Below are 57004 nucleotides of genomic sequence, written 5' to 3' on the forward strand. Positions count from 1 at the left end.
CCTCCCCGCAGTACCGCGCAGCCGTGGTGGACCTGCTCGGCGCGCTCGCGTACGGAGAACTCGCGGCGTTCGAGCGCCTGGCCGAGGACGCGAAACTCGCGCCCACGCTTTCCGACAAGGCCGAACTCGCGAAGATGGCCTCCGCCGAGTTCCACCACTTCGAGCGGCTCCGCGACCGGCTGTCGGCGATCGACGTCGAGCCCACGGCCGCGATGGAGCCCTTCGCGAAGGGCGTCGACGACTTCCACCGCCAGACCGCCCCCTCGGACTGGCTGGAAGGCCTGGTCAAGGCGTACGTCGGCGACTCCATCGCCAGCGACTTCTACCGCGAGGTCGCCAGCCACCTCGACACCGACACCCGCGCCCTCGTCGTCGGGGTGCTCGACGACACCGGCCACGGCGGCTTCGCCGTCGAGAAGGTGCGCGCCGCGATCGAGGCCGACCCGCGCGTCGGCGGCCGGCTCGCGCTGTGGGCCCGCAGGCTGATGGGCGAGGCCCTCTCGCAGGCCCAGCGGGTGGTCGCCGAACGTGACGCGCTGTCGACCATGCTGGTCGGCGGTGTCGACGGCATGGCGGCCGGCTTCGACCTCGCGGCGGTCGGCGAGATGTTCACCCGGATCACCAAGGCCCACACCAAGCGGATGGCGGCCCTCGGCCTCGCCGCCTGAGGCGCGGCGCCCCCCCAACGCGCCCGGCCCCGAGCGGGGAACCCCCGCCCGGGGCCGGGCACGTTTTCCGGGCGGTCAGCCCCGCGTCGGAACCGAAAACGGAGGGCGGCGACGGCTCCGCCCGGAATGTCCGGCGGGCCGCAGCAGCAGCGACAGCACCACGGCGGACACGCCCACGGAGCCCAGCAGCGTCGCGGCCAGCGAGTTGTGCCCCGGCCCCAGCGACATGTGCGTGAGGTACGCCCCGAACAGTGCTCCCGCCACGCCGCTGACCAGCACCATTCTGGAAGCGGGCAGCCGCTCCCCGAGCGTGCGCACGGCCGCCCCGGCGAGGGCCAGTCCCAGCAGACCGGAGCCAAGCGCTTCCATCAGCAGCATGAGATCCCTTCCGATACGTCAGCGGGCGTTTCCGGGGTGCACCAGTTGCGGTCCTACCCGAAGCGGAAGAAAGGGAAACGGCCCGGCGGAAGACCGCCGGGCCGTTTCTCTCGTTGTGTCGGGACTCGATGCCGGTGTCGACTCGCGCCCCGGTCCGCGCGCCTCAGAGCGCGCCGAAGCCCACCTTGCGCCCGCTCGGCTCGCCCAGGTCGACGTACGACAGGCGGTCGGACGGCACCAGGACCTTGCGGCCCTTGGCGTCGGTCAGGCTCAGCAGCGGCACCGTACCGGACAGCGCCGCCGTGACGACGCGCTCCAGCTCCTCGGCGCTCAGGTCGCTCTCCAGCACGATCTCCCGGGGTGCGTGCTGCACGCCGATCTTGACCTCCACGGCTTTGTCCCTCCGACGGTCCGGTTCGCGCGATCAGCCGCGCCGTACCCGGTCCACATTAGCCCGGAGAGGGGACGTGATCGGCTCGCGGCGGACACGCTCGCAGCGAACAGTGCCCCCCGTGCGACGGGGCCGTCCGGGTGTCAGCCCTCGGTGCCGTGCAGCGGGAATCCGGCGATGCCGCGCCAGGCGAGCGAGGTCAGCAGCCCCACCGCGGTGTCCCGGGCGACCGGGCTCTCGCTGGAGAGCCAGTACCGCGCCACGACCTGCGAGACGCCGCCCAGCCCCACCGCGAGCAGCATCGACTCGTCCTTCGACAGGCCGGTGTCCTCGGCGATGACGTCGGAGATCGCCTCCGCGCACTGGAGCGAGACGCGGTCGACGCGCTCGCGCACCGCCGGCTCGTTCGTCAGGTCCGACTCGAAGACCAGCCGGAACGCGCCGCCCTCGTCCTCCACGTACGCGAAGTAGGCGTCCATGGTCGCCTCGACGCGCAGCTTGTTGTCGGTCGTCGACTCCAGCGCCGTGCGCACCGCCAGCAGCAGGGCCTCGCAGTGCTGGTCCAGCAGCGCGAGGTAGAGGTCCAGCTTGCCGGGGAAGTGCTGGTAGAGCACCGGCTTGCTGACACCCGCGCGCTCGGCGATGTCGTCCATCGCCGCCGCGTGATACCCCTGCGCGACGAAAACCTCCTGGGCCGCGCCCAGGAGCTGGTTGCGTCGGGCTCGGCGCGGCAGTCGCGTGCCCCGGGGACGCGCTGCGTCCGTCTGCTCGATGGCTGTCACGCCGCCTCCCACTTTCTCTAAGAACACACTGCGCTCTGCGCCGCGCCGCCATCGTACTTTTCGGTAACCGGATCTGGTGGGTTCAGGCCGAGTTTTCTCGCTGTACGGACCACCGCCGACCGACCGGACACGCTGGTCAGCGGTAGTCGTCCTCGTCCAGCGGGACCACCCGGGCCTGCTCGAAGGCGTCCCCGTCGGTGGCCTCGTCCCGGTCCACACCAGTGGGCCGGTCATCGTCGTGCGGCTGTACATCGGTGTGCTGCTCCGCGGCGTCCGCCTCGGGCGTCTCCGGGTCGGGAAACTCCCGGAGCTCCTCCTGGAACGTGTCCGGTTCGGCAGGATCGACCGTCATCGCGCTCCCCTCGCCTTCACTCGTCTCCCTATGAGCCTAGGAGGATCGCCGTTAGGCCGCCAGGTGGTCCTGTGACTGCCGCCACAAGGGGCAGGGTGTGATCGTCTCGTAACATTGGGCCCATGTCTTCGACGGAGCTGCCGGGTGTAAAGGCCGCCACCGAGGTGACCTCCCAGGTGGGGGGCGCCCGGGTGGCCGAAGGCGAGCGGCTGCGCACGGCTCCGCTGTCCGGCCTGGAGCTGAACGTACGGTTCCGGCCACCGGTACGGGAAGGGCTGCCGCCCGCGCTGTTCGTGCACGGGCTCGGCGGTTCCTCGCAGAACTGGTCGGCCCTGATGGAGCAGTTGGCCGGCGACGTGGACTGCGAAGCCGTGGACCTGCCCGGATTCGGCTGGTCACCGCCGCCCGCCGACCGGGACTACTCCGTCACCGGTCTGGCCCGGGTGGTCATCCGCTACCTCGACGCCGCAGGACGCGGGCCGGTGCACCTGTTCGGGAACTCGCTGGGCGGCGCCGTGTCCACCCGGGTCGCCGCCGTCCGGCCCGACCTCGTACGGACCCTGACGCTGGTCTCGCCCGCGCTGCCGGAGCTGCGCGTGCAGCGGTCGGCGGTGCCCACCGCCCTGCTGGCGGTGCCCGGTGTCGCCGCCCTGTTCGGCCGCCTCACCCGGGGCGTGACCGCCGAACAGCGCACCAGGGGGGTGACGGACCTCTGTTACGGAGACCCCTCACGGGTGACCGTGGAGGGGTTCGAGGCCGCCGTCGAGGAGATGGAGCGGCGGCTGGCCCTGCCGTACTTCTGGGACGCGATGACCCGCTCCTCGCGCGGGATCGTCGACGCCTACACCCTCGGTGGCCAGCACGGACTGTGGCGGCAGGCGCAACGCGTGCTCGCGCCGACCCTGCTGATCTACGGCGGGCGCGACCAGCTGGTCTCGTTCCGCAAGGCGCGCAAGGCCGCCGCGGCCTTCCGTGGTTCACGGCTGCTGAGTCTGCCCGAGGCCGGCCACGTGGCGATGATGGAGTACCCGGAGGTGGTCGCCACCGCCTTCCGGGAACTGCTGCGGGACACCGAACGCGCGCGCCACACTGCTGCGGGAGAACGGTCGGAACGGCGCGAGCACTCGGAACGGCGCGAGCAGGGCGAAGAACAGAACGAACCGACGGCAGACACCGAAGACGACAGAGGCTGAACGCGTGGGACGACATAGTCGCAAGGACTCCGCCCCGTCCAGGCCCGCGCCGCCGGCGGAGTCCGCGCCGGACGAGCGGCACCGTGAGCCGCACGGCGGCCGGGCGGCCGCCGCCCCCGCCCCCTTCGACGCCTTCGGCACCCACCCGCCGCGCGCGGAGCGGCCGGCCGGGCACCCCGAGCAGCGGGAGCCCGGCGGCGCCTGGGGCGCCGGTCCGGCGACGGGTACCGGCGCCGTCTACGGGGACTGGCGCGGGGTGCCGCGGACGCGCGTGGCAGCGCCGCCGTCCGGGCGCGACGGCGACACCCCGGCGTTCGGCGTCCCCGTCGTCGGCTTCGCGGCGCGGGCCGCGGCGCCGCCCGCCGAGGCCGGCTCCGGCACCGGTACGCACCGCCGCTTCCCGGGGCCCCGTATGCCGCTCATCGCGCCGGAGCCCGCGTCCGATCCGGCGCCCGACTCCGAGCCCGAGCCCGAGCCCGCATCCGAGGCCGGGCGCGAGCCCGCATCCGAGGCCGGGCCGGAGCCCGGTTCCGGGCGCGGCACGAAGGTCCGTGCCTACACCGGCATGGCCGCCGCGGCCGTGACCACGGTGCTCGCCGTCATCGTCGCCGGGCAGGTGGCCGGCCACGGCGACAGGGACGCCGCCACCGCCCGGGCCGCCGCGGACACCGCGAAGGACCGGCCGGCCGGCGGGCAGTCGCCGGCGTCCCGCTCCGTGGGCCGGGCGACGCCGGACGCCGCCCCGGCGGAGCCGACGTACGAGCAGAAGATGGCCCAGCAGCTGCCGATCGACGCGAAGCTCACCGGGCCGGGCCTCTTCGACACCGTCCCCGGCGTCGCCAATGCGCCGGGCAAGGGGAGGCTGCTGCGCTACCGGGTCGACGTCGAGCAGGGGCTGGGGATGGACCCGCAGCTGTTCGCGGAGGCCGTGCAGCGCACCCTCAACGACCCGCGCAGCTGGGCGCACGGAGGGGAGATGACCTTCGAGCGGGTGCCGGGCGGCGAGGCCGACTTCGTGATCACCCTCGCGAGCCCCGGGACCACCGCCGCCTGGTGCGCCAAGTCCGGGCTGGACACCACCGTCGACAACGTCTCCTGCGATTCCGCGGCCACCGAACGCGTGATGATCAACGCGTTCCGCTGGGCGCAGGGTTCCCCGACCTACGGCGCGGACCAGATGTTCGCCTACCGCCAGATGCTCATCAACCACGAGGTCGGCCACCGGCTCGGACACGGGCACGTCAACTGCCGGACCCCCGGCGCGCTCGCCCCGATCATGCAGCAGCAGACGAAGTCCCTCGACATCGACAACATCCCCTGCAAGCCCAACCCGTGGGTGTATCCAGGGCCTTGATTCCGGCCCGGGACGGGTACGGGCCCCCTCCGGGCCCTTTTTAGCGCGCTCGAACGCGACCCGTACCGGAAAGTTACGACTCTTCACCCCTTCCGGTGGCGCGATGGACAACCGTCCGTCGCGCCTTCGGCATATCGGCTTGAGTTCTCCCGCGGCGGGTCGACGGACCGACGGAGACCGCCTGTAACGGGAGATCGGGGGTGCCACTCGTGCGGATCGGACTGCTCACGGAAGGTGGTTATCCGTATGCGACAGGAGAGGCCGGGCCGTGGTGCGACCGGCTCGTGCGCGGGCTGCCGCAGCACGCGTTCGAGCTCTACGCGCTGAGCCGCAGCGCCGAACAGGAACAGCGCGGCCGCGTGCCGCTGCCCGGCAACGTCACCCGGGTGCGGACCGCCTCGCTGTGGGCCCCCGACGACGACGGGCGCAGCCACTCCCGGCGTGAGCGCCGCCGGTTCGCCGGCTGCTTCGCGGACCTGGTCCGGGGCATCTGCGCGGGCGAGCCTGCCCCGTTCGCCGCGGGACTGTACGGACTCGCCGAACTCGCCCGTGAACACGGCGGGCTGTACGCGGCCCTGCGTTCGGAGACCGCCGTGCGGACGGTCGAGGCGGGCTGCCGGGCACCGGGCGCCGGGCGCGCCTTACAGGCTGCCCGGGTACCGGACGTACTGGAGTTCGTGGACGAACTGGAGCGCGCCCTGCGGCCCTTGTCCCTCGACTGGTACGGGGAACTCGGCGCGACCGACGTCTGCCACGCCACCGCCGGCGGGACCGCCGCCGTCCCCGGACTGCTGGCCAAACGCTTCTTCGGGGTGCCGCTGCTGGTCACCGAGTACGGAGTGCGGCTGCGGGCCCACTACCTGGAGCACTCCCCGGACGAGCGCCCCGCCGTCCGCGCCCTGCTGGCGGCCTTCCACATCCGCCTGGCCGCCGAGATCTACGCCCAGGCCGACCTGCTCACCCCCGGCAACGCCCACGCCCGCCGCTGGCAGGAGCGGTGCGGAGCCGCGCGCGAGCGGGTGCGCACCGTCTACCCGGGGATGGAGGCGGACCGATTCGCCACCGTCGGGGAGGACCCCGGCTGCGGCGACCCGGACACGCTCGTGTGGGTCGGCCGGATAGAGCCGGCCAAGGACCTCGTCGCCCTGCTGCACGCCTTCGCCGAGGTGCGCCGGGCCGCACCGCAGGCGCGGCTGCGGATCTTCGCCACCGCCGCGGCGCCCGGCTACCTCGCCGACTGCCGCTCCCTGGCGGCGCAGCTCTTTCCCGACGAGGCCGCCGACGCGATCACGATGGGCGAGAACCCGGTCACCTTCGAGGGGATCGGGGGTCCCGAGGCACCCTCCCCGGCCGACGCCTACGGGGCCGGCCGGGTGGTGCTGCTGTCCTCGGTGATCGAGGGCTTCCCCCTCACCCTGGCCGAAGCGATGTTCTGCGGCCGGGCCACCGTCTCCACGGACGTCGGCGCGGTGTGCGAGGTCATCGGCGGGACCGGCCTGGTCGTACCGCCGCGCAACCCGAAGGCGCTGGCCGAAGCCTGCCTGTCGCTGCTCCGCGACCCCGAGCGGGCGCAGCGGCTCGGGGCCGCCGCCCGGGCCCGGGCCCTGGAACTGTTCACCGTCGAGCAGAACGTGACCGCGTTCCGCGACATCTACCTGCTCCTGCTCGCCCAGGGACCGGCCCGGCCCGAAGGGGGCGTCCCGTTCGCGCAACCGCCCGAGGCGCGGGTACGGGGGCACTGGACCACGCCGACCTGGGCTAAGGCGCCGGAACCGGCCCCGGGGGAGGGACCGCCGGCCGCGGCACCCGCACCCCCGGATCCCGGGCCCCCGGTGGGTGCCGCCCCGGCCGCGGAGGCGGCGGCATGACCCTCGACGACACCGGGCTGCGCCCCGACCCCGCCGCCGCCCCGCGCCGGCGGGCCGCCGGGGACCCCGTCAAGGCCCTGCTGCACCGCCACCGCGAGCTGTGCGAGCGCGCCGTCGACCCGCTGGAGATCGCCGCCGGGCTCGAAGCGCACGGCATCACCGACCGCACCGCCGCGCGCTTCCGGCACCGGGACGTCTTCTCCCTCGCCGAGGAGCTGTACGCCCGCACCCCGCGCGGCGAGGCCCGGGCCGTCCGGACCCCGGCCGGCGCCGCCACCCCCGCCGCCCTGCGCGGCTTCGGCTGCGCCCTGCTGCCCGGGGCCGTGGCGCTCGGGGCGGCCGCCGCCCGGGTGCCGTGGGCCGGGGCCGTCGCGGTGGCCGTCACCGTCGCCGCGCTGGTGTGGCCCGGGCGGACCGCCGGGGGGCGGTTCCCCGGCCTGCTCCACCTGCTCGCGGCGGCCGCCGTCGGCTGGGCCGTCCACCGGCACGGCCCCGCCCTCGGTGCCGCCCTCGCCCTGGCCGTGGCCCCCGGGCAGGTCGCCGCCACCGGCTTCGCGGCCCGGGCGCGGCGCGGGCTCGCCGGGAGCCGGGCCCTGGAGGACTTCGCCGCCGGGGTGCGGCCGCTGCTGGCCGGCACCGTCGCCGCCTTCGCGGGGGCCGCCGCGGGGGCGGCCGCACTCGCCGGTGCACCCCTCGCGCCCGCCGTGCCGCTCGCCGTGCTGCTCTTCGTGACCCGGCTGCTGCTCACCCACGGCGCGCGCCGGGTGCCCGCCGCGGCCGCCGTGGCCGTGGCCCTCGTACCGGTCCCGGGGGCGCCGCTCGCCGCCGCCGCGGGACTCCTCGTACACGCCGTCGTCGCGCTGTCCCGTGCTTCCGCACACGCGCGGCCCTGAGTCTTCGGAAACCTTCGCCGGAGCGCCGTACCCCTACCACCCCACCCCAGACCCAAGGAGAAACAGGATGACCGGCCAGCCAATCGACCGAGGGGCCGCGCGATGAGGGTGCTGCTGATCGGAGCCAACGGATACCTCGGGCGCTACGTCGCCGACCGGCTGCTCGCCGACCCCGCCGTGCAGCTCACCGCGCTCGGCCGGGGCGACGACGCCGACGTCCGCTTCGACCTCGCCACCGGCAGCCCCGGGGCCCTCACCCGCTTCCTGGACGCCGTCCACCCGGGCGTCGTCATCAACTGCGCGGGCGCCACCCGCGGCGGCGCCCGCGAGCTGACCCGGCACAACACCGTCGCCGTCGCCACCATCTGCGAGTCGCTCCGCCGCAGCGGCTGCGGCGCCCGGCTGGTCCAGCTGGGCTGTGCCGCCGAGTACGGGCCCAGCCAGCCCGGTTCCTCCACGGCCGAGGACGCCGTCCCGAGACCGGGCGGACCGTACGGCGTCAGCAAGCTGGCCGCGACCGAGCTGGTGCTCGGCTCCGGGCTGGACGCGGTCGTGCTGCGGATCTTCTCGCCCGTCGGCCCCGGCACCCCCGCCGGCTCGCCGCTGGGCCGGCTCGCCGAGGCGATGCGGCGGGCCATGCAGTCCGGCGACAGCGAACTCAAGCTCAGCGGGCTCGGGGTGCAGCGCGACTTCGTGGACGTGCGCGACGTCGCCCGCGCCGTGCACGCCGCCTCCCTCTCCGCCGCCCAGGGCGTCGTCAACATCGGCACCGGCCGCGCGGTCCGGCTGCGCGACGCGGCGGCCGTACTGGCCCGGGTCGCGGGCTTCGGCGGCTCCCTGCACGAACTGGACGTACCGCACGGCGGCACGCAGCACCCGCTCGCGCACGGGCACCCGGGACGGCCCCAGGGCCTGCCCGCCATCGGCGCCCCGCGTTCCGAGGCCACGGCCGACCAGCTCGCCGCCGCCCCGCAGGCCCCGTACCCGGACGGCTGCGGCAGCTGGCAGCAGGCCGACGTCCGCACCGCCCGCGACCGGCTCGGCTGGCGGCCCCGGATCAACCTGGAGGAGTCCCTGGCCGACATCTGGATGGAGGCGGCGTGTCGCATCTGACGACGCCGGCGCCCCGGGTCCCGGCGACCGAGGCGGGCCGGCTGGGCCTGGGCACGCCCGGCTACGCGCATCCGCTGCTCGCGCCGGTGGAGTGGGCCGAGCTGACCCGGCCCGGGACCCCGCTGCACTGGGCCGTGCTCAACGTGACGGACGGCCCGGGAGGCCGGCCCGATCCGCACTGCGCGGAGGCGGCCGGCCGGCTGCGTCACGCCGGGGGCGGCACGGGCCGCCGGCTCCTCGGCCACCTCGCCGTGCGGGACGGTGCCAGGTCGTTCGGGGAGCTGCTCTCCGACGCCCACCGGTTCCGGGACTGGTACGGGGTCGACGGCTTCTACCTGGCCGACACCCCCGCGGACCGGGCGGACCTGCCCGCGGTGCGCCGCGTCGTGGCCGCGCTGCGCGGCCTCGGCGACGGCCTGCGCATCGTGCTGGGCCACGGCACCCACCCCTACGAGGGCTACGCGGAGACTGCCGACCAGCTGGTCACCTTCTGCGGCGCCTGGGCCGACTACCGCTGGTCGCTGGTGGCGGAGTGGACGGCCGGGTACCCGCCGGAACTCTTCTGCCACCTGGTGCACGGGGTGCCGCGGACCCACCTGGACGAGGCGCTGCGGATCGCCCGCTGGCAGGGCGCCGGGACGATCTGGTTCACCGACCGGCGCGGGGCGGCGGACCGTGATCCCTGGGCGTCGATGCCCGGGTACTGGGACGAAATCGTCTCGCGTATCGGAACGGGTGTCTCGGAATGAAGAAGGGCGTGGCAGTGTTACGGGAAGAACCACCGTTCAGACATACCCATCTACGGAGTCCCCGTGTCGCTGCCACCCCTGGTAGAGCCAGCTGCTGAGCTCACCGTTGACGAGGTCCGTCGGTACTCCCGCCACCTGATCATCCCCGATGTCGGGATGGACGGCCAGAAGCGCCTGAAGAACGCCAAGGTGCTGGCCGTGGGCGCGGGCGGCCTCGGCTCGCCCGCCCTCATGTACCTGGCGGCGGCCGGCGTCGGCACGCTGGGCATCGTCGAGTTCGACGAGGTCGACGAGTCGAACCTGCAGCGCCAGATCATCCACAGCCAGGCGGACATCGGCCGGTCGAAGGCCGAGTCGGCCCGGGACAGCGTGCTGGGCATCAACCCGTACGTCAACGTGGTCCTGCACGAAGAGCGGCTCGAAGCCGAGAACGTGATGGAGATCTTCAGCCAGTACGACCTCATCGTCGACGGCACGGACAACTTCGCCACGCGCTACCTGGTCAACGACGCCTGCGTGCTGCTGAACAAGCCGTACGTATGGGGCTCCATCTACCGCTTCGACGGCCAGGCCTCGGTGTTCTGGTCCGAGCACGGGCCCTGCTACCGCTGCCTGTACCCGGAGCCCCCGCCGCCGGGCATGGTCCCGAGCTGCGCCGAGGGCGGCGTACTGGGCGTGCTCTGCGCGTCCATCGGCTCGATCCAGGTCACCGAGGCGATCAAGGTGCTGACGGGTGTCGGCGAGCCGCTGGTCGGCCGTCTGATGATCTACGACGCCCTGGAGATGCAGTACCGCCAGGTCAAGGTCCGCAAGGACCCCGACTGCGCCGTCTGCGGCCCGAACCCGACCGTCACCGAGCTCATCGACTACGAGGCCTTCTGCGGCGTCGTGTCGGAGGAGGCCCAGGAGGCGGCGGCCGGTTCGACGATCACTCCCAAGCAGCTCAAGGAGTGGATCGACGGCGACGAGCAGATCGAGATCATCGACGTCCGGGAGAAGAACGAGTACGAGATCGTCTCGATCCCCGGCGCGAAGCTGATCCCCAAGGGCGAGTTCCTGATGGGCACCGCCCTCCAGGACCTCCCGCAGGACAAGCGGATCGTCTTGCACTGCAAGACGGGTGTCCGCAGTGCGGAAGTCCTGGCCGTCCTGAAGTCGGCGGGCTTCGCCGACGCGGTGCACGTCGGCGGCGGAGTCATCGGCTGGGTCCACCAGATCGAGCCCGAGAAGCCGGTCTACTGATCCTCCGCTGATCCCAGCGCCCGGAGGGGCCGTACCGCGCATGCGGTGCGGCCCCTCCGCGCGTGTGCCGCCGCGGCTCAGGTGCCCCCGTCGGGCTGCTCGGGCAGCGAGGGCTGGGGCGACGGGCTCTGGCTCGGCGTGCAGACCTTGCCCGCGGGCGGCACCTTCCCGTCCAGCAGGTAGGCGTTCGTCACCTGCTGGACGCAGGGGTCGCCGCTGTTGTACGCGCCGTGCCCCTGGCCCTTGTACGTCAGCTCCACGCCGACGCCGGGGCCGAGCCGCTCCACCATCTTGCGCGCGCCCTCGTACGGGGTCGCCGGGTCGCCGGTGTTGCCGATCACCAGGATCGGGGCGGACCCGCGGGCCGAGACGTCCGGGGTCTCCCAGGCGCCCGCGACCGGCCAGCCCGTGCAGCTCGTCAGCGCCCAGCCGAGGAAGTCACCGAAGACGGGCGACGCCGAACGGAACTGCGGCAGCTTCGACTTGGCCTGCTCCAGCGTGAAGCGCTCCTTGGAGTCGGCGCAGTTGATCGCCGTGTTCGCAGCCCCGATGTTGCTGTAGCGGCCTTGCTGGTCCCGGCCGTTGAGGGCGTCCGACAGGGCCATCAGCAACTGCCCCTGGCCGCCCTGGGCCTCGTCCAGCCCCTGCTCCAGCAGCGGCCACAGCTCCTTGGAGTAGAGCGCCTGGGCGATGCCGTTGGTGGCGGCGGAGTCGGTCAGCTGCCGCCCGCCGAGCCCGGGGATCGGCTTGACCGCCAGTTCCTTCTGCAGCCGGGTGACGTTCGCCTCGACCTCCTTGGCGGTGCTGCCCTGGAGCCGGCAGGCGTCGCCCCGGTCCACGCAGTCCTGGGCGAAGTTGTCGAGCGCCAGCTGGAACCCCTTCGCCTGGCCCAGCGCCCCCTCCTCGGAGGTCTGGGTCGGGTCCACGACGGCGTCGAGGACGGCCCGGCCGACGTTCTTCGGGAAGAGGTGGGCGTAGACCCCGCCGAGTTCGGTCCCGTAGGAGATGCCGAAGTAGTGCAGCTTCTCGTCGCCGAGCGCCTGGCGGATCCGGTCCAGGTCGCGGGCGGCGTTCTCGGTGCCGACGTAGGGCAGGACCTTGCCGGAGTTCTGCACGCAGGCCTGCTGGTACCGCTTGGTGTTGTCCGCGAACGCCTTCTCCTGTTCCGGGGTGGCCGGCGTGGAGTCCGAGGCGTAGTAGGCGTCCAGCTGCCGGTCGTTCTCGCACAGGACGGGCGCGCTGCGGCCCACGCCGCGCGGGTCGAAGCTGACCAGGTCGTACCGGGAGCGCAGGGCCTCGTACTCCTTGGCGGCGCCCGGGAGGGTGGTGATGCCGGAGCCGCCGGGGCCGCCGAAGTTGAAGACGAGGGAGCCGATGCGCTTGTCCTTGTCGCGCGCCTTGGCGCGGATCAGGGCAAGCGGAATCGTTTCTCCTTCGGGCTTCGCGTAATCGAGGGGCACGTCCAGGGTCGCGCACTGCCAGTCCTTGCCGGGGGCCTGCCCGCCGCCCTGGGCGTTGGTGGGGGCCTCGCACGCCTCCCATTTCAAGGCCTTGGGGGCGTTGCCGCCTGAGGTCTTCGTGTCCTTCTCCTGGCCGTCGCCGGAAGAACAGGCGCTGGCGGTGAGCAGCGCGGCGGCGACGGCTGCGGCGGCGGTGACCCGCAGTGCGTTTGTCGGCATGCCTCCATCCTGTGGGCGGGCGGGCCGCGGCGCGCGGGTGATGAGCCGTTCGGGGGTGTGCGGGCGGCGGCCGTACGTGGTCACCTGGATCCATGGACCACGCGCAGTGGATCGGGATCGGCGAAGCCGCCGCCCTGACCGGTACGACGCCGAACGCCATCCGGCACCTCCACCGGATCGGCCTGCTGCCGGAGCCCGAGCGGGGGCCGGGCGACCGGCGCCGGTACGGGTACGAGGACGTCGTCCGCATCCTGTGGGTGCGGGGGATGACGGAACTGGGGATGCCGCAGGCCGACGTCCGGTCGGCCATGGCGGGCAAGGCCGGGCGGGAGGACCTCCTGGCGGAGCTGGAGGCGTCGCTGGAGCGGCACCGGGAGCGGGCGCGGGCGCTGCTGTCGGCGGTACGGCGGCTGCGGGCGTGCGGCGGCGACCTGGGGCTGTCGGCCGCCGGAGTGGCCCGGACGGCGGACCAGACCGCGGTGGCGGGCGGGTCCCGGATCCCCGGCCTGCACCCGCGGCTGCGGGCGGAGCAGCGGCGGCTGGAGCTGGAGATCGAGGTGCTCTCCGACCCGCAGTTCCCGCCGGACGACCCCCGGGTGGTCGCGCTGGCCCACGACTTCTCGGTGCACCTGCTGGCCTTGGAAGCGGCGGAACGCGCGGCGGACTTCCCGGAGCCCGACTTCGTCGACACCACCCCGACCACGGCCCCGGTCGGCGACCCGTCCCGCTTCCTCAGCCTCCCGGGCACGATGTCCCCGGCCCTGTCCCGAGTAGCGGAACTCCTCTCGGAACGCCGCCCGGCGCAATGACCCCGGGCCGGCCGCCGCGGTCGCACCGCCCGCAGGCCACCGACGCGCACGGGGCCGGCCCGGGTACCGGCGGGGGCCCCGCTCCGGCTGCGGCCCGCCATGGGGCGCCTCGGCCGGCCCGGTGATGCCCGTCGGAGCGCCGAGGAGCTCCGGTGGTGCCGGCCCCCGCCCCTGGGGGCGGCCGGACCGCCGTGACGGTGCACGTTCCCTGCCCCGGGCCCCCGCGGGGCATGGCGGGTAGCCGGAGCGGCGGGGTGGGCCGTTCCGTGGGCTCGCCCGTCGGCCGGGGCTGCCCCACAGTCGCCCGGCCGGCCGCTACGGGATGACCCGCACGTCCGGCCGTCTCGGGGCAGTGCCCTCAAAGCGTCGCAGCGGCCGACCGGACCACGCCCGGCGCCGTCTGCCGGGGCCTGCGGGCCCGTGCGGGCCCGGTCGGGCGGACGGGCCACGCCCTAGCTAGTGCTGTGACCGGAAAGGCCCACCGGGTCGCGGCTCCCCCAGCGGCAGCGGGGGGAACCGCGACCCGGCAAGCCTTGCCGGGTCGCAGCACTAGATGGCTTCCTTGCGGGTCAGGAAGTTGAACGACAGCCAGCCCGGCAGGACCGGCAGCCAGAAGGTCATCAGGCGGAACAGGAGCACCGCCGAGATCGCGACCTCCTTCTCCAGGCCCGCCGCGATCAGGCCCAGGGTCAGCGTGGTCTCCACCGCGCCGATACCGCCCGGCGTCGGCGCCGCCGAACCCAGGGCGTTGCCCGCCAGGAAGACCACCGCGATGCTCGCGTAGCTGATGGCCTGGCCGCCGCCGAACGCGCGGATCGACGCGTCCAGGCACATCACGAAGCACGCCGTCAGCAGCAGCATCCCGCCGATCCCGGTCATCAGCTTCTGCGGCCGCTGCAGCACGTCCAGCATGCGCGGCACGACCCCGGCGAACAGCGCCCGTACCCGCGTCGCGACGAACTTCCGCAGCAGCGGGACCGCCGTCACCACCAGCACCAGTACCGCCACCGTCAGCAGACCCGCGATGACCGTCCTGGACGGGGTCATCTCCGGGGTCTTCTCCGTCCCCGTCAGGTAGCCGAAGGACAGCAGCAGCAGGATGTGGCTGGCCAGCCCGAACAGCTGCGACGCGCCCACGCTCGCCACCGCCAGCCCGGGCCGGACCCCCGCCCGCTGGAGGAACCGGGTGTTCAGCGCGACGCCGCCGACCGCCGCCGGGGCCACGAGCTTCACGAACGACCCGGCCACCTGCGCCACGACCGTCCGCAGGAACGACACGCGCTCGGGTACGAACCCCAGCAGGCTCATCGCCGCCGCGAAGTAGCTCAGCGCCGAGAAGGCCAGCGCCGCCCCCACCCAGCCCCACTGCGCCTGCGCGACGATGGTCGCGAAGTCCACGTGGGCCAGCTGCGTGAGCAGGAAGTACGCACCGAACGCACCCGCGATGAACGAGACCAGCGTGCGCGGCCGGATCCGCTCCAGCCGGGCCGGCTCCACCGGCGCCTGCGGGCGGATCAGCAGCACCTGCCGGCGGATCTGGCTCAGCAGGTCCTCCTCGCGGGCCTCGTCGAGCGCGTCGTCCAGCGCCCGCTTCTCCGCCTTGCGGTCGGCGGCCGGGCTCGAGGCGGAGTCCGCCTCGCGCGCGGCCTTCGCCGCCCGCGAGGACTCCAGTACCGCCTCCCGCTCCCGGTCGGCCCGCTCCCGCGCCAGCTTGCGCAGCGTCGCCCGGGTGGAGCGGCTCAGCGCGATCGGCTGGAGCAGCGGCAGGCAGTCCGCGACCGCGTCGGGGCCGAGCACCGACACCGCCGAGGCCACCGACCGCTCCGCGCCGACCCGCAGGCCGAGCGTGGTCAGCAGCTGCGCGATGTCCATCCGCAGGACCAGGTCCCCGGCCGCGATCTCGCCGCCCCGCAGGTCGGTGAGGATGACGTTGCCGGAACGATCCACCACCAGGGCGTCCCCGGTGAGCCGGCGGTGCGCGATCCGCCGCGACTGCAGCGCCCGTACCTGCTCCCACGCGTTCCGGGTCAGCTCGTCGGTGATCTCCTCGTCCGCCAGGGAGTCCAGCGTCCGGCCGCCCAGGTGCTCGTAGACGAGCATCACGGCGTCCGGCCCGAGTTCCGAGGTGGCGATCAGCTTCGGCGCGTTGGCTCCGGCCGCGATGGCGGCGTACGCGAGGAGGGCCTCCTGCTCCAGTGCCTGGCGCAGCGACTGCAGGCTGCGCCGGGTGGTGATGCCGCGCAGGGTGAGCCGGCGCCAGACCCGGTAGAAGAAGCCCTGCGCCTGCTGCTCCCGGTCGACGACGGTCACGTCGAGCGGGGGTCCGTCCTCCAGCGTCACGTGGTAGCGGCGGCCCCGGTCGCTCACCTCGGAGGCCTCGGGGCCGTCCGGCGCCTCCGCGCGCATCGCGCTGACCGGCTGGAAGCCGACCCGGCGGAGCCCGGCGAGCAGGTGCTGCCCGGTCGGGCGGACGTTCGGGGAGCCGACCGCGTACAGCGTTCCGTACGCCACGCTCCAGCCGATCAGCACGGTCAGGATGATCGAGAAGGGCGTCGTGTAGCCGCTGACCAGCATCGCGAAGGCGTCGAGCAGCAGGACCACCCAGAGCGCGACCCGCCAGCGCGGGCGACGGGTCATCCCGACCGCGGTCATGTACGCGATGACGGGCGCGAGGTAGCCGTGCACCGGGTCGGTGAGGGCGCCGCCGACTCCGGTGGCGCGGGTGAGCGCGTCCTGGATCGTCGCGGGGGCGGCCTGGGAGACCCAGAGGTCGGTGGCGAGGGTGACGCCGTGCGCGAGGACCGCGGCGAGGACGCCGTCGGCGATGCGCAGCCCGTCGCGCTTGATCAGCCGTTCGATGGCGAAGGCGACCGGCACGAGCAGCACGGCGATGCTCGACACCAGACCGGCGACCTTGATCAGGACGTCGGGCGCCTGGCCGGTGCCGTTGGAGATGTCCTGTTCGAGGCCGGCGGTGGTGCCGTGGGCGAAGGCGGAGATGCCGAGCACGACGGCGATGCCGAGGACGCCGACGAGGAGCCGGACGAGGTCGGAGGGCCGGTGGACGCGGGCGGCGAGGAGCGGCTCGTCGATCTCGACGCGATCGGCGTCCGTCGGGGTGTGGCCGTGCGGGCGCTCGGGGCTGTCGAGGCCGTCGTCGGCGCCGCCGTCCTCGTCGTGGCCGTCGCCGGGGCCGCGCTCGTGGCCGTCGTTCGGGCCGCGCTCGTGGCCGTCGTCCACGTCATCCACGTCGTCCCCGTCGGGCCGCGGGCCGTGCTGCCGGCCCGGGCCCCGGCGGTCGTCGCGGGGCGTGTCTGGGCGTGCGCCGTCGTCCGACGTCGCGCCGTCCGGAGGGCTCACACCCTGCTCCTTCGCCGTCACTTCCGTCTCTTCTTGATCTCGTATCACCAGTCACCGCCCGGAAGATGGTGGCACGGACCGGCGTCCGCGCGGGGCAGCAGGGTGCGTGCCGGTGCGGAGGGAAACCCTCCGCGGAGTTGTCGGTGCGGTGCGGCACCATGGTCCGGATGAGCGCAGAACTGCCCGAGTACGCGGAGCGGGTGCTGGAGGTGGCCGAGCGGATTCCGCCCGGCCGGGTGATGACGTACGGGGACGTCGCGGAGTGGCTCGGCGTGGGCGGCCCACGCCAAGTCGGGCGCGTCATGGCCCTGTACGGCGCCGCCGTGCCCTGGTGGCGCGTGGTCCGCGCGGACGGCCGGCCGCTGCCCGGCAGCGAGCACCGGGCCCTGGAGCACTACCGCGCCGAGGGCACGCCGCTGCGCGAGACGGCCGTGGGCGGGCCCCGGCTGGCGATGCGGCGGGCGCGCTGGGACGGCCGGGACGGACGTGGCGGAGGCGACGAGGGTCACATCTGACAGCTTCCGCCATTCGGGGCCCGGGCGGGAGGTCGAAGGCCCGTACGGGGGACGAGACGCGGGGTCCGCGGGGCGACGTCCGGACCGCCCCGGGGCGTCCGGGACGACTGCGGCGGCCGGTGCGGGTGGCGTAGCGTTGCCTCTTCGGCCGTCCCGCCCGGGACGCCGGCCGAGGCGCGTGGGGCACCGCCCCGCGCGCCCGCCGTACCCGTAGCACCCGCAGACCCACCAGGACCGGCACCCCACGTGATCACCTCCCCCTCCGACCGCTCAGAGCGGCGTACGCGTGCCTCCGACGCGTACCGCCTGGTGCGCACCGGGCCGGAACGGGTGGCTACCCCTGTCCTGGACGCAGCGCAACGCGCGGTGGTTGAGCACACCCGCGGGCCGCTGCTGGTGCTGGCCGGGCCGGGCACCGGCAAGACCACCACGCTGATCGAGGCGGCGGCCGCGCGGGTCGAGGCGGGGACCGACCCGGCCCGCATCCTGATCCTGACCTTCAGCCGCAAGGCGGCCGTCGAACTGCGCGACCGGGCCGCCCTGCGGCTGGGCGGCGCCCGCGCCCCGCAGGCCACCACCTTCCACTCCTTCTGCTACGGCCTGGTCCGCGCCCACCAGGACACCGACCTCTTCGCGGACCCGTTGCGGCTGCTGTCCGGCCCGGAGCAGGACGTGATGGTCCGCACCCTGCTGGAGGGGCAGCGCCGGATCCGCTCCATCCGCTGGCCGGACGACCTGCGGGCCGCGCTGACCACCCGGGGGTTCGCCGACGAGGTCCGCGCGGTGCTGGCCCGCGCGCGCGAACTGGGGCTCGGTCCGGACGCCCTGTCGGACTTCGCCCGGCGAACCGGCCGGCCGGACTGGCAGGCGGCCGCCGCCTTCCTCTCGGAGTACCTGGACGTCCTGGACATGCAGGGCACCCTGGACTACGCGGAGCTGCTGCACCGGGCGGTGCTCCTCGCGGAGCGCACGCCGGCCCTGGCGTCCGCGTACGACGTGATCTACGTGGACGAGTACCAGGACACGGACGCCTCGCAGCTGCGGCTGCTGCGCGCGCTGAACGGGCCGGGCGGGACGCTGGTGGCCTTCGGCGACCCGGACCAGTCGATCTACGCGTTCCGGGGCGCCGACATCAACAACGTCCTCGACTTCGAGGGCTCATTCCCGGGGGCGGCGGTACGGGCCCTGACGGCGGGCCGCCGCTCGGGGTCGGTCCTGCTGGCCGCGACCCGGCTGCTCACGGCCCGCATGCCGGTACCGAGGCTGCCGGCGGCGGCGGTCCGGGCGCACCGGGCGCTGGAGCCGGTGCGGGAGGGCGGCCGCGTGGAGGTGTACACGTACCCGACGGCCGGGGCGGAGCTCGACAACATCGCCGACATCCTGCGGCGGGCCCACCTGGAGGACGGCGTGCCGTGGCGGGACATGGCCGTCCTGGTCCGCGCGGGCGGCCGCACGCTCCCGGCGATGCGGCGCGCGCTGATCTCGGCGGGGGTCCCGGCGGAGACGGACGGCACGGACACCCCCCTCCGCCACGAACCGGCCGTCGCCCCCCTCCTGACGGCCCTCCGCATCACAGCCACGGCCGCCACCCCCGCCCTACCGAACGCGCTCCCGGGCCCGGCCGCCGCCGAAGCGGCCGGCCCGGCAGGAGGGGCCGGTACGGGCCCGGCCGGGAGCACCGGCGGCTACGCCGTCCCGGCGGCGGCCGCCGACGAACCCGGCGCGGCCGGGCCGGCCGGGTCCGGGGGCCCGGACGGGGGCTCGGCCTCGGGTTCCGCCGGGTCCGACGCCGGCGGCCCGGCGCCCGTATCCGGTTCGGCTGCTGCCGCTGCCGGGGGCGTGCCCGGCCAGGCCGACGCCGGGGCGGTCGAGGGGGCCGGCCCGGCGCGGGCGGACGAGGGGTGGGTCGGGGTCGAGGCGGCCGTGGCGTTGCTCGGGTCGCCGCTCGGCGGGATGGACGCCGCCGATCTGCGCCGGCTCGGGCGGGCACTCCGGGACGAGGAGCGGGCCGCCGGGGTCACCGTGCCCGCGCCCTCCGACGTGCTGCTCGCCCGTGCCCTGGCCGAGCCCGAGCGGCTCGTCGCGCATGACCCCGGCTACGCCCGCGGCGCCCAGCGCCTCGGCCTGCTCCTGCGCAAGGCCCGCGAACTCCTCGAAGGCGGCGGCACCGCCGAGGAGGCCCTCTGGCTGCTCTGGGACGGCACCCCCTGGCCCCAGCGCCTGGAGCGCGCCGCCCGCCGCGGCGGCGCCGCCGGCCGCAACGCCGACCGCGACCTCGACGCCGTCTGCGCCCTCTTCGACACCGCCGCCCGCGCGGAGGAACGTACCGGCGGCCGCGGCGCCCTCAACTTCCTCGAACAGCTCGAAGCCGAGGACATCGCCGCCGACACCCTCACCCGCAAGGCCCACCGCCGCGACGCCGTCCGGCTGATGACCGCCCACCGCTCCAAGGGCCTCGAATGGGGCCTCGTCGTCGTCGCCGGGGTCCAGGAGGGACTCTGGCCCGACCTGCGCCGCCGCGGCTCCCTGCTGGAGGCCGACCGCATCGGCCGCGACGGCCTCGCCGAACCCCTCACCCCGGGCGCGCTCCTCGCCGAGGAGCGCCGCCTGTTCTACGTCGCCGCCACCCGCGCCCGCCACCGCCTCGTCGTCACCGCCGTCAAGGCTCCCGCCGAAGACGGCGACCAGCCCTCCCGCTTCCTCACCGAACTCGGCGTACCCGTCAAGGACGTCACCGGCCGCCCCCGCCGCCCCCTCTCCGTCCCCGCGCTCGTCGCGGAACTCCGCGCCACCACCGTCGACCCCGAGGCCTCCGAGGCGGTGCGCGACGCCGCCGCCCGCCGGCTGGCCCGGCTCGCCGCGCTCACCGACGACGAGGACCGCCCCCTGGTCCCCGCCGCGCACCCGCAGCGCTGGTGGGGGCTGTACGAGCCCACCCGCAGCAGCGTCCCGCTGCGCGACCGCGACCGGCCCGTCGCCCTCTCCGGCAGCGCCCTGGACCAGCTCGCCAACACCTGCTCCCTCCAGTGGTTCCTCGGTCGCGAGGTCAAGGCCGACGCCCCCGCCACCGCCGCCCAGGGCTTCGGCAACGTCGTCCACGTCCTCGCCGACGAAGTCGCCTCCGGCCGGACCCCCGCCGACCTCGCCGTCCTGATGGAACGCCTCGACTCCGTCTGGGACGCCCTCGCCTTCGACGCCCCCTGGAAGTCCCGCCAGGAGAAGGACAACGCCCGCGCCGCCCTCGAACGCTTCCTGCGCTGGCACGCCACCGACCGCGGGGGCCGGGCGGCCGTGGCCACCGAGCACGAATTCGACGTCACGCTCGAAGCCGGCGAGTTCGCCGTACGCATCCGGGGCTCCATGGACCGGGTCGAAGCGGACCCCCAGGGGCGGGCGTACGTCGTCGACTTCAAGACCGGCAAGGCCGCGCCCACCAAGGACGAGGTCGCACGCCACCCCCAGCTCGCCGTGTACCAGCTCGCGGTCCGCGAAGGCGCCGTCGACGAGGTCTTCGACGGCCGCCGCCCCGAACCCGGCGGCGCCGAACTCGTCCAGCTGCGCCAGGGCGCCGCCAAGCGCGACGGCGGCGACGAGGTGCCGAAGGTCCAGGCGCAGCAGCCCTTGTACGGCGAGGCCGGCGAATGGGCCGGTGACCTGCTCGCCACCGCCGCCGGCCGGGTCCTGGACGAGCGCTTCACGCCCACCACCGGGCAGCACTGCGACCACTGCTCCTTCCGCAGCGCGTGCAGCGCCCGCCCCGAGGGCCGCCACACCGTGGAGTGAGCCGCCCGGACACCGGGGCGGCGGGGACTGTCGGTGCGGGCCGCTAGCCTTTTCGGGTGTCCGCGCGTCCGGCCGGCCCACCGGCCCTCACCGATCCCGAGCAGCTCAAGGAGCTCCTCGGGATCCCCTTCACGCCGGAACAGCTGGCCTGTGCGACCGCCCCGCCCACCCCCCAGGTCATCGTCGCGGGAGCGGGCTCCGGCAAGACCACCGTCATGGCCGCCCGCGTCGTCTGGCTGGTGGGTACGGGAGCGGTCGCGCCCGACCAGGTCCTCGGCCTGACCTTCACCAACAAGGCCGCCGGCGAGCTCGCCGAGCGCGTGCGCAAGGCCCTCGCCCGCGCCGGCATCAGCGACCCGGACCCGGCCCCCGGCGACCTCCCCGCCGGGGACGGGAGCGGCGCGGCCGCCGGCGAACCCCGCATCTCCACCTACCACGCCTTCGCCGGGCAGCTCCTGAAGGACCACGGCCTGCGCATCGGGCTGGAGCCCAGCTCCCGGCTGCTCGCCGACGCCACCCGCTTCCAGCTCGCCGCCCGCGTGCTGCGCGAGGCCCCCGGCCCGTACCCGTCGCTGACGAAGTCCCTGCCCGACCTGGTCGGCGACCTGCTCGCGCTCGACGCCGAGCTGTCCGAGCACCTGGTGGACCCCGAGGAGCTGCGCGCGTACGACACCCGGCTCCTGGACGAACTCGCCGGCACCAAGCTGACCAACGAGGACCTGCGCAAGGTCCCCGAGGCGGTCCGCGGCCGGCTCGAACTGCTGGAGCTGACCGAGCGCTACCGCGCCGCCAAACGCTCCCGCGACCTGCTCGACTTCAGCGACCAGATAGCCCTCTCCGCACGGCTCGCCACCACCCGGCCCGAGGTGGGCGCGTTGCTGCGGGAGGAGTTCCGGGTCGTCCTGCTCGACGAGTACCAGGACACCTCCGTCGCGCAGCGGCTGCTGCTGTCCGGCCTGTTCGGCGCGGGCACCGGCCACGCCGTGACCGCCGTCGGCGACCCCTGCCAGGCGATCTACGGCTGGCGCGGCGCCTCCGTCGCCAACCTCGACGACTTCCCCGAGCACTTCCCGAACGCCGACGGCAGCCCGGCCACCCGGCATTCGCTCAGCGAGAACCGGCGCAGCGGCGGCCGACTGCTGGACCTGGCCAACGGCCTGGCCGCGCCCCTGCGCGCGATGCACGAGGGCGTCGAGGCGCTGCGGGCCGCGCCGGGGGAGGAGCGGGCCGGCTCGGTCCGCTGCGCCCTGCTGCCCACGCACGCCGAGGAGCTGGAGTGGCTCGGCGACTCCGTCGCGCACCTGGTCCGTACGGGGACGGCGCCGGGGGAGATCGCGGTGCTGTGCCGCTCCGCCGGGGACTTCGCGCGGATCCAGGCGGTCCTGGTGGAGCGCGAGGTGCCGGTCGAGGTGGTCGGGCTTTCCGGGCTGCTGCACCTGCCCGAGGTCGCCGACCTGGTCGCGGTGTGCGAGGTGCTCCAGGACCCGGGGGCCAACGCCCCGCTGGTGCGCCTGCTGACCGGCCCGCGCTGGCGGATCGGCGCCCGCGACCTGGCCCTGCTGGGGCGGCGGGCGCGGCAGCTCGTGACCGGCCGGCCGGCGGATGGTGCGGAGGCCGACCCGGACGCGCGCCTCGCGGCGGCCGTCGAGGGCGTGGACCCGGTGGAGGTCATCTCGCTGGCCGACGCGCTGGAGACGTTCCTGGACTCCGCCGGGGCCGTCGCCGGGGCGGACCTGCCCTTCTCGGCCGAGGCCCGGGTCCGCTTCGCGCACCTCGCTCAGGAGCTGCGTGACCTGCGGCGTTCGCTCGCCGATCCGCTGATGGACGTACTGCACCGGGTACTGGCGGTGACCGGGCTGGAGGTGGAGCTGTCCGCCTCCCCGCACGCCCTGGCCGCCCGGCGCCGCGAGACGCTGTCCGGGTTCCTGGACGTCGCGGCCGGTTTCGCCTCGCTGGACGGGGAGGCCTCGCTGCTGGCGTTCCTCGCCTTCTTGCGGACCGCCGCCCAGTACGAGAAGGGCCTGGACCACGCCCTGCCGGGCGGGGAGAACACGGTCAAGGTGCTGACGGCCCACAAGTCCAAGGGGCTGGAGTGGGACGTGGTGGCGGTACCCGGCCTGTGCGCGGGGTCCTTCCCGAAGGAGAAGCCGCCGGAGGCCTGGACCTCGTACGCGAAGGTGCTGCCGTACGCCCTGCGCGGCGACGCGTCGACGCTGCCGGGCGACCCGGCCTGGACCTCGGCGGGCCTGAAGTCCTTCAAGGCCGGGCTGAAGGAACACAAGGCGGTGGAGGAACTCCGGCTGGGGTACGTGACGTTCACGCGGCCGCGCTCCCTGCTGCTGGCGTCCGGCCACTGGTGGGGGCCGACGCAGAAGAAGCCGCGGGGGCCGTCGGCGTTCCTGGAGGCGCTGTACGCGCACTGCGAGGCGGGGCACGGGGAGATCGAGGCGTGGGCGCCGGAGCCGGAAGCGGAGGACGAAAACCCGGTCCTGGCCGACGCCGCGACGGCGGACCACGCCTGGCCGCTGCCGCTGGACCCGGCCTCCCTGGCGCTGCGCCGCCGCGCGGCGGCGCTGGTGGAGTCCCACCTGTCGGCGGCCCACCTCTGGCCGCCCCACTGCGAGGAACCGTCCTACGACGACCCCCCGTGGCCGGACCCGCACCCCTCCGCCACCCCCACGATCCCGACCCCCCGCCTCCCGGCCCGACCGGCCGACGGCTCTGAGCCGTGGCCCCCCACCGCCGCGCCCGCGGACGACCTCTGGCCGGAGGCGGACGGCTGGACCTCCCGGCCGGGTTCGGTCGTGTCCTCCGACCCTGTCGGGCCGCAGGCCGAGCCGGGGGCGGAGCCTGCCGGTGCTCCGCATGGCGCTGCGCCCGGGTCCGGCTCGGCGGTGCCTGCCGACGGTTCTGGGTCGCGGGCCCATGCTGCCGCGCCGGCCGAAGACCTGTGGCCGGAGGCCGAGGGCTGGACTCCGGGCCCCCGGACCGGCTCGGGCGTGCCCGCCGGCCACCTCGGGGCGCAGGCCCGATCCGTCGTACCCGCGGAAGACCTGTGGCCGGAGGCCGACGCCTGGGCTTCGCAGGCCGATGCGCCCCTCCCCGGCTCGGCCGTGGCTGCCGACGGGCCCGGGTCGCAGGCACCTCCGGCCGCTCCGGCCGACGCGGGGGCCTCGGCCCGCCGTTCCGGCTCGGCCGTGGCCGTCGGCCACCTCGGGCCGCAGGACCGCCCGGCCGGTGCGCCCGGGGCCGGCTTCGCCGTGGCCGCCGGTCACCTCAGGCCGCAGGCCCGCTCGGCAGAGGCCGCGGAGGGCCTGTGGGACGAGGCCGACGGGTGGGGGGCCGGGCCGGGGGGCGGGGGCGGTGGGTTGAGTGCCGAGGAGGCGCGGGTCGTTGCCTCGTGGGACCGGGACCTCGACGCCCTCGAAGGCGAGCTCCGCCGGGCCCGTACGGCCGTCCGGGACGTGGAGCTGCCCGCCTCCCTCTCCGCCAGCCAACTGCTGCGCCTCGCCGCCGACGAGCAGGGCTTCGCCCGCGAGCTCGCCCGGCCCATGCCCAAGCCGCCCCAGCCCGCCGCCCGCCAAGGCACCCGCTTCCACGCCTGGGTCGAGTCCCGCTTCGACGAGCTCCCGCTGCCCCTCCTCGACGTCCTGGACCCCGCCACCGAGCTCCCCGGCTTCGCCTCCGACCAGGACATCGCCGACGAGGCCGACCTCGACTCCCTCAAGGCCGCCTTCGAGCGCAGCGAGTACGCCGACCGCACCCCGTACCGGATGGAGGCCCCGGTCCAGCTCACCCTCGCCGGCCGCGTCGTCCGCGGCCGGATCGACGCCGTCTACAAGAACCCCGACGGCTCGTACGAGATCGTCGACTGGAAGACCGGCCGGACCACCGAGGCCGACCCCCTCCAGCTCGCCGTCTACCGGCTGGCCTGGGCCGAAGCCACCGCGACCCCCCTCGACCGGGTCTCCGCCGCGTTCCTCCACGTCCGCAGCGGCCGCGTGATCCGCCCCCGCGACCTGCCCGACCGGGCCCGCCTTGAGCGGATCCTCCAAGGCAAAACGGACACGCACAGCGACCCTCAGGCGGACGGTTAGGCTCGTGGCATGAGCGACACCCCGCCGGACAGCGTCGTCCGCACGTACATCGACACCCACCGCGCCGCCTTCCTCGCCGACCTCGCGGACTGGCTGCGCATCCCTTCCGTCTCGGCCCAGCCCGAGCACGCGGGCGATGTACGGCGCAGCGCCGAATGGCTCGCCGCCAAGCTCAAGGAGACCGGCTTCCCGGTCGCCGAGGTGCTCGAAACCCCCGGCGCCCCCGCCGTCTTCGCCGAGTGGCCGAGCGCCGACCCGGCCGCCCCCACCGTCCTCGTCTACGGGCACCACGACGTACAGCCCGCCGCCCGCGCGGACGGCTGGCACACCGACCCGTTCGAGCCGGTCGTCAAGGACGGCCGGATGTACGCGCGCGGCGCGGCCGACGACAAGGGCCAGGTTTTCTTCCACACCCTCGGCGTGCGCGCGCACCTCGCCGCGACCGGCGCCGACGCCCCCGCCGTGCACCTCAAGCTCCTCATCGAGGGCGAGGAGGAGTCCGGCTCCATCAACTTCCGCCACCTCGTCGAGCGCGAGGCCGACCGCCTGGCCGCCGATGTCGTCGTCGTCTCGGACACCGGCATGTGGTCCGAGACCACGCCCACCGTCTGCACCGGCATGCGCGGCGTCGCCGACTGCGAGATCGACCTGTACGGCCCCGACCAGGACATCCACTCCGGCGCTTTCGGCGGCGCCGTCCCGAACCCGGCGACCGCCGCCGCCCGCCTGGTCGCGGCGCTGCACGACGCCGACGGCCGGGTCACGATCCCCGGCTTCTACGACGGCGTCACCGAGCTCACCGACGCCGAACGCCGGCTGATCGCCGAACTGCCCTTCGACGAGGCCGAGTGGCTCCGTACGGCCAAGTCGCACGCCGCCGTCGGCGAGAAGGGCTACTCCACCCTGGAGCGCGTCTGGGCCCGCCCCACCGCCGAGGTCAACGGCATCGGCGGCGGCTACCAGGGCCCTGGCGGCAAGACCATCGTGCCCGCCTCCGCCCACGTGAAGCTGTCGTTCCGGCTGGTGTCCGGGCAGGACCCGTACGAGGTCGAGGCCGCCGTACGGGACTGGGTCGCGGCGCGCGTCCCCGACGGGGTCCGGCACTCCATCGTCTTCGGCGCCCCCACCCGGCCCTGCCTGACGCCGCTGGACCACCCGGCCCTGCAGTCCGTCGTGCGGGCCATGGGCCGCGCCTTCGGGCAGCCGGTCCGCTTCACCCGCGAGGGCGGCTCCGGTCCCGCCGCCGACCTCCAGGACGTCCTGGGTGCCCCGGTCCTCTTCCTCGGCATCTCCGTCCCGTCGGACGGCTGGCACGCGCCGAACGAGAAGGTCGAGCTGGACCTGCTCCTCAAGGGCGTGGAGACGGCCGCCTACCTGTGGGGGGACCTCGCCGCCCACTGGAAGCCCTGAGGACCGGAGCACCAGCACCCGAAGCCACGTCCGCCGCCTGCCTAGTCCGCCTGTCCACCACCGGGGGAGTTGGAAGTACCTGTGAGTACCCGTACCGAGCGCCCGCTCTCGCTCGCCGCGCCCAGCGGCATCGACCGCGCCGCGCACCACCGCCTCGACGAGGCCTGGCTCGCCGCCGCCTGGAGCCACCCGACGACCCGCGTCTTCGTCGTCTCCGGCGGCCAGGTCCTGATCGACGACACCCCCGACGGCGGCACCGGCATCGTGATGACCCCCGCCTTCGAGGCCCCGGTCACCCAGACGCACCGCTACTTCCTGGGCACCGACGAGGACGGCGTACGGTACTTCGCGCTGCAGAAGGACGCCCTGCCGGGCCGGATGGACCAGTCGGCGCGCGCCGCCGGGCTGCGGGAGGCGGGCCTGCTGCTGTCGCCGCGCGACGCCGGGCTGATGGTGCACGCGGTGGCGCTGGAGAACTGGCAGCGGATGCACCGTTTCTGCTCCCGCTGCGGCGAGCGCACGGTCGTCGCAGCCGCCGGGCACATCCGGCGCTGCCCCGGCTGTGGGGCCGAGCACTACCCGCGCACCGACCCGGCCGTGATCATGCTGGTCACCGACGAGCACGACCGCGCCCTGCTGGGCCGCCAGGTGCACTGGCCGGAGGGCCGCTTCTCGACGCTGGCCGGGTTCGTTGAGCCGGGCGAGTCCATCGAGCAGTCGGTGATCCGCGAGGTGTGGGAGGAGGCGGGTGTCAAGGTCGGCGAGGTCGAGTACGTCGCCAGCCAGCCCTGGCCGTTCCCGTACAGCCTGATGCTCGGCTTCACCGCCCGCGCCGTCACCTCGGAGATCACGGTCGACGGCGAGGAGATCCAGGAGGCCCGCTGGTTCTCCCGGGAGGACCTGCGCGAGGCGATCGAGTCGGGCGAGGTGCTCCCGCCGTCGGGGATCTCCATCGCGGCCCGGCTGGTCGAGCTCTGGTACGGCGAGCCGCTGCCGCGGCCCGCGGGCTGACCGCCCGCCCTGCCGTACCCGGCCCGTAACGTTGGTCACACCGGAAGGCCCCCGCCGCGGCGGGGGCCTTCCGGTGTGCGGCGTGCTGGCCGTCAGACGGCGAGGGCCTGCTTGACCTGGGCCAGGCTCGGGTTCGTCATGACCGACTCGTTGCCCGCGGGGGACTTCACGAGCACCGTCGGAACCGTCTGGTTGCCACCGTTCGCCTGCTCCACGAACGCCGCGGACGCCGGGTCGAGCTCGATGTTGATCTCGTTGTACGCAATGCCTTCCCGGTCCAGCTGGCTCTTCAGCCGACGGCAGTAGCCGCACCAGGTCGTGCTGTACATCGTGACGGAACCCGTGTCCTGCATGCTGCGCTCTCCTTCGTGAGGCTCGGTGGTCCGAGTACTCGAACGTACGCCACGGCCGCCCCATTCCCGGACGGGCGGCCTCCCCGCGCTCGTATCCGCGCCCGCCGGTGATAAGTACGACGGATACCGGCGGCCTGTGGACGACATTCCCGCCCGGCACACCGGACCTGGCAGCATGGCGGGGTGACAGCAGCAACGCACTCCTCATCCTTCCCGTCCGGCGCCGACTCGGCCGACGCGGTGCTCCAGGGCCTCGACCCCGAGCAGCGCGAGGTCGCGACGACCCTGCGCGGGCCGGTGTGCGTGCTCGCGGGCGCCGGTACGGGCAAGACCCGGGCCATCACCCACCGCATCGCCTACGGCGTCGCCTCGGGCCAGCTGATGCCCGCCAGCGTGCTGGCCGTCACCTTCACCAACCGCGCGGCGGGCGAGATGCGCGGCCGGCTGCGCGGCCTGGGCGCGGGCGGCGTCCAGGCCCGGACGTTCCACGCCGCGGCGCTGCGCCAGCTCCAGTACTTCTGGCCCCGCGCCATCGGTGGCGAGGTGCCCCGGCTGCTGGAGCGCAAGATCCAGTTCGTGGCCGAGGCCGGCTCGCGCTGCCGCATCCGCCTCGACCGCAACGAGCTGCGCGACGTCACCGGTGAGATCGAGTGGGCCAAGGTCACCCAGACCGTCCCCGCCGACTACCCGGCGGCCGCCCTCAAGGCCGGCCGCGAGGCGCCCCGGGACATGGCGGAGATCGCCCAGATCTACGGCACGTACGAGCAGCTCAAGCGCGACCGGAACATGATCGACTTCGAGGACGTGCTGCTCCTCACCGTCGGCATCCTCCAGGACCGCCACGACATCGCCGAGCAGATCCGCGCCCAGTACCAGCACTTCGTGGTGGACGAGTACCAGGACGTCAGCCCGCTCCAGCAGCGCCTGCTGGACCTGTGGCTCGGCGAGCGCGACAGCCTCTGCGTCGTCGGTGACGCCAGCCAGACGATCTACTCCTTCACCGGCGCCACCCCCGACCACCTGCTGAACTTCCGCACCAAATACCCGCAGGCCACCCTGGTCAAGCTGATCCGCGACTACCGCTCGACACCGCAGGTGGTCCACCTCGCCAACGGCCTGCTCAACCAGGCCAGGGGCCGGGCCGCCGAGCACCGGCTGGAGCTGGTGTCCCAGCGCGAGCCGGGCCCCGACCCGGTCTACGCCGAGTACCCGGACGAGCCCGCCGAGGCCGAGGGCGTCGCCGCCCGGATCCGTGACCTGATCGCCGCCGGGGTACCGGCCGGCGAGATCGCGGTCCTCTACCGCATCAACGCCCAGTCCGAGGTCTACGAGCAGGCCCTCGCCGACGCCGGGGTGCCCTACCAGCTGCGCGGCGCCGAGCGCTTCTTCGAACGGGCCGAGGTGCAAAAGGCGGTCCTCGCGCTGCGCGGCGCCGCCCGCTCCGGCGGCAACGACCCGCTGCTCGACGATGTCGTGGAGCTCGGTTCGCAGGTCCGGGCCGTGCTCAGCTCCACCGGCTGGACCAGCGAGCCGCCCGCCGGCTCCGGAGCCGTGCGCGACCAGTGGGAATCGGTGGCCGCGCTGATCCGCCTCGCCGAGGACTTCGCCCGCGGCCGCCCCGGCGCCACCCTGGCCGACCTCACCGTCGAGCTGGACGAACGCAAGGCCGCCCAGCACGCACCGACCGTGCAGGGCGTCACCCTCGCCTCGCTGCACGCCGCGAAGGGCCTGGAGTGGGACGCGGTGTTCCTGGTGGGCCTCACCGACGGCATGATGCCGATCACCTATGCCAAGACCGACGAGCAGGTCGAGGAGGAACGCCGGCTGCTGTACGTCGGCGTCACCCGGGCGCGGCTGCACCTGACGCTGTCCTGGGCGCTGTCCCGCGCCCCCGGCGGGCGGGCCTCCCGGCGCCCCAGCCGGTTCCTGAACGGCCTGCGGCCCGGCTCGGTGGCCCCGGGCGCCAAGGCGGGCGCGGCGGGCGAACGGGCGGCCCGCAAGCGCGGCCGCCGCGGCCCGGTGCTGTGCCGGGTCTGCGGCAAGACCCTGACCGAGGCGGGCGAACTCAAGCTGATGCGCTGCGAGGACTGCCCGTCCGACATGGACGAGGGCCTCTACGAGCGGCTGCGGGAGTGGCGTGCGGCCCAGGCGAAGGAGCAGGGCCTGCCGGCCTACTGCGTCTTCACCGACAAGACGCTGATGGCGATCGCGGAGGCCGGGCCGTCCGAGGAGGGAGAGCTCTCGATGATCTCCGGAGTCGGCGGCCGCAAGCTCGACCGGTACGGAGCGGACGTCCTGGCCATCTGCGCAGGCCAGGAGCCTGGTGACGAGGATCCTGACGACGCGTAGAAACTCGTCGGAAAAATAGTTTGCACATGCCCAGCGGATCCCCATAGGTTCTTAGCAACGGAAACGGTGGCTTCTCCGAAGCCCCTGATCCGTGCTGTACTTGGCTGTACTTATCCGAATACGCATTGGGACAGGCCCCCGGGCCGGGTCCCCGAGACGCCGAGAGGAGGCGAGACCAGTGACCAGCTTCATGACCTTCACCAAAATGACCGATCGCTCGGTCGCCGCTTCCTGCACGCTCGGCTCCTCCTCGCTCCTCCCGGTCCTGGGTACCGGTCTGTCCCGGATTCCCGCGGCCAGCCCTGTCCTGACGTCCGCGCCCTGCGCGCTGATCGCCGGCGTCCGGAATGAGCGACCGACCCAGGCACCGGTGGCAGTACTGGCTGGAGAAGCCCAGGCGCATGGCGCCTATGGCTCCGCGGCCGCGGCCGGTGCCGGATCCCAGACGAAGCAGACGAAGCAGCAGCACCACCTGATGTGGGCCTTCCGTGGGCTCGAACCCTGGAGTGATCCAGTCTGATCTCAAGATCAGACCGGCGCCTTCAGGGCCGCGGAACCCCACCCGGGATCCGCGGCCCTTCTGTTTGTCCCCGAACGGGGACTGCGGAGCGAAGGGGCCTCGGGACTGGCAAGAACAGGTACCAGCCGACCCCGGCCGAACCCGGCCGGAACGACTAGTCAACAAAGACGAGGAAGAAACCACCGTGCAACTCGAAGCGCACGCCCCGTCCGTACCGCAGACCCAAACGATCTCCCCGCCCGCAGTCCCGGAGGACTCCACCTTGACTCCCCTCACCGCGCTGACCGCGCTCGACGACGCCATCGAGAACCTCGGCGTACCCGTCCCCTGCCGCACCTTCGACCCCGAGGTCTTCTTCGCCGAGTCCCCGGCCGACGTCGAGTACGCGAAGTCCCTCTGCGGCACCTGCCCCCTGGTCGAGGCCTGCCTCGCCGGGGCGAAGGAGCGCCGCGAGCCCTGGGGCGTCTGGGGCGGAGAGCTCTTCGTCCAGGGTGTGGTCGTCGCCCGGAAGCGGCCCCGCGGCCGCCCGCGCAAGAACCCGGTTGTCGCGGCATGACCGCCATCGGAACCATCGACCGCCCCCTGACGCACGACCCCTTGAAGCAGGCCCCCATGTCCCCCTTCGCCACCACGAGCGAGCAGCCGCACGGCTCCGCCACCGCAGACTTCATCACCGCAGGCGCGATCACCTCGCGTCAGAACAGGACCCGCGAAATGCAACTCATCCCAGAAGCCCTGGCTCGTGCCCATATGGACGACCGCATGCGTGAGGCCGACGTCGAGCGTCACGCCGTGCGCCTGGTCGCCGCCCGGCGCATGCAGCGTCGAGCCGAGCGCGTCTCGCTGCGCGCCCGGCGCGCGCTGGCCATGGCCGTCATGCACTGACGGCCCAGCAGGCACCACCTCCGGGGGGACCGGTCCGCACGGACCGGTCCCCCCGGGGCGTTGCGGACGCGCACCGCGCCCCGTCCGGGGATATCGTCGGCAGGTGGACCAGCCGACTCCCCGCCCCACCCCGCCGGGGCCCAAGGCCCAACCCCGTCGCGGGACCGTCTGCGCGCGCTGCGGTACCCGGTCGCCCGACGGCGCCCCGCCCACCTGGACCTGCTCGGTGGAGAACGGGACCCGCCAGTACTTCTGCGTCGCCTGCGCGCGCGCCAACCTCAGGGCGATCGAGGGCCGCCTCGACTCCTCCTGGTGGTGACCCGGCGCCCCGCGAGCCCGCCCGGGTCCCGGGCGGCCGCTAGCTCTCGGGGAGGAACCCGGGCAGCCAGGACTCCAGTTCGTCGCGCAGCCGGACCGTCGCGCCGAGCTGGCACAGGACGCCGATGGTGCTCAGCGTCACCCGGTGGATCAGCAGGTACGAGGGCGGCAGGTTGATCTGCCGGCCCAACTGGTGGGCGGGGGAGCGGGGATCTGCGATCCGGGCCGCCTGGCCGCGCAGCCACGGCCGGGTGAAGGTGAACTCCTCCGCCTCGGCGGGCTCGATGATCGGCTCGAGGTAGTCCAGCACCGCCTCCGGATCGAGCTCGATCGACTTCTTCACGAAGCCCTCCGCGCACAGGTGCCCGTACACCCCCTCGGCGTCACCGTCCAGCGTCATCCGCAGCGAGCGGCCGATGGGCTCCGGCCAGCCGCCCGGCAGCCGGTCGACCGTGCCGAAGTCCAGCACCCCCAGCCGGGCCGTGCCGTCGGCGGCCTGGATCAGCCGGAAGTTCCCCGGGTGTGGATCCGCGTGCAGCAGCCCGGTGCGCGCGGGCCCGGAGAAGAGGAACCGGGCCAGCAACTGACCCGCCCGGTCACGCTCCTCCTGGGTGCCGTCGGCTATCACCTCCGACAGCGGGGTCCCTTCCATCCATTCGCTGATCAGGACCTGGTCACCCTGGTGCACGACGGTCGGCACCACCACGTCCGCGTCGCCTTCGAACGCCTCGGCATGCGTCCGCTGCGCCTGCGCCTCCAACCCGTAGTCCAGCTCCTCCGCCACCCGGTCACGCAGCTCGGTGATCAGCGGCTTGATGTCCATGCCCGGGATCAGCGGCCCCAGCAGCCCGGCGAACCGGCCCAGTTGCTTGAGGTCGGAGAGCAGCGCCTCCCCGGCCCCCGGGTACTGCACCTTGACCGCCACCTGCCGGCCGTCGTGCCACACCGCCCGGTGCACCTGCCCGATCGAGGCCGCCGCGGCCGGCTTGTCCTCGAACTCCTCGAACAGGTCCCGCCAGTCCTCGCCCAGCCGCTCCGCCAGTACCTGGTGCACCGTCGCCGAAGGCAGCGGCGGGGCCGCCTCCTGAAGCTTGGTCAGCGCGGCCCGATAGGGGCCCGCCACCTCCTCGGGCAGAGCCGACTCGAAGACCGACAGCGCCTGACCGAACTTCATGGCGCCGCCCTTCAGCTCCCCGAGGGTGCGGAACAGCTGCTCGGCGGTGCGCTGTTGGAGCTCGCGGGCGACGATCTCCGCGGACTTGCCTCCGATCAGCTTGCCCAGGCCCCAGGTGGCCCGGCCGGCCATGCCCAGTGGCAGCGCGGCCAGCTTGACGGTGCGGGTGACCGCCTTCCGGGGAAGATCAGACATACGCCCCTCCAGTTCCGAGACAGCCGTGCCGCCAGGGGCGGTTCGGGGGGTGTCCCCTCTGGCCTTCGGTCGAACGCATCCTGTCATGGCCCGCTGTACGAGAGTCAGCCCGATCCTGCCTCCTCCCTCTGCAGTACCGCTGGACCGCTCCCGGTGCCGCCCGGGCCCACCGCCCCGGCCGCGCAGGGGCAGTCCGGATGGGGGCGGACCTCCGAGCGCTCCCAGTGCAGGCCCGGCAGGGCGGCCTCCCAGCGGGCCGCCGTCGAAGCCGGCAGCCGGCCGTCGAGGAAGGACAGGGCGTGCGCGGCGGCGAGACCGGCCACCGCCGCGGCCAGGCCCAGATCGCAGGCGGCGACGGCTCTGCGACGGTGCGCCGACCGCCACTGCACCAGCATCCGGGGCCAGGCGGGATCCCGGTCGACCCGCTCCCGCTCCATGCACCCCGCGCACGCCGCGACCCCCGGCAGCACCAGCGGTCCGACCACCCCGGTGCCCTCCAGCACCCCCGCGTACAGGTGCGGGATGCCGGCCGCCACCCACTCGGCGGCCGCTTCGGGGTCGGGGGCCCACGCCTGGAGCCCGTCCCGGGGCGCGACCACCACCAGGGCCAGACCCGGTTCGGGTCCGCCGCCCTCCCCGGCCCGCGGGGCCCGACCGGGCGCCGCCTCCCGGACCACCGCCGCCGCGGCCTCGGCCCGCAGCCGCCCCACGCTGTCCGGGCCCAGCCCGCCCGGCGCCACATCGCCCGGCTGTACCCGCCCCCCGTCGAGCACCTCGACCCGGCCCACCCCGGCTCCCGCCAGGACGGCGGCGATCACCCCGCCCACCCGGCCGCTCCCGCGCACCTGTACCCGTATCGCCCGCCGGGCCGCGACCGCCCGTAACTCCCCGCCGGGCTCGCGGTGGACCAGGGAGAGCGACGCCAGATCCGGCCCCAGCCGCTCCAGGGTCTCCGGCCGCTTGCGCACCGCCTGCGCCCGGGGGCCGCCCGCGGTGGCGTCATCGAGCAGCCCGGCCCCCGCCAGCCGCCGGACCAGTTCATCCGCCTGGGTCGGGGGCAGCCCGATCCGCCCGGCCTCCTCGCGCAGCAACTCCATGCCCCGCGTCCCGTCGATCCGGTCGATCAGCGATGCCGTCGCCGTGTCCACCGGACCCAGCGCCACCGCGTGGGCGGGCGTCACCCCGCACTGCACCGTGAGCAGATCCCGCCACGCCCGCGCCAGCGCCGGCTTCACCTTCGGATACATGACCATCCCCCCGATTCCCGTCCCGTTCCCGCTCTGCTTCCTCCGCCGCGATTCCTTCGCGTCTTCCGTCACAGTGCCCGCTCCCCGAAACGCGTGCGGGAATTTGTCCACAGCCACGAGGTATTAGGCAGATGAGATGAATAAAGGGGGTGTTTCGCACCCCAGGTGAATCGATCATGTTCGAACCGCGGACGGGCGGGACGCCCGCACCGGCGACCGGGTACCGTCGAGGCGTGTCCGCCGACCCCTCGCAGCGCGCCGTCGAAGTACGCCGGAGCGCGCGCCGCCGCAGGACCGTGTCCGCCTACCGGGAAGGCGAGCGGACGGTCGTCCTGATCCCCGCCCGGATGTCCGAGGCGGAGGAAGAGCGCTGGGTGGGCGTGATGCTCGACAAACTCGCCGCCCAGGAGAGCAAGCGCACCCTCGGTGACGCGGAACTCACCGCACGCGCCGCGCGTTTGTCCGAGCAGTACTTCAGCTCCCGCGCCCGCCCCCGCTCGGTGCGCTGGGTCAGCAACCAGAACACCCGCTGGGGCTCCTGCACCCCGGCCGAGGGCAGCATCCGGCTCTCGCACCGCCTCCAGGGCATGCCCGAGTACGTCGTCGACTACGTCCTGCTGCACGAGCTGGCGCACCTCCTGGTACCCGGACACGGGCCCCGGTTCTGGCAGTTGCTGGAGGCCTACCCGAAGACCGAACGCGCCCGCGGATATCTGGAGGGGGTCGTCGCGGCGGACCGCCTCCCCGCCGCCCCCGGCACCCCCGCGGTCCCGGCCGCCCGCGGGGAATGACCCCTCGGCCGGGCTCCGGACCCGCCCGGTCAGGGCCGCCGCCGGGCGATGTGTACCGGCTCGGTACCGACTTGGCCGGATGTCCGCGCGAGCCGTTAGCCTGAGCGGCACGCATTCGGAGCGGGTGCGCGCATTCACAGTCGGGATGGGGGACGGTCGTACGCATGGCCAGGGAATTCCAACGCGGCCACAAGGCCAAGGTCAGTGATCTGACGGCGGGCACCGATCTGTACGTGGGCGTCCGGATCGCCGGCGCGGGGCTCTCCATCGACATCAGCTGCTTCGGCCTCGACGCCGACGAGCAGCTCTCGGACGACCGCTACTTCGTCTTCTACAACCAGCCGAAATCGCCCGAGGAGTCCATCCAGCAACTCGGCGCCCAGGCCGGTGACACCGAGTCCTTCCGGGTGACCCTCGACCGTGTGCCCGCGCACATCCACAAGCTGTCCTTCGCCGCCTCCATCGACGGCGCCGGCCAGATGTCCCAGATCGGCCCCGGCTACATCCGGGTCGTCGCGGGCGGCGAGGAAGTCGTCCGGTACTCGTTCACGGGTTCGGAGTTCAGCACCGAGCGCGCCCTGATGATCGGTGACTTCTACCTCAAGGACGTGTGGCGCTTCGCCGCCGTCGGCCAGGGCTTCGACGGCGGGCTCGCGGCCCTGCTCAAGAACTTCGGCGGCGAGGTCGCCGAGGAGGAACCCCAGGCAGCGGGCCAGGGCCGGCCGCAGCACCAGCCCCCGGCCGCCGCGCCCGGCTTCGCGCCGCCCCCGCAGGTCCCGGCGCCCGCGTTCGGCGCGCCCGCGCCCCAGGCCGCGCCCGCGCCCCCCGCCCCGCAGCCCGCCTTCGGCGCCCCCGCCCCCGCCCCCGCCTCCCACCAGCCGGTGCACTCGGCCCCCACGATGGTCGGCCCCCTGGTGCCCGCGCCGCCGACCGCCCCCTACGGGCAGCCGCCGCACGCGCCGCAGCCGCCCGGGCCGCCCTCGTACGGCCAAGTGCCGAACCAGCAGCCCTCGTACGGCGGCCAGGTGCCCCCGCCCGGCCCGGTCCCCGCGCCGCACGGCCACCCGGCCCCCTACGGCCAGCAGCCCGGATACCCCCAGCAGCCCGGATACCCCCAGCAGCCGGCGTACGGCCAGCAGCCCGGCCACCCGCAGCCGGCCGCCGCCGCCCCGGGACTCACCGCCGCGCTCAGCCGGTACAAGGAAGCCCCCACCGGCGCCCGCTGGACCCCGCAGAACCACCAGCTGATGCGGGTCGACCTCGCCCTCGGCGGCGGCCAGCCCGTCCTCGCCCGCCAGGGCAGCATGGTCCTCTACCAGGGCAAGGTCGACTTCAGCTACAAGGGCGCGGGCTTCGCCGGCCGCATCGTCGGCAACGCCACCGGCCAGGAGATGCAGCTCATGCGCTGCACCGGCCGCGGCCAGGTCTTCCTCGCCGAGAACGGCGCCCACCTGCACGCCATCGAGCTCCAGGGGGACGGCATCTGCGTCTCCGCCGAGTCCGTCCTCGCCTTCGACGAATCCCTCCAGCACGAGGTCCGCCGGATCGAGGGCCACGGCATCCCGGGCGGCGCCCTGTTCACCATGCTGTTCCAGGGCACCGGCACCGTGATCGTCAAGACGCACGGCACCCCCGTCGTCCTGCCCGTCACGCCGACCACCTTCGCCGACAGCAACGCCATCGTCGCCTGGTCCGCCGCCTCCCAGGTGATCATCTCCAGCCAGGTCCGGCTGCGCCGCAACGCCTACCCCGGCCACAGCGGGGAGACCGTGAACCTCCAGTTCCGCGGCGCCCCCGGCAACTTCATCGTCGTCCAGCCGTACGAGGTCTGAGGGAGCCCCACATGAACGCCATGAACGCCATGAACCAGCAGCTCGCGGGCTACGCCCCCACCCCCGTCACGGCCCGCATGGAGAACCACGGCCCGGCCATGCTCAAGGTCGCCATGCAGAGCGGCCACGACCTCTTCGCGCGCACCGGCTCGATGGTCGCCTACGAGGGGTTCGTCCAGTACGAGCCCAACCCGTCGGCCGTGCGCCAGATGGCCTCGCAGTGGCTCACCGGCGAAGGCGCCCCGCTGATGAAGTGCACCGGTGACGGCCTGCTCTACCTCGCCGACTACGGCGCGGACGTCGTCGTCATCCACCTCGACAACGACGCCCTCTCCGTCAACGGCACCAACCTGCTGGCCTTCGACGCGCAGCTCCAGTGGGGCGTCGAGCGGGTCAAGGGCATGGCCAAGTTCGCCGGACAGGGCCTGTTCAACGTCCAGATCTCCGGCACCGGCTGGGTGGCCATCACCTCCCGGGGCACCCCGATCGTGGTCGACTGCGGGCGCGGCGAGGACGAGACGTACGTCGACCCGGACGCGCTCGTCGCCTGGTCCCCCAACCTCAAGGTCAAGGGCAAGCGCAGCTTCAAGGCCTCGTCGATGATCGGCCGGGGCAGCGGGGAGGCCTACCAGATGGCCTTCTCCGGACAGGGCATCGTCGTCGTACAGCCCAGCGAGGACAGCACCGACCGGCTCCGGGCCCGGGGCTGAGGGGGAGCGGACACATCATGCAGAGCGCACTTTTCGGTTATGCCGAGACCCAGTCCCAGGACCGGTACACCGTCCAGAACCCGCAGCTGCTGCGGGTCTCCCTGAGCGGCTCCGACGACGTGCTCGCCCGCAAGGGGGCCATGGTCGCCTACCAGGGGATCATCGACTTCGACGGCGAGTACCAGAGCACCACCCAGCGCACCGCCCGCGCCCGCACCGGCGAGGGCCTGGACCTGATGCGCTGCTCCGGGCAGGGCACGGTCTACCTGGCCAACCTCGCGCAGTACGTCCACGTCGTGGACGTGGACCAGGACGGGCTCACCGTCGACAGCAGCTACGTGCTGGCCCTGGACTCCACCCTGCACACCGAGGCCGTCGCGGTGGACAGCCAGTACGGGATCTCCGGCTCGGGCAAGTACCAGCTCAACATCACCGGCCGCGGCAAGGTCGCCCTGATGACCTCGGGGCAGCCGCTGATGATGCAGGTCACGCCGGACAAGTACGTCAACGCCGACGCGGACGCCATCGTGGCCTGGTCCACCTCGCTGCGCGTGCAGATGCAGGCCCAGACGCACTCCACCGGCGTCTGGCGGCGGCGCGGCAACACCGGCGAGGGCTGGGAGCTCAGCTTCCTCGGCACCGGCTTCGCCCTGGTGCAGCCCAGCGAACTGCTGCCGCCGCAGAACGCCCAGCTCGGCCAGGGCCTGGCGGCGCAGTACGGCATGGGCCAGCACGGCGCCCACGCCCAGAACCAGAACAACGCCTGGAACTGAACGGCCGGCGTACGGGTGACGTACGGGCGGGGCGGCCCGGCTGGACCGCCCCGCCCGTACGTCACTGCCGTCAGAGGCGGGCCCGGGTGGCCTCCACCAGCCGCACCACCGACGCGTCGGCGACCGCCGCCACCTCGTCGTACGGGAACCAGCGCAGGTCGAGCGACTCCTCGCTGAGCTGTGCCACCGCGTCGGCGGGGGCCAGCGCCGCGTACTGCACGTCCAGGTGCCAGTTGCACGGCGCCGGGATCGGATGCCGGTCCAGTCGTACGGGGCCGCCCGGCAGCAACGTCAGCCCCGCCGGGATCCCCGACTCCTCGCGGGCCTCGCGCAGCGCCGCCTCCGCGAGGGTCGCGTCGCCGGGCTCGCAGTGGCCGCCCATCTGGAGCCACATGCCGAGCTTCTTGTGCAGGGTCAGCAGCACCCGCCCGCGCGCCGGGTCGACCACCAGCGCGCTGCCGGTGAGGTGACCGGCCCGGCAGGGCTTGTAGACCCCGTCCGGATGGGCCGCGAGGTGCTCCAGGTACAGGTCGCGCAGCTCGGGCTGGTCCTCGTACTCCTTGAGGACGAGGACCGCGTCGTCGTACAGGCTCACTGCTGCTCTTCGCCCTCGCCGTCGGTGCCTTCTGCGCCGCCCTGACCGCTCCGGCCCTGATCGCGCTTCTGCGCGGCCTCACCGAGCATCTTGTCGATCTCGGAGAAGTCCAGCTGCTCGCGGTGCACGAACCCGTCCGGGTCGTCCAGGTCGGAGGCCGTCGGCAGCATGTCCGGGTGCTCCCAGAGGCCGTCGCGCCCGTCCATCCCCCGGGCGTCGGAGAGCGAGGCCCACAGCCGCGAGGCGTCGCGCAGCCGGCGCGGGCGCAGTTCCAGCCCGATCAGCGTCGCGAAGGTCTGCTCCGCCGGGCCGCCCGAGGCGCGGCGCCGACGCATCGTCTCGCGCATCGCGTCCGCCGAGGTCAGCCGGGGCTTGGCCGCCTCGTGCACCACCGCGTCGACCCAGCCCTCGACCAGCGCGAGCGCCGTCTCCAGCCGGGCCAGCGCGGCCTTCTGCTCAGGGGTGTCCTGCGGCTGGAACATGCCGCCCTGGAGGGCTTCCTGGAGCTGCTCCGGGTTCGACGGGTCGATCTGGCCGACCACGTCCTCCAGCTTGGAGGTGTCGACCTTGATGCCGCGCGCGTACCCCTCGACCGCGCCGAACAGGTGCGAGCGCAGCCACGGCACGTGCGCGAAGAGCCGGGCGTGCGCCGCCTCGCGCAGCGCCAGGTACAGCCGCACCTCCTCGGACGGGACGCCCAGGTCCTTGCCGAGGCCCTGGACGTTCAGCGGGAGCAGCGCGGCCTTGCCGGCCGGGCCCAGCGGCAGCCCGATGTCGGTCGAGCCGACGACCTCGCCCGCGAGCACGCCCACGGCCTGGCCGATCTGCTGGCCGAACATGGCCCCGCCCATGGAGCGCATCATGCCGAGCAGCGGGCCGGCCATCGCCTGCATCTCCTCGGGCAGCACGCTGCCCATGGCGGCGCCGACGCGCTCGGCGACCGGGTCGACGAGCTCCTTCCACACGGGCAGGGTGGCCTCGACCCACTCGGCGCGGCTCCACGCCACGGCCGTCGTGGCGCCGGAGGGCAGCGAGGTGACCCCGTCCAGCCAGTGGTCGGCGAGGCGCAGGGCCTCTTCGACCGCCGACTTCTCGGCGAGGCCGACGCTGGCGTCCTTCACGCCGTCCGCCGTGCCCTGGGCGACGGTCTGGCGGGCGATGTCCTTGGCCATGTCCCAGTTCACGGGACCGCCCTCGTAGCTCAGCATCTGGCCGAGCTGCTGGAAGGCCGCACCGAGGTCGTTCGGGTTCATCGCGCCGAACATCGCGGCGAACGGGTTGTCCGCGCCGCCGCGCGGGGTACCGGCTCCGCCCGGCAGGCCCGCGCCGGGGAACCCGAACGGATTCGGGCCGCCCTGGCCGCCCTGGTTGCCCTTCTTCTTGCCTTCGTCGCCGTTCTCCGGCTCCTCCGGCGGAAGGCCGAATCCGAATGGGGTGTCGCTCACGGGTTTCCTCGGCTCGTAGGGCCGCCGGCGGGTGCCGACGGGCAATGGTCCGACAACACCACCCAGCGTAGACACCCGGCCCGCTTCCGGGCTCGGTGCTCCGCCGGGTCCTGGGCTGCGGCAGGATGGACATCACCTGGTGGGTACGCGTCACGGCGCGTCCCTACTGAAGACAACCGCTGGAGACGCCCGGTGAGTTCCCCAGATCCGCACGCTTTGGACAAAGACGGCCCGCACGAGCCCGACCCCGCGCCGCACGCCGCAGACCACACTGCGCCCGGCGAAAGTGGCGTTCGCCCGCCGCGAAACCCGGTGGTCCGAGGTCCCGTGATCGCGGTGACCGGCGCCGCGTCGGGGGTCGGCGCGGCGCTGGTGGGCCGCCTCGCCGCATCCGACGAGGTCAAGCAGGTCGTGGCCATCGACGAGCGGCGCGGCGACTGCGCTGCCGCGACCTGGCACGTCCTGGACGTACGGGACCCCGCGATCGCCGAGAAGCTGCGGGGCGCCGACGTGGTCGTCCACCTCGCGCTGGACCTGGACCTGGAGACGGACCCGGCGGCCCGCACGGCGTACAACGTGCGCGGAACCCAGACCGTGCTGACCGCCGCGGCGGCGGCCGGGGTGCACCGGGTCGTGCTCTGCACCTCCGCCATGGTCTACGGGGCGCTGCCCGACAACGACATCCCGCTGGCGGAGGACTCCGAGCTGCGGGCCACCGCCGAGGCCACCGGCGTCGGCGACCTGCTGGAGATCGAGCGCCTCGGCCGCCGCGCCCCCCGGGCGCACCCCGGGCTCAACGTCACCGTGGTGCGCCCGGCGGTGGTGGTCGGCGGTACCGACACCGCGCTGACCCGCTACTTCGAGTCGCCTCGCCTCCTGGTCGTCGCCGGATCCCGGCCCACCTGGCAGTTCTGTCACGTCGAGGACCTGGTCAGCGCCCTGGAGTACGCCGCCCTGGAGAAGGTCGAGGGGGAGCTGGCCGTCGGCTGCGAGGGCTGGCTGGAACAGGAGGAGGTCGAGGAGCTGAGCGGCATCCGCCGCATGGAGCTCCCCTCCGCCGTCGCCCTGGGGGCCGCGGCCCGGCTGCACCGGATCGGCCTGACCCCGTCCCCGGCGGGCGACCTCGCGTACACGATGCACCCGTGGGTGGTCAGCGTGAGCGCGCTGCACGCCGCGGGCTGGCGGCCGCGCTGGACCAACGAGGAGGTGCTCGCGGAACTGCTCCAGGAGGTCGCGGGCCGGCACACCGTCGCCGGCCGCCGCCTGGGCCGCAAGGACGCCGCCACGGCCGCCGGTGCGGCGGGCGCGACGGTCGCGCTGCTGGGCGCCGCCGCCGCGGTGCGCCGGGCCCGCAAGCGCCGCGGGATCTGAACGGGCCGGCCCGCCGCACCGGCGGAGCAGGCCCGGGCACGCCGCCCGGGCACGCCGCCCGGGCGGGGCCAGGCGCGGGCCCAGGCCCGGGGCCACCAGTGGTTTTCTGTAGGAGGCTCCCAAGAGGACCGCGCAGGGCCGGGGAATCAGCTATTTCGCCGGGCCCCCCGCTAGGGCACGATGGGGGCATGGCTGCGCACTTCGACCACCCCGGCGAGCAGGCCGCCCAGGACCCGGTCCGGCTGCTCGAAATCCGCGAGACCCCGCTCTCGATCGACGAGGTCTTCCAGGCGGTCGGCGACGACGCGACGGGCGGCACGACGCTCTTCGTCGGCACGGTGCGCAACCACGACGGCGGGGCCGACGTCGCCTCCCTCGGCTACTCCTGCCACCCCACGGCCGAGGCCGAGATGCGCCGGGTCGCCGAGCGCGTCGTGGCGAAGTACCCGGTCCGCGCCCTGGCCGCCGTACACCGCATCGGCGACCTGGCGGTGGGCGACCTGGCGGTGGTCGTGGCGGTCTCCTGCCCGCACCGCGGCGAGGCCTTCGAGGCCTGCCGGATGCTGATCGACGACCTCAAGCACGAGGTCCCGATATGGAAGCACCAGACGTTCGCGGACGGCACCGACGAGTGGGTCGGGGCCTGCTGAACCCCCGGCTGCGCGAAGGCACCCGGAAGGGGGTAACCTCGCACCCGTTCGGCCGCGCAACACGCCCTCGATTTGCGTAACCCCTTTCCGGGCACGAGCGTTGAAGCCACCGACGACACGTACTTTCGGGGCAGGGAGGCACGTCCATGGCGTCACTGGCGTGGTTGCTGATTCCGCTGTTCGCCGCCATCGGAGCGGCGATATGGGGCAGCTGGGCGGCGCGCGACCGCACGTCCGGCGACATATCCGAGCTGGCCGGCTACGCACGCTTCCGCGAGGCCATGGACCAGGCCGACCAGGCCGGTCCGTCCCGCACCAAAACGAAGGAAAAGGCGCACTCCGGTTCCGACGCCGTCTGACGCGTCCCGCGGGTCCGCCCCGAGCATCCTCCCCGGCCCGGGAACCCGGCCGACTGAGAATCCGCTGAGAGTTCCGCGGCCGAAGCCCGTACGGACGGGCCCCACGGGCCGCCCGGCAGAGGCGTCCCGTACTGTCGATCCATGCCACGCCGCACTGCGACGATGCTCGCTTCCACCCTCATGCTGTTCGCACTGCTCTGCGCAGGGGTGTTCCTCAAGGTCCCGTACTCCGAGATGAGCCCCGGCCCCACCGTGAACACGCTCGGTGAATCGCACGGCGAGCCCGTCCTGAACATCTCGGGGCACAAGACCTACCCCACCACCGGGCACCTCAACATGACGACGGTCCGCGTCACCGGCGCGGACTACGACATGAACCTGCTGGAAGCGGTGTACGGCTGGCTGGCCGGGGACAACGTCGTGGTGCCGCACGAGAACCTCTACCCGGGCGGCAAGACGGACAAGGAGTCCACGCAGGAGAACGCCGAGGAGTTCAGCCAGTCGCAGGAGAGCGCGAAGGTGGCGGCCCTCAAGACGCTGGGCATCGAGGTTCCCGTCCGTGTCATCGTCTCCACCGTCGTCAAGGGCAGCCCCTCCGAGGGCAAGCTGCACGCCGGCGACGTGATCAAGTCCGTCGACGGGACCGCGGTGGCCGAACCGGGCGACGTGGCCAAGCTCGTCACCAAGCACAAGGCCGGGGAGCCGGTCGACTTCGTCATCGTGCCCGCCGCCGAGGCGGCCGAGGCCGAGAAGGCCGGCCGCGAGCCGACCACCACGGCCAAGGTCACGATCGTCGCCGGGAAGGCGGAGGGCGACGGTCACGCCGTCGTCGGCATCCGGGCCGGCGTCGACCACACCTTCCCGTTCCCGATCGACATCAAGCTGGCCGACGTCGGCGGCCCGAGCGCCGGCCTGATGTTCGCGCTCGGCATCGTCGACAAGCTCACCCCCGAGGACCTGACCGGCGGGAAGTTCATCGCGGGCACCGGCACCATCGACGACGCCGGCAAGGTCGGTCCGATCGGCGGCATCCAGCTGAAGACCATCGGCGCGCGCAACGCGGGCGCCCGGTTCTTCCTCACGCCCGCCGAGAACTGCGCCTCCGCCGCCGCGCACGTCCCCGACGGGCTGACCCTGGTCAAGGTCTCCACCATCACGGACGCGAAGCAGGCCCTGGAGGAGATCGGCAAGGGGGACACGGCCGGACTGCCGCGCTGCAGCACGTCCTGACCGGCCCCCCGCCCGAGGGCTACGCGAAGGTCGCGGCCAGCGCCTCCGCCAGCCCGGGCACCAGCCCGCCGCCGGTGAGGACCTCGCTGGAGGAGTCCTTCTCCCGCAGCCGGACCGCGGACTCGCGCGACCCGTCGCGCAGCACGGCCACGGTCAGGCGGACCTCCTGCCGCTCGGGGTGTGCGGCGACCCACTTCGCCAGCTGCTTGTCGTTCAGCCCCTCCGGTACGGACGCCTCCGCGGACGGCGGCAGCATCAGCCGCTCCACGGTCAGCGCGCAGCCCACGACCGCGTCGGGCCACGCGATCGTGCCCAGGAACTTGTCCAGCGCGGTGTTGGCCGGCACCTCCTCCTGCTCGATCGGGGTCAGGGAGGACTTGCCGGTGTCGTCCTGGTCGAGACCGAGCTGGCCGGCCAGCCGGGGCTCCTGCCTGCGCAGGCGGGCGGTGTCGACGAGGGCGAACAGCCGGGCCGGCTGGTCCCAGCCGAGGCCGGCCGCGTACTCGTCGATCTCGAGGCAGGCACGGGTCAGCGGACTGGCCGCCATGGGAGTGCCGGAAGGCGAAAGGTTGGACATGGACAACATCCTGCCTCCTTTCCACCGGATATCGGGAACTGAGCAAACCCTCAGTAAGTTGCATGAGTGGGCTCTACGATCGGGGGCCCGTTGACGACCAGCTCCAGCGACTTTCAGAGGTGCGCACCTTGGCTTTCCAGATGCCGGACCGCGGCGCAGGCCCCTCCGGGCCACGGATGAGAGTCGGCCGCCCCTCCCGGCGCGCGCGCACTCTTCTGCTGACTCTGGGCGTGCTGGCCGTGCTGGCCATGGCGTTCATCATGTTCGCCGGCTTCTGGACGGACTGGCTCTGGTTCCGCTCGGTCGCTTTCTCCAGTGTGTTCACCACCACCCTGTGGACCAAGATCGGCCTCTTCGCGGTCTTCGGACTGCTGATGGCGGGGGCCGTCGGGTTCAACATCTGGCTGGCCCACCGGCTGCGGCCGCCGCTCAGTGCGATGTCGACGGAGCAGCAGAGCCTCGACCGCTACCGGATGAGCGTCGCGCCGTACAAGAAGTGGCTGCTGCTGAGCATCGCCGCGATCGTCGGCCTGATCGCCGGGGCGTCGGCGGCCGGCCAGTGGAAGACCTGGCTGATGTACGTGAACGGGGTGCCCTTCGGTAAGAAGGACCCCCAGTTCGGGCTGGACGTCTCCTTCTACACCTTCGATCTTCCCTGGTACCGCTTCCTGCTCGGCTTCGGGTTCGCGGCGGTCGTGCTGTCGGTGATCGCCGCCGTCGTCGTCCACTACCTGTACGGCGGGCTGCGCGTGACCAGCCCCGGCGCCCGGGCCACCGCCGCCGCCACCGGTCACCTGTCGGTGCTGCTCGGCCTGTTCGTGACCTTCAAGGCGATCGCCTACTGGCTCGACCGGTACGGCCTCGCGGTGAAGTCCAGTGACTTCAAGGCCGCCGACAACTGGACCGGCCTGCGGTACGTCGACGCCAACGCCTACCTCCCGGCGAAGACCATCCTGGTCGCCATCGCCGCGATCTGCGCGGTGCTGTTCTTCGCCACGCTGTGGCGCCGGACCTGGCAGCTCCCGGTCATCGGCTTCGGCCTGATGGTCCTGTCGGCGATCCTCATCGGCGGGCTGTACCCGGCGATCGTGCAGAAGTTCCAGGTCCAGCCGAACGAGCAGGCCAAGGAGTCGCCGTACGTCGAGAAGAACATCGATGCGACGCGGAACGCCTACGGCATCGCCAACGCCGAGGTGAAGGACTATCCGGGGGTCGGCTCCAACACGGACCAGGCCAAGCTCCGGGCCAACGCCGACACCACGGCCAGCATCCGCCTGCTCGACCCGAACATCGTCTCCCCGGCCTTCCAGCAGCTCCAGCAGGTCAAGGGCTACTACGGCTTCCCGGCGACGCTCGCCGTCGACCGGTACAAGGGCCAGGACACCGTCATCGGCCTGCGCGAGCTGAACCTCGCGGGCATCCCCAAGAACAACTGGATCAACGACCACTTCCGCTACACGCACGGCTACGGCGTGGTCGCCGCCAAGGGCACCGAGGTCACGAAGAACGGCGACCCGGTCTTCATCCAGTCCGACCTCCCCTCCAAGGGCGAGTTCGGCACCGGGGACGCCTTCAAGCAGCAGATCTACTACGGCGAGCAGACGAAGCAGTACTCGATCGTCGGCGGTCCGCAGAAGGAGCTCGACTACTCCGACGACAAGGGCGAGAAGGAGACGAGCTACACCGGAAAGAGCGGTGTCAGCCTCGACAGCCCGTTCAACCGCGCCGCCTACGCCCTCGCGTTCAGCGAGCCGCAGATCCTCTACTCCGGCGCCATCGGCGACGGTTCGCGGATCCTCTACAACCGCACTCCGAAGGAGCGCGTCGAGGCCGTCGCCCCGTGGCTGACCATCGACGGTGCGGCCTACCCGGCCGTGGTGGACGGCCGCATCCAGTGGATCGTGGACGCCTACACGACGACGAACGGCTACCCGTACGCCTCGCGCACCACGCTCGGCGACTCCACGGCGGACTCGCTCACCAACAGCCAGCGCGCGGTCGTGGCGCAGGAGAACCGGGTCAACTACATCCGGAACTCGGTCAAGGCCACCGTCGACGCCTACGACGGAACGATCAAGCTGTACCAGTGGGACACCCAGGACCCGGTCCTCAAGACCTGGATGAAGGCGTTCCCCGGGACCGTCAAGGCCAAGAGCGAGATCCCCAAGTCGCTCATCGACCACATGCGCTACCCGCAGGACCTCTACAAGGTGCAGCGGGAACTGCTGACCCGGTACCACGTCACCGACGCCCAGACGTTCCTCAGCGGTTCGGAGGTCTGGGCCGTCCCGGACGACCCGACCACCAAGACGGGCAGCGCGGTGCCGCCGTACTACCTGTCGATGAAGATGCCGGGCCAGAAGGAGCAGGCGTTCTCGCTGACGACGACCTTCACTCCGAACGGCCGGGACAACCTGAGCGCCTTCATGGCGGTCAACGCCGATCCGGGCACCCCGGACTACGGCAAGATCCGCATCCTGAAACTGCCGACCAGTACCCCGGTCGACGGGCCCAAGCAGGTCCAGAGCAAGTTCAACTCCAAGCCGGAGATCGCCCAGGAGATCAACATCCTGAGCCGTGGCGATTCCCAGGTGGAGTACGGGAACCTGCTGACGGTTCCGCTCGACGACGGCGTGCTGAACGTCGAGCCGGTGTACGTCAAGGGCGGCGGCCTCAAGTACCCGACGCTGCGCAAGGTGCTGGTGACGTACGGCGGCCAGACCGCCTTCGAGGACACCTTGGAGAAGGCGCTGAACGTGGTGTTCGGGGCGGAGGCGCCGAGCGCACCGACGACGCCGACCACCCCCGTGACCCCGCCGGGCGAGGGCACCACCACGCCGGGCACCCAGGACCCGACGGTCAAGGCGGCCCTGTCCGATGCGCAGAAGGCCGTCGATGCGGCCGAGAAGGCGCGCCAGTCGGGCGACTGGGCGGCGTACGGCAAGGCGCAGGACGACATCAAGGCGGCGCTCCAGCGGGCGGTCGACGCCGAGGCGAGGCTGACGGCCCCCAAGCCGGCCGGTTGATGATCGCTCGGTAATGGCCCGGCCCCGCGTCGTGATACTGTGGTTTCACCGACGCGGGGTGGAGCAGCTCGGTAGCTCGCTGGGCTCATAACCCAGAGGTCGCAGGTTCAAATCCTGTCCCCGCTACTGAAACGAAGGCCCGGATCCATGGGATCCGGGCCTTCGTCATGTCCGGGGTGACCGTCCCGGACACGGCAGGTCACGGGGTCACTGGGGCGGGTGAGTTGGGGTGGGAGCGTGTTTGACTTGTCTCTCTGTGGGCATGTCGACAAAACGCTGTAGTGACCTCACTGGCTGCGACATACCAGGTGTACGCGGGTAGCAGGTGATGCGACGATGGGATTTATGGGGGACAGGTCAACTCTGCTGGAGACAGGGCGGTTTGTGAGGTCGGGGGTCGAGTCGGGCAGGGAAGCCGAGAAGGGGGCTCAGACCGTTAACGCGCAGACCGCATTGACCGATGCGGATTTCGCGGACGAGGAGTTCGCCGAAGCCGACGTGGCCAGTGACGCGGAGCTCGAGGCGCGGCACCGCGTGGCCGCCGACAAGGGGGACCCGGGCGCCATGAGCGTGCTCGGGGCGCTGCTGCTGCGCCGCGGCGACCTGGCCGGCGCCGAGCCGTACCTGCGGGGGGCCACCGCAGAGGGGGACCGCGCCGCCGCCAACAACCTCGGCGTGCTGCTGCACCAGCGGGGCTACCCCGACGAGGCGGCCGGCTGGTGGCGGGTCGCCGCCGTCGCCGGTTCCGCGCCGGCCGCGCACGCCCTGGGCCGCCACTACCGCGAGCGGGGCGACGAGCCGGCGGCCGAGTACTGGATGAGGCAGGCGGCGGAATCCGGCCACGCCCTGGGCGCCTACGGGCTGGCCGACCTGCTGGAACACCGGGGGGACAAGGGCGTCGAGCGGTGGTTCCGCGCCGCCGCGGAGCAGGGGCACCGGGAAGCCGCGTACCGGCTGGCCCGGCACCTGCGCAAGGGCGACCCGGTCGAGGCCGAGCAGTGGTACCGGCAGGCCGCTGCGCGCGGGCACCGCCGGGCCGCACTGCACCTGGGCGCGCTGCTGGAGGCCCGCGGTGAACTCAAGGAGGCGGGGCGCTGGTACCTGACCTCGGCCAAACAGGGCGAGGCGCGGGCCGCGTGCGCCCTCGGCTTCCTGCTGCGCGACGCCGGGGACGAGGAGAGCGCGGCCGCGTGGTGGCGCCGGGCCGCCGAGGGCGGCGACGGCAACGCGGCCAACGCCCTGGGCGCGCTGCACGCGGCGCGGGGCGAGACCCAGACGGCCGAGAAGTGGTACCGGGTCGCGATGGACGCGGGCGACCACAACGGGGCGTACAACCTGGCCCTGTTGTGCGCCGCGCAGGAGCGGACGGCGCAGGCCGAGCAGTGGTACCGCCGGGCGGCCTACGCGGGCCACCGCGAGGCGGCCAACGCCCTGGCGATCCTGCTGCTCCAGGGCGGGGACGCGGAGGGCGCCGAGCCGTGGTTCTCGAAGGCGGCCGAGGCGGGCAGCGTGGACGCCGCCTTCAACCTCGGGATCCTGTTCGCCAGCCGGGACGAGGACCGGACGGCGCTGAAGTGGTACGAGCGGGCCGCCTCGGCCGGGCACACCGACGCGGCGCTCCAGGTCGGCATCGCCTTGGTGCGGGACGGCGAGGAGCGGGCGGCGGAGCGGCACCTGCGCTGCGCGGCGGGCGGCGGCAGCGCGGAGGCGGCGTTCAGGCTGGCCGCGCTGCTGGAGTCGCTGGCGCCGCCGCCGGAGCCGGTGGCGCTGGGCGAGCCGGTCGGCGGGACCCCGCGGACCGAGAGCGAGGAGTGGTACGAGCGCGCCGCCGAGCAGGGCCACCGGCGGGCCCAGGTCCGGGTCGGGATGCTGGCGGCGGCGCGGGGCGACCTCGCGGCGGCCGCGCGGTGGTACCGGGAGGCGGCGCAGGCCGGCTCGCGCAACGGGGCGTTCAACCTGGGGCTGCTGCTGGCCCGGGAGGGGAACGAGCCGGAGGCGGCGCTGTGGTGGACCCGGGCGGCGGTGGCCGGCCACGGCCGGGCGGCGCTGCGGCTGGGGCTGCTCGCGGCGCGGCAGGGGGACCTGAACGAGGGGCAGAAGTGGTGCGTGCGGGCCATGGAGCTGGGGCCGGCGGAGGTCTCGGAGCGGGCGGCGCGGCTGCGGGACGCGTTGGCGGAGGAGCTCTCGGCGTAGCCCCTGGCCGGGGGCGCGGGGAGCCGTCTGCGGCGCCGTCGCGCGGAGCGGCCCCGGCTGCGCCGGGCTTCCCGGGGCTGCGCCCCGGGCCCCGCGCCTCAAACGCCCCCAGCTACCGCTGGGAGGTGCCCCCACGGGGCTGGTGTGGGCCGGCCGGGCTGGGCTGGTCCGGGCTGGGAGGGGGCAACCGTTAAGCGATTTGCATCTGCCGGGTGGCGTCGCGTAAAGTCAGGTTTACCGACGCGGGGTGGAGCAGCTCGGTAGCTCGCTGGGCTCATAACCCAGAGGTCGCAGGTTCAAATCCTGTCCCCGCTACTCAAAGCCCGAAGGCCCGGATCCTCAGGATCCGGGCCTTCGGCGTTTGCCCTCGGGAACGTCACCGCAAAAGGCGGCCCCCGGAGCCGGTGCAGGCTCCGGGGGCCGCCTCGCGTCTGATCGCTACGCGCCCGCGCAGTTCGGGCACACCCCGCGGTACGTCACCTCGACCGTCGAGACCACGAACCCGAAGCGTTCGGCGTCCGGCAGGTCGGCCAGCGGGTCGCCCGCCGGGTGGACGTCGCGGATCGCGCCGCACTGGGCGCACACCAGGTGCTGGTGCGCGCGGTGGGCATTGGGGTCGTACCGCTTGGCGCGCCGGTCCGTGGACACTTCCAGCACCTCGCCGAGGCTGACCAGCTCCCCCAGGGTGTTGTACACCGTCGCCCGGGAGATCTCCGGCAGCTTGGCCACCGCGCGGGCGTGCACCTCGTCGGCCGTCAGGTGAACGTGGTCACCGTCGAGCACCTCGGCCACGACGCGCCGCTGTGCGGTCATGCGCCATCCGCGTCCGCGAAGTCGTTCCAGCAGGTCACTCATAAGCCCCAGCCTAACAGTGTCGCTGATCCGGTGTAACTCCCGAACCAGTGCGGAATTGGATGACTGCTTGACTTAGACAATGTCCATTGTAGGATCGGGTACCGGCAGCTGCCGAGGACAGGACACGCAGGTATGACGCAGGAGGCGCACGTGACGCAGGGACCGCTCACCACGGAGGCCGGAGCACCGGTCGCCGACAACCAGAACAGCGAGACCGCTGGCGTCGGTGGCCCCGTACTCGTCCAGGACCAGCTCCTGCTGGAGAAGCTCGCCCACTTCAACCGCGAGCGCATCCCGGAGCGCGTCGTCCACGCCCGCGGCGCCGGCGCGTACGGCACCTTCACGGTCACGCGCGACGTCTCGCAGTGGACCCGTGCGAAGTTCCTGTCCGAGGTCGGCAAGCAGACCGAGACCTTCCTGCGCTTCTCCACCGTCGCGGACAGCCTCGGCGGCGCCGACGCCCGCCGCGACCCGCGCGGCTGGGCGCTGAAGTTCTACACCGAAGAGGGCAACTACGACCTCGTCGGCAACAACACCCCGGTCTTCTTCATCCGCGACGCGATCAAGTTCCCGGACTTCATCCACACGCAGAAGCGCGATCCGTACACCGGCTCGCAGGAAGCCGACAACGTGTGGGACTTCTGGGGCCTGAGCCCCGAGTCGACGCACCAGGTGACCTGGCTCTTCGGTGACCGCGGCATCCCGGCGTCCTACCGGCACATGAACGGCTACGGCTCGCACACGTTCCAGTGGAACAACGAGGCCGGCGAGGTCTTCTGGGTCAAGTACCACTTCAAGACCGACCAGGGGATCAAGAACCTCACCCAGGCCGAGGCCAACCGGCTCGCCGGCGAGGACCCCGACTCCCACCAGCGCGACCTGCGCGAGTCGATCGAGCGCGGCGACTTCCCGAGCTGGACCGTGCAGGTCCAGATCATGCCGGCGGCCGAGGCGGCCGAGTACCGGTTCAACCCGTTCGACCTCACCAAGGTGTGGCCGCACGAGGACTACCCGCCGATCGAGATCGGCAAGCTGGAGCTCAACCGCAACCCGGAGAACATCTTCGCCGAGGTCGAGCAGAGCATCTTCAGCCCGGCGCACTTCGTCCCCGGCATCGGTCCCTCCCCGGACAAGATGCTCCAGGGCCGGCTCTTCGCCTACGGCGACGCCCACCGCTACCGCGTCGGCATCAACGCCGACCACCTGCCGGTGAACCGCCCGCACGCCACCGAGGCGCGCACCAACTCCCGTGACGGCGCCCTGTACGACGGCCGCCACAAGGGTGCGAAGAACTACGAGCCGAACAGCTTCGGCGGCCCGTTCCAGACGGACCGTCCGCTGTGGCAGCCCGTCCCGCTGACCGGTGGCACGGGCAACCACGCCACTCCGGTCCACCGCGAGGACAACGACTTCGTCCAGGCGGGCAACCTCTACCGGCTGATGTCGGAGGACGAGAAGAGCCGCCTGGTGGAGAACCTCGCCGGCTTCATCGCCAAGGTCTCCCGCGACGACATCGTCGACCGCGCGGTCAACAACTTCCGCCAGGCGGACGGTGACTTCGGCAAGCGGCTGGACGCCGCGGTCCAGGCCCTCCGCGGCTGAACCGGACCCGCTTGCCGTAGCGGGACGACGGGCCGGCACTCCTCGGAGGGCCGGCCCGTCGGCGTTCCCGCGGCGCGGACGCTACGCCGGTACGGCGCTGCGCCGGGCCGGCACCCAGCAGCGGATGACGTCGCGCACCGAGACGATGCCCACCGGGCCGCCGTCCTCCAGCACGATCAGGTGGCGGAAGCCGCCGTGGGCCATGGCCTCGGCGGCCTCCTGCACCGTGGCGTCCGGGGTGCAGAAGACGACGTTGTTGGTGGTGTGCGCGCCGACCGACTCCCGGTCGGGGTCGTGGCCGGCGCCGAGCGAGTTGAGGATGTCGCGCTCGGTCAGAATGCCGATGCCGCTGTGGTCGGGATCGAGGACGACGGCCGCGCCGACGCGTCGGCCGGACATCAGGCAGGCCGCCTGCCGGAGGGTGTGCGCGGGTCCGAGGGTGAGGATCACGGTGCTCATGGCGTCGCGGACGAGCATGAAGAGAGCCACCTCCTGGGTGAGACCCCGCCTGGGTGGGTGCGCCGGGTGACGGGCCCGTCTCAAGAGAAGGGCTTCACAAGCGCACAAGCGGAGGAGTCTCAGATTCCCACGCATACGCAGGGTCATCAAGAGGGCGCGCTCGGCAACACCCGCCCGGCCGAGCGCACCGACGGCGCGTCAGGGCGCCTCAGGGGCGCGGGCGCAGGCGCGCCAGCATCTCCTCGTGCAGCAGGCCGTTCGAGGCGGCCGCGTTGCCGCCGTGCACCCCGTCGGCCCCGTCCAGGCTGGTGAAGCGGCCGCCCGCCTCCTCGACGACGACCGCGATGGCGGCCATGTCCCACAGGTTCAGCTCCGGCTCGGCGCACAGGTCCAGCGAACCCTCGGCGACCATCATGTACGGCCAGAAGTCGCCGTAGCCCCGGGTGCGCCAGCAGGCGCGGGTCAGGTCCAGGAAGCCGGGCAGCCGGCCCTGCTCCTCCCAGCCCGTCAGCGAGGAGTAGGCGAAGGACGCGTCGCCCAGGGTCGCGACCTTCGAGACGCCGATCGCCGCGGTTTCGCCGAGCGCGCCGCCCGCCCAGGCTCCGCTGCCCTTCGCCGCCCACCAGCGGCGGCCCAGCGCCGGTGCGGAGACCACCCCGACCACCGGGCGGAACACCCCGTCCGCGCCCTCCGCCATCAGCGAGATCAGGGTCGCCCACACGGGGACGCCGCGGACGTAGTTCTTCGTGCCGTCGATCGGGTCCACGACCCAGCGGCGCGGGCCCGCGCCCTTGAGGCCGTACTCCTCGCCCAGGATGGCGTCACCGGGCCGCGCGGCCAGGATCCCGGCCCGGATGATCTCCTCGGCGGCCTTGTCGGCCTCGCTCACCGGGGTCATGTCCGGCTTGGTCTCCACCTGGAGGTCCAGGGCGCGGAACCGCTGCGTGGTGGCGGCGTCGGCCGCGTCGGCGAGTTCGAGGGCGAGGCGGAGGTCATCGTCATACTCGGGCATGCCCGAACAGTATCGAGACCACGGCCGACCGGCGAACGCCGTCCACGGTACGGCCGACGCGCACCCTTGACAGGATCTGGCGGCCCGTCAACTCTGGCGGGGAGGCCAACGGGGAAAGGGGAGCCGGGGAGGCGACGATGGCGGCGGCGCGGGAGTCCTTGCTGGAAGCGGCGGGAGCGGCGCTGGCGGCGCGCGCCTGGCCCGCCGTGCGCATGGTCGAGGTGGCGGCGTCCGCCGGGGTGTCCCGGCAGACCCTGTACAACGAGTTCGGCGGGAAGGCGGGCCTCGGGCGCGCCCTGGTGCGCCGGGAGGCCGACTGGTACCTCCGGGGCGTGGACCGGGCCCTGGTGGCGTCGGCGGACCCGGCCGAGCGGCTGGCGGGGGTCGCCGAGTGGACCGTACGGGCGGCCCGCGCCCGTCCCCTCGTACGGGCCCTGCTGACCGGGTCGTGGAACGGGAACCTGCCCGCGCCGCCCGGCCACGGGGCCCGGCTCGGCGTCCCGGCGCTCGGGCCCGGGGAGCTGGTGCGCGCCGTCCGCGACCGGGCGGCCGCCGCGCTCCCGGCGGAGCCGGCGCAGCGGTGCGAGCTGGTCGTGCGCCTGGCGCTGTCCTACGTGATCGCCCCGACCGGCCCCGGGGAGGACCCGGCGGCCGGGCTGCTCGGGCTGGTCAGTGCGCCGAACCGGACAGCTGGAGCCCGATGACGCCGAGGATGACCAGCGAGATCGAGACGAGTTTCAGGGTGGAGACCAGGTCGCCGAGGAAGACCATGCCGTAGACGGCGGTGCCGGCCGCACCGATGCCGGTCCACACGGCGTAGGCCGGCCCGACGTCGAGCTTCTTCAGCGCCAGGGTCAGCAGGCCGAAGCTGCCGAGCGCGAACGACGCGAAGGCGATCGTGGGCCACAGCCGGGTGAACCCGTGGGAGAGCTTGAGGCACACCGCGAAACCGGTCTCCAGGAACCCGGCGACCACGACCAGCAGCCACGCCATGACGTATGCCTCCCGGTCCCGTGTCACGTGACGTCGCGTCACTCGGTGCGATTATGCATTTATCCCGACGCGATCTTCGGCAAACACGAACGGCCCGCAGGCCGATGGGCCGCTTGCGCGGATCAGTCGCCCTCGCGGCGCTCCCGCGTCTCCAGCAGCCGCCGCAGCGAGTACAGCCGCGCCGGGTCCGCGTGACCGTCCTCGACCCACTGGTCGAGCGCGCAGTCGGGCTCGTCGTGACTGCACGCGCGCGGGCACTCCTCGGTGCCCCCGACCAGGTCCGGGAAGGCCAGGATCACCCGGGAAGGGTCGACGTGGTGCAGCCCGAACGAGCGCACGCCGGGGGTGTCGATGACCCAGCCGTCCCCGCCGGGCAGCGGCAGCGCGAGGGCGGAGGTGGTGGTGTGCCGGCCGCGGCCGGTGACCGCGTTGACGTGGCCGGTCGCACGCTGGCGGCCTTCGGCGACCAGCGAGTTGACCAGGGTGGTCTTGCCGACGCCGGAGTGGCCGACGAAGGCGGTGATCCGGCCGTTCAGCCGCTCGCGCACCCGGTCGGCGGCGTCCCCGGTGGCCAGCTCCTCCCGGTTGGTGACGACGTAGTTCACCCCGAGCGTCGAGTAGATCTCCAGGATCTTGTCCGCGGAGGTCAGGTCCGACTTGGTGAGCACCAGCAGCGGCTCCAGACCCGCGTCGTACGCGGCCACCAGGCAGCGGTCGATCATCCGGGGCCGCGGCTCCGGGTCGGCCAGCGCCGTCACGATGGCCAGCTGGTCGGCGTTGGCGACGACCACCCGCTCGTACGGGTCGTCGTCGTCCGCGGTGCGCCGCAGTACGGACTTGCGCTCCTCGATCCGCACGATCCGGGCGAGGGTGTCCTTCTTGCCGGTCAGGTCCCCGACGATCCAGACCCGGTCGCCGACCACCGCCGCCTTGCGGCCCAGTTCGCGGGCCTTCATCGCGTGCACCGTGCGCTCGCCGACCAGACAGGTGAGCCGGCCCCGGTCGACGGTCAGGACGAAGCCCTCGGCCGCGTCCTCGTGCTTGGGGCGGATGTTCGTACGCGGCCGGTTGCCCTTGGGGTTGGGGCGCGAGCGGATGTCGTCCTCGTCGGTGTTCTTGCCGTACCTGCGCATGCCGGGCCCTACGCTCCCGCGCCCTGCGCCGGTTGGCCGAGCATGCCGGCCCACATCGCCGGGAAGTCCGGCAGGGTCTTCGCGGTCGTCGCCACGTTCTCGATCAGTACGCCCTCCACCGCCAGGCCGATCACCGCGCCGGCGGTCGCCATCCGGTGGTCGTCGTACGTGTGGAACACGCCGCCGTGCAGCGGGCGCGGGCGGATGCGCAGCCCGTCGGCGGTCTCGGTGACGTCGCCGCCGAGACCGTTGATCTCCGCCGTGAGCGCCGCCAGCCGGTCCGTCTCGTGCAGCCGCAGGTGGCGTACGCCCCGCAGCACCGACTCGGAGTCGGCCAGCGCCGCGACCGCCGCGATGCCCGGCGTCAGCTCGCCGACCTCGCCCAGGTCCACGTCGATGCCGTGGATCTTGCCGCTGCCCGTGAAGACCAGGCCCGCGTCGGTCAGCTCGCAGGAGCCGCCCATCTCGGTGAAGATCCGGCGCAGCGCGTCGCCGGGCTGCGTGGTGCGCCGAGGCCAGTCGGGGATGGTGACCGTGCCGCCGGTGATCAGCGCGGCCGCCATGAAGGGCTGGGCGTTGGAGAGGTCCGGCTCGACGACCAGGTCACGGCCCAGCAGTGCGCCGGGGGTGACCCGCCACACGTTCTTCTCGCCGCCGGCCTCGGGGGTGTCGACCTGCGCGCCCGCCGCGCGCAGCATCTCCACCGTCAT

Annotated in this window: 49 protein-coding genes and 2 tRNA genes (2 of these 51 cut by a window edge); 33 read left to right on the forward strand and 18 right to left on the reverse strand. The window is 73.4% G+C overall.

From position 1 onward, the window contains the following. On the forward strand, positions 1 to 668 hold the 3' portion of the coding sequence (locus ACZ4M3_RS06905; RefSeq protein ID WP_467730564.1) for a ferritin-like fold-containing protein. Its footprint begins 91 nt before the window's first position; 668 of the gene's 759 nt are visible here — the last part of the coding sequence; its start codon lies beyond the left edge, outside the window; the stop codon is at positions 666 to 668. Positions 669 to 743: 75 nt separating this feature from the next. Here ACZ4M3_RS06905 and ACZ4M3_RS06910 read toward each other — a convergent pair whose 3' ends face one another. The 4 genes from ACZ4M3_RS06910 to ACZ4M3_RS06925 form a co-directional block, all read right to left on the reverse strand. Then, entirely contained in the window at positions 744 to 1046 is a 303-nt protein-coding gene (locus tag ACZ4M3_RS06910; RefSeq protein ID WP_467730565.1) for a hypothetical protein, read from the reverse strand. 163 nt (positions 1047 to 1209) lie between these two features. Then, on the reverse strand, positions 1210 to 1437 hold the full coding sequence (locus ACZ4M3_RS06915) for a DUF3107 domain-containing protein (RefSeq protein ID WP_453355578.1): 228 nt from the start codon (positions 1435 to 1437) through the stop codon (positions 1210 to 1212). 143 nt (positions 1438 to 1580) lie between these two features. Further along, on the reverse strand, positions 1581 to 2219 hold the full coding sequence (locus ACZ4M3_RS06920; protein ID WP_361128994.1) for a TetR/AcrR family transcriptional regulator: 639 nt from the start codon (positions 2217 to 2219) through the stop codon (positions 1581 to 1583). Between the two features lie 136 nt (positions 2220 to 2355). Further along, positions 2356 to 2571 (reverse strand): hypothetical protein, encoded by a 216-nt coding sequence (locus tag ACZ4M3_RS06925; protein WP_361309808.1) that lies wholly within the window; start codon positions 2569 to 2571, stop codon positions 2356 to 2358. A 122-nt stretch (positions 2572 to 2693) separates the two neighbouring features. Between ACZ4M3_RS06925 and ACZ4M3_RS06930 the strand changes: the two genes are divergently transcribed. The 7 genes from ACZ4M3_RS06930 to moeZ all read left to right on the forward strand — a co-directional run bounded on the left by ACZ4M3_RS06930 (position 2694) and on the right by moeZ (position 10983). Then, positions 2694 to 3764, forward strand: coding sequence for an alpha/beta fold hydrolase (locus ACZ4M3_RS06930; protein ID WP_467730566.1), 1071 nt, complete (start codon positions 2694 to 2696; stop codon positions 3762 to 3764). A gap of 4 nt (positions 3765 to 3768) precedes the next feature. Next, the gene (locus ACZ4M3_RS06935; protein WP_467730567.1) at positions 3769 to 5118 is read left to right on the forward strand and encodes a DUF3152 domain-containing protein; all 1350 of its coding nucleotides are present in this window, start codon (positions 3769 to 3771) and stop codon (positions 5116 to 5118) included. A 209-nt stretch (positions 5119 to 5327) separates the two neighbouring features. After that, positions 5328 to 6986, forward strand: coding sequence for a DUF3492 domain-containing protein (locus ACZ4M3_RS06940; protein ID WP_467730825.1), 1659 nt, complete (start codon positions 5328 to 5330; stop codon positions 6984 to 6986). Continuing rightward, positions 6983 to 7879 carry a hypothetical protein gene (locus tag ACZ4M3_RS06945; protein ID WP_467730568.1) on the forward strand — a complete coding sequence of 299 codons (897 nt, stop codon included), beginning with the start codon at positions 6983 to 6985 and terminating at the stop codon, positions 7877 to 7879. Before ACZ4M3_RS06940 ends, ACZ4M3_RS06945 begins: the two co-directional genes overlap by 4 nt. Positions 7880 to 7981: 102 nt before the next feature. Continuing rightward, positions 7982 to 8992 carry an NAD-dependent epimerase/dehydratase gene (locus ACZ4M3_RS06950; protein ID WP_467730569.1) on the forward strand — a complete coding sequence of 337 codons (1011 nt, stop codon included), beginning with the start codon at positions 7982 to 7984 and terminating at the stop codon, positions 8990 to 8992. Beyond that, entirely contained in the window at positions 8980 to 9741 is a 762-nt protein-coding gene (locus ACZ4M3_RS06955) for a spherulation-specific family 4 protein (RefSeq protein WP_467730570.1), read from the forward strand. The genes ACZ4M3_RS06950 and ACZ4M3_RS06955 overlap by 13 nt, the downstream gene beginning before the upstream one ends. 63 nt (positions 9742 to 9804) lie before the next feature. Continuing rightward, positions 9805 to 10983, forward strand: a complete 1179-nt coding sequence (gene moeZ / locus ACZ4M3_RS06960) for an adenylyltransferase/sulfurtransferase MoeZ (RefSeq protein ID WP_467730571.1) — start codon at positions 9805 to 9807, stop codon at positions 10981 to 10983. A 77-nt stretch (positions 10984 to 11060) separates the two neighbouring features. Here the strand turns inward: moeZ and ACZ4M3_RS06965 are convergent, their stop codons facing one another. After that, complete coding sequence (locus ACZ4M3_RS06965; RefSeq protein WP_467730572.1) at positions 11061 to 12662, reverse strand: alpha/beta hydrolase; 1602 nt, start codon at positions 12660 to 12662, stop codon at positions 11061 to 11063. A 92-nt stretch (positions 12663 to 12754) separates the two neighbouring features. Between ACZ4M3_RS06965 and ACZ4M3_RS06970 the strand changes: the two genes are divergently transcribed. After that, positions 12755 to 13471: a helix-turn-helix domain-containing protein gene (locus ACZ4M3_RS06970; RefSeq protein ID WP_467730573.1), complete on the forward strand. Its 717-nt coding sequence runs from the start codon at positions 12755 to 12757 to the stop codon at positions 13469 to 13471. 549 nt (positions 13472 to 14020) lie between these two features. On the opposite strand, the gene ACZ4M3_RS06975 is transcribed toward ACZ4M3_RS06970, so the two are convergent. After that, positions 14021 to 16831, reverse strand: coding sequence for a lysylphosphatidylglycerol synthase transmembrane domain-containing protein (locus tag ACZ4M3_RS06975; RefSeq protein WP_467730574.1), 2811 nt, complete (start codon positions 16829 to 16831; stop codon positions 14021 to 14023). A gap of 167 nt (positions 16832 to 16998) precedes the next feature. Between ACZ4M3_RS06975 and ACZ4M3_RS06980 the strand changes: the two genes are divergently transcribed. The 5 genes from ACZ4M3_RS06980 to nudC all read left to right on the forward strand — a co-directional run bounded on the left by ACZ4M3_RS06980 (position 16999) and on the right by nudC (position 27647). Further along, positions 16999 to 17346, forward strand: coding sequence for an MGMT family protein (locus ACZ4M3_RS06980; protein ID WP_467730575.1), 348 nt, complete (start codon positions 16999 to 17001; stop codon positions 17344 to 17346). 246 nt (positions 17347 to 17592) lie between these two features. Further along, entirely contained in the window at positions 17593 to 21129 is a 3537-nt protein-coding gene (locus tag ACZ4M3_RS06985; RefSeq protein WP_467730576.1) for an ATP-dependent helicase, read from the forward strand. Positions 21130 to 21185: 56 nt separating this feature from the next. Beyond that, a complete protein-coding gene (locus tag ACZ4M3_RS06990; RefSeq protein WP_467730577.1) occupies positions 21186 to 25226 on the forward strand; it encodes a UvrD-helicase domain-containing protein in 4041 nt (1346 codons plus the stop codon). A gap of 9 nt (positions 25227 to 25235) precedes the next feature. Continuing rightward, positions 25236 to 26636, forward strand: a complete 1401-nt coding sequence (locus tag ACZ4M3_RS06995; protein WP_467730578.1) for a dipeptidase — start codon at positions 25236 to 25238, stop codon at positions 26634 to 26636. A 69-nt stretch (positions 26637 to 26705) separates the two neighbouring features. After that, entirely contained in the window at positions 26706 to 27647 is a 942-nt protein-coding gene (gene nudC, locus ACZ4M3_RS07000) for an NAD(+) diphosphatase (RefSeq protein ID WP_467730579.1), read from the forward strand. A 92-nt stretch (positions 27648 to 27739) separates the two neighbouring features. On the opposite strand, the gene ACZ4M3_RS07005 is transcribed toward nudC, so the two are convergent. After that, positions 27740 to 28000: a mycoredoxin gene (locus ACZ4M3_RS07005; protein ID WP_453357011.1), complete on the reverse strand. Its 261-nt coding sequence runs from the start codon at positions 27998 to 28000 to the stop codon at positions 27740 to 27742. Positions 28001 to 28183: 183 nt separating this feature from the next. On the opposite strand from ACZ4M3_RS07005, the gene ACZ4M3_RS07010 reads away from it, so the two are divergent. From ACZ4M3_RS07010 to ACZ4M3_RS07030, 5 genes are all read left to right on the forward strand, one after another. Then, a complete protein-coding gene (locus tag ACZ4M3_RS07010; protein ID WP_467730580.1) occupies positions 28184 to 30349 on the forward strand; it encodes an ATP-dependent DNA helicase UvrD2 in 2166 nt (721 codons plus the stop codon). 178 nt (positions 30350 to 30527) lie between these two features. Then, a complete protein-coding gene (locus ACZ4M3_RS07015; protein ID WP_467730581.1) occupies positions 30528 to 30869 on the forward strand; it encodes a hypothetical protein in 342 nt (113 codons plus the stop codon). A gap of 184 nt (positions 30870 to 31053) precedes the next feature. Further along, positions 31054 to 31425, forward strand: coding sequence for a WhiB family transcriptional regulator (locus tag ACZ4M3_RS07020; RefSeq protein WP_053676354.1), 372 nt, complete (start codon positions 31054 to 31056; stop codon positions 31423 to 31425). Continuing rightward, on the forward strand, positions 31422 to 31754 hold the full coding sequence (locus tag ACZ4M3_RS07025; protein WP_467730582.1) for a hypothetical protein: 333 nt from the start codon (positions 31422 to 31424) through the stop codon (positions 31752 to 31754). The genes ACZ4M3_RS07020 and ACZ4M3_RS07025 overlap by 4 nt, the downstream gene beginning before the upstream one ends. 103 nt (positions 31755 to 31857) lie before the next feature. Then, positions 31858 to 32073 carry a hypothetical protein gene (locus ACZ4M3_RS07030; RefSeq protein ID WP_467730583.1) on the forward strand — a complete coding sequence of 72 codons (216 nt, stop codon included), beginning with the start codon at positions 31858 to 31860 and terminating at the stop codon, positions 32071 to 32073. Positions 32074 to 32112: 39 nt separating this feature from the next. On the opposite strand, the gene ACZ4M3_RS07035 is transcribed toward ACZ4M3_RS07030, so the two are convergent. Together ACZ4M3_RS07035 and ACZ4M3_RS07040 are read right to left on the reverse strand one after the other, a co-directional pair. Beyond that, positions 32113 to 33441: an ABC1 kinase family protein gene (locus tag ACZ4M3_RS07035; RefSeq protein WP_467730584.1), complete on the reverse strand. Its 1329-nt coding sequence runs from the start codon at positions 33439 to 33441 to the stop codon at positions 32113 to 32115. Positions 33442 to 33545: 104 nt separating this feature from the next. Beyond that, positions 33546 to 34688: a ThiF family adenylyltransferase gene (locus tag ACZ4M3_RS07040; protein ID WP_467730585.1), complete on the reverse strand. Its 1143-nt coding sequence runs from the start codon at positions 34686 to 34688 to the stop codon at positions 33546 to 33548. 176 nt (positions 34689 to 34864) lie between these two features. Here ACZ4M3_RS07040 and ACZ4M3_RS07045 point away from each other — a divergent pair, with 176 nt between their 5' ends. The 4 genes from ACZ4M3_RS07045 (at position 34865) to ACZ4M3_RS07060 (ending at position 38794) form a co-directional block, all read left to right on the forward strand. Then, the gene (locus tag ACZ4M3_RS07045) at positions 34865 to 35479 is read left to right on the forward strand and encodes a M48 metallopeptidase family protein (protein WP_467730586.1); all 615 of its coding nucleotides are present in this window, start codon (positions 34865 to 34867) and stop codon (positions 35477 to 35479) included. Between the two features lie 164 nt (positions 35480 to 35643). After that, entirely contained in the window at positions 35644 to 37311 is a 1668-nt protein-coding gene (locus tag ACZ4M3_RS07050; RefSeq protein ID WP_467730587.1) for a TerD family protein, read from the forward strand. 29 nt (positions 37312 to 37340) lie between these two features. Beyond that, entirely contained in the window at positions 37341 to 38021 is a 681-nt protein-coding gene (locus tag ACZ4M3_RS07055; RefSeq protein ID WP_467730826.1) for an AIM24 family protein, read from the forward strand. Between the two features lie 17 nt (positions 38022 to 38038). Then, positions 38039 to 38794: an AIM24 family protein gene (locus ACZ4M3_RS07060; protein ID WP_467730588.1), complete on the forward strand. Its 756-nt coding sequence runs from the start codon at positions 38039 to 38041 to the stop codon at positions 38792 to 38794. A 70-nt stretch (positions 38795 to 38864) separates the two neighbouring features. On the opposite strand, the gene ACZ4M3_RS07065 is transcribed toward ACZ4M3_RS07060, so the two are convergent. Next, positions 38865 to 39389 carry an NUDIX hydrolase gene (locus tag ACZ4M3_RS07065; protein WP_467730589.1) on the reverse strand — a complete coding sequence of 175 codons (525 nt, stop codon included), beginning with the start codon at positions 39387 to 39389 and terminating at the stop codon, positions 38865 to 38867. Continuing rightward, on the reverse strand, positions 39386 to 40834 hold the full coding sequence (locus ACZ4M3_RS07070) for a zinc-dependent metalloprotease (RefSeq protein WP_467730590.1): 1449 nt from the start codon (positions 40832 to 40834) through the stop codon (positions 39386 to 39388). The genes ACZ4M3_RS07065 and ACZ4M3_RS07070 overlap by 4 nt, the downstream gene beginning before the upstream one ends. Before the next feature lie 312 nt (positions 40835 to 41146). Between ACZ4M3_RS07070 and ACZ4M3_RS07075 the strand changes: the two genes are divergently transcribed. From ACZ4M3_RS07075 to ACZ4M3_RS07090, 4 genes are all read left to right on the forward strand, one after another. Continuing rightward, entirely contained in the window at positions 41147 to 42205 is a 1059-nt protein-coding gene (locus ACZ4M3_RS07075; RefSeq protein ID WP_467730591.1) for an SDR family oxidoreductase, read from the forward strand. A 188-nt stretch (positions 42206 to 42393) separates the two neighbouring features. After that, a complete protein-coding gene (locus tag ACZ4M3_RS07080; RefSeq protein ID WP_467730592.1) occupies positions 42394 to 42855 on the forward strand; it encodes a molybdenum cofactor biosynthesis protein MoaE in 462 nt (153 codons plus the stop codon). A 146-nt stretch (positions 42856 to 43001) separates the two neighbouring features. Further along, entirely contained in the window at positions 43002 to 43214 is a 213-nt protein-coding gene (locus ACZ4M3_RS07085; RefSeq protein WP_467730593.1) for a hypothetical protein, read from the forward strand. A gap of 141 nt (positions 43215 to 43355) precedes the next feature. After that, positions 43356 to 44444: a YlbL family protein gene (locus ACZ4M3_RS07090; protein ID WP_467730594.1), complete on the forward strand. Its 1089-nt coding sequence runs from the start codon at positions 43356 to 43358 to the stop codon at positions 44442 to 44444. 19 nt (positions 44445 to 44463) lie between these two features. On the opposite strand, the gene ACZ4M3_RS07095 is transcribed toward ACZ4M3_RS07090, so the two are convergent. Continuing rightward, positions 44464 to 45030: a PPA1309 family protein gene (locus ACZ4M3_RS07095; RefSeq protein ID WP_467730595.1), complete on the reverse strand. Its 567-nt coding sequence runs from the start codon at positions 45028 to 45030 to the stop codon at positions 44464 to 44466. A 131-nt stretch (positions 45031 to 45161) separates the two neighbouring features. On the opposite strand from ACZ4M3_RS07095, the gene ACZ4M3_RS07100 reads away from it, so the two are divergent. The 4 genes from ACZ4M3_RS07100 to ACZ4M3_RS07115 all read left to right on the forward strand — a co-directional run bounded on the left by ACZ4M3_RS07100 (position 45162) and on the right by ACZ4M3_RS07115 (position 50555). After that, positions 45162 to 48047: a UPF0182 family membrane protein gene (locus ACZ4M3_RS07100; RefSeq protein WP_467730827.1), complete on the forward strand. Its 2886-nt coding sequence runs from the start codon at positions 45162 to 45164 to the stop codon at positions 48045 to 48047. Between the two features lie 52 nt (positions 48048 to 48099). Beyond that, positions 48100 to 48173, forward strand: a tRNA-Met gene (locus ACZ4M3_RS07105). A gap of 210 nt (positions 48174 to 48383) precedes the next feature. Further along, on the forward strand, positions 48384 to 50240 hold the full coding sequence (locus ACZ4M3_RS07110) for a tetratricopeptide repeat protein (protein WP_467730596.1): 1857 nt from the start codon (positions 48384 to 48386) through the stop codon (positions 50238 to 50240). A 241-nt stretch (positions 50241 to 50481) separates the two neighbouring features. Continuing rightward, a tRNA-Met gene (locus ACZ4M3_RS07115) sits at positions 50482 to 50555 on the forward strand. Positions 50556 to 50678: 123 nt separating this feature from the next. Here the strand turns inward: ACZ4M3_RS07115 and ACZ4M3_RS07120 are convergent. Then, positions 50679 to 51095 carry a Fur family transcriptional regulator gene (locus tag ACZ4M3_RS07120; RefSeq protein ID WP_136213964.1) on the reverse strand — a complete coding sequence of 139 codons (417 nt, stop codon included), beginning with the start codon at positions 51093 to 51095 and terminating at the stop codon, positions 50679 to 50681. A 132-nt stretch (positions 51096 to 51227) separates the two neighbouring features. Between ACZ4M3_RS07120 and ACZ4M3_RS07125 the strand changes: the two genes are divergently transcribed. Next, entirely contained in the window at positions 51228 to 52697 is a 1470-nt protein-coding gene (locus tag ACZ4M3_RS07125) for a catalase (RefSeq protein ID WP_467730597.1), read from the forward strand. A gap of 81 nt (positions 52698 to 52778) precedes the next feature. Here ACZ4M3_RS07125 and ACZ4M3_RS07130 read toward each other — a convergent pair whose 3' ends face one another. Next, the gene (locus ACZ4M3_RS07130) at positions 52779 to 53174 is read right to left on the reverse strand and encodes a CBS domain-containing protein (protein ID WP_453353275.1); all 396 of its coding nucleotides are present in this window, start codon (positions 53172 to 53174) and stop codon (positions 52779 to 52781) included. A 190-nt stretch (positions 53175 to 53364) separates the two neighbouring features. Beyond that, positions 53365 to 54168, reverse strand: a complete 804-nt coding sequence (hisN, locus tag ACZ4M3_RS07135) for a histidinol-phosphatase (protein WP_467730598.1) — start codon at positions 54166 to 54168, stop codon at positions 53365 to 53367. Positions 54169 to 54305: 137 nt separating this feature from the next. Between hisN and ACZ4M3_RS07140 the strand changes: the two genes are divergently transcribed. Continuing rightward, positions 54306 to 54872 carry a TetR/AcrR family transcriptional regulator gene (locus tag ACZ4M3_RS07140; RefSeq protein ID WP_467730599.1) on the forward strand — a complete coding sequence of 189 codons (567 nt, stop codon included), beginning with the start codon at positions 54306 to 54308 and terminating at the stop codon, positions 54870 to 54872. Here ACZ4M3_RS07140 and ACZ4M3_RS07145 read toward each other — a convergent pair. From ACZ4M3_RS07145 to aroA, 3 genes are all read right to left on the reverse strand, one after another. Continuing rightward, on the reverse strand, positions 54838 to 55161 hold the full coding sequence (locus tag ACZ4M3_RS07145; protein WP_467730828.1) for a DMT family transporter: 324 nt from the start codon (positions 55159 to 55161) through the stop codon (positions 54838 to 54840). The genes ACZ4M3_RS07140 and ACZ4M3_RS07145 overlap by 35 nt on opposite strands. Positions 55162 to 55283: 122 nt before the next feature. Continuing rightward, positions 55284 to 56294: a ribosome small subunit-dependent GTPase A gene (gene rsgA / locus ACZ4M3_RS07150; RefSeq protein WP_467730600.1), complete on the reverse strand. Its 1011-nt coding sequence runs from the start codon at positions 56292 to 56294 to the stop codon at positions 55284 to 55286. 8 nt (positions 56295 to 56302) lie between these two features. After that, positions 56303 to 57004, reverse strand: partial view of a 3-phosphoshikimate 1-carboxyvinyltransferase gene (gene aroA / locus ACZ4M3_RS07155; RefSeq protein ID WP_467730601.1) — the 3' portion only. Its footprint extends 651 nt past the window's final position; the window shows 702 of its 1353 coding nt (coding positions 652-1353); its start codon lies beyond the right edge, outside the window; it ends in the stop codon at positions 56303 to 56305.

The sequence above is a fragment of the Streptomyces sp. NPDC026522 genome (assembly GCF_055567555.1).

Coding starts and splice junctions, on each gene's coding strand:
- ACZ4M3_RS06910 (WP_467730565.1), bottom strand. CDS start 1,046: ATGCTGCTGATGGAAGCGCTTGGCTCCGGTCTGCTGGGACTGGCCCTC.
- ACZ4M3_RS06925 (WP_361309808.1), bottom strand. CDS start 2,571: ATGACGGTCGATCCTGCCGAACCGGACACGTTCCAGGAGGAGCTCCGG.
- ACZ4M3_RS06930 (WP_467730566.1), top strand. CDS start 2,694: ATGTCTTCGACGGAGCTGCCGGGTGTAAAGGCCGCCACCGAGGTGACC.
- ACZ4M3_RS06945 (WP_467730568.1), top strand. CDS start 6,983: ATGACCCTCGACGACACCGGGCTGCGCCCCGACCCCGCCGCCGCCCCG.
- ACZ4M3_RS06950 (WP_467730569.1), top strand. CDS start 7,982: ATGAGGGTGCTGCTGATCGGAGCCAACGGATACCTCGGGCGCTACGTC.
- ACZ4M3_RS06965 (WP_467730572.1), bottom strand. CDS start 12,662: ATGCCGACAAACGCACTGCGGGTCACCGCCGCCGCAGCCGTCGCCGCC.
- ACZ4M3_RS06970 (WP_467730573.1), top strand. CDS start 12,755: ATGGACCACGCGCAGTGGATCGGGATCGGCGAAGCCGCCGCCCTGACC.
- ACZ4M3_RS06980 (WP_467730575.1), top strand. CDS start 16,999: ATGAGCGCAGAACTGCCCGAGTACGCGGAGCGGGTGCTGGAGGTGGCC.
- ACZ4M3_RS06995 (WP_467730578.1), top strand. CDS start 25,236: ATGAGCGACACCCCGCCGGACAGCGTCGTCCGCACGTACATCGACACC.
- ACZ4M3_RS07005 (WP_453357011.1), bottom strand. CDS start 28,000: ATGCAGGACACGGGTTCCGTCACGATGTACAGCACGACCTGGTGCGGC.
- ACZ4M3_RS07025 (WP_467730582.1), top strand. CDS start 31,422: ATGACCGCCATCGGAACCATCGACCGCCCCCTGACGCACGACCCCTTG.
- ACZ4M3_RS07035 (WP_467730584.1), bottom strand. CDS start 33,441: ATGTCTGATCTTCCCCGGAAGGCGGTCACCCGCACCGTCAAGCTGGCC.
- ACZ4M3_RS07040 (WP_467730585.1), bottom strand. CDS start 34,688: ATGTATCCGAAGGTGAAGCCGGCGCTGGCGCGGGCGTGGCGGGATCTG.
- ACZ4M3_RS07045 (WP_467730586.1), top strand. CDS start 34,865: ATGTTCGAACCGCGGACGGGCGGGACGCCCGCACCGGCGACCGGGTAC.
- ACZ4M3_RS07050 (WP_467730587.1), top strand. CDS start 35,644: ATGGCCAGGGAATTCCAACGCGGCCACAAGGCCAAGGTCAGTGATCTG.
- ACZ4M3_RS07055 (WP_467730826.1), top strand. CDS start 37,341: ATGAACCAGCAGCTCGCGGGCTACGCCCCCACCCCCGTCACGGCCCGC.
- ACZ4M3_RS07060 (WP_467730588.1), top strand. CDS start 38,039: ATGCAGAGCGCACTTTTCGGTTATGCCGAGACCCAGTCCCAGGACCGG.
- ACZ4M3_RS07080 (WP_467730592.1), top strand. CDS start 42,394: ATGGCTGCGCACTTCGACCACCCCGGCGAGCAGGCCGCCCAGGACCCG.
- ACZ4M3_RS07085 (WP_467730593.1), top strand. CDS start 43,002: ATGGCGTCACTGGCGTGGTTGCTGATTCCGCTGTTCGCCGCCATCGGA.
- ACZ4M3_RS07090 (WP_467730594.1), top strand. CDS start 43,356: ATGCCACGCCGCACTGCGACGATGCTCGCTTCCACCCTCATGCTGTTC.
- ACZ4M3_RS07095 (WP_467730595.1), bottom strand. CDS start 45,030: ATGTTGTCCATGTCCAACCTTTCGCCTTCCGGCACTCCCATGGCGGCC.
- ACZ4M3_RS07100 (WP_467730827.1), top strand. CDS start 45,162: ATGCCGGACCGCGGCGCAGGCCCCTCCGGGCCACGGATGAGAGTCGGC.
- ACZ4M3_RS07110 (WP_467730596.1), top strand. CDS start 48,384: ATGGGATTTATGGGGGACAGGTCAACTCTGCTGGAGACAGGGCGGTTT.
- ACZ4M3_RS07120 (WP_136213964.1), bottom strand. CDS start 51,095: ATGAGTGACCTGCTGGAACGACTTCGCGGACGCGGATGGCGCATGACC.
- ACZ4M3_RS07125 (WP_467730597.1), top strand. CDS start 51,228: ATGACGCAGGAGGCGCACGTGACGCAGGGACCGCTCACCACGGAGGCC.
- ACZ4M3_RS07130 (WP_453353275.1), bottom strand. CDS start 53,174: ATGCTCGTCCGCGACGCCATGAGCACCGTGATCCTCACCCTCGGACCC.
- hisN (WP_467730598.1), bottom strand. CDS start 54,168: ATGCCCGAGTATGACGATGACCTCCGCCTCGCCCTCGAACTCGCCGAC.
- ACZ4M3_RS07140 (WP_467730599.1), top strand. CDS start 54,306: ATGGCGGCGGCGCGGGAGTCCTTGCTGGAAGCGGCGGGAGCGGCGCTG.
- ACZ4M3_RS07145 (WP_467730828.1), bottom strand. CDS start 55,161: ATGGCGTGGCTGCTGGTCGTGGTCGCCGGGTTCCTGGAGACCGGTTTC.
- rsgA (WP_467730600.1), bottom strand. CDS start 56,294: ATGCGCAGGTACGGCAAGAACACCGACGAGGACGACATCCGCTCGCGC.